The 54050-nt window shown below is 68.6% G+C and carries 59 protein-coding genes and 3 pseudogenes (1 of these 62 running past the window's edge); 26 read left to right on the top strand and 36 right to left on the bottom strand.

Annotated features, from left to right (window positions below):
• Together AB0L60_RS38180 and AB0L60_RS38175 are read right to left on the bottom strand one after the other, a co-directional pair.
• A pseudogene (locus AB0L60_RS38180) lies at nucleotides 1-89 on the bottom strand (VC0807 family protein); its annotated part reaches 466 nt to the left of the window's first position; the annotation flags it as partial.
• Nucleotides 90-200: 111 nt separating this feature from the next.
• Nucleotides 201-437 (bottom strand): hypothetical protein, encoded by a 237-nt coding sequence (locus AB0L60_RS38175; RefSeq protein ID WP_364624589.1) that lies wholly within the window; start codon nucleotides 435-437, stop codon nucleotides 201-203.
• Nucleotides 438-591: 154 nt separating this feature from the next.
• Here AB0L60_RS38175 and AB0L60_RS38170 point away from each other — a divergent pair, with 154 nt between their 5' ends.
• The 4 genes from AB0L60_RS38170 to AB0L60_RS38155 are packed head-to-tail and all read left to right on the top strand — an operon-like array spanning nucleotide 592 to nucleotide 4046.
• A complete protein-coding gene (locus tag AB0L60_RS38170; protein WP_364624586.1) occupies nucleotides 592-1500 on the top strand; it encodes an ATP-binding cassette domain-containing protein in 909 nt (302 codons plus the stop codon).
• A 21-nt stretch (nucleotides 1501-1521) separates the two neighbouring features.
• Entirely contained in the window at nucleotides 1522-2223 is a 702-nt protein-coding gene (locus AB0L60_RS38165; RefSeq protein ID WP_364624584.1) for an ABC transporter permease, read from the top strand.
• A 29-nt stretch (nucleotides 2224-2252) separates the two neighbouring features.
• Complete coding sequence (locus tag AB0L60_RS38160) at nucleotides 2253-3377, top strand: histidine kinase (protein ID WP_364624582.1); 1125 nt, start codon at nucleotides 2253-2255, stop codon at nucleotides 3375-3377.
• 21 nt (nucleotides 3378-3398) lie between these two features.
• On the top strand, nucleotides 3399-4046 hold the full coding sequence (locus tag AB0L60_RS38155; RefSeq protein ID WP_364624580.1) for a response regulator transcription factor: 648 nt from the start codon (nucleotides 3399-3401) through the stop codon (nucleotides 4044-4046).
• Between the two features lie 7 nt (nucleotides 4047-4053).
• Here AB0L60_RS38155 and AB0L60_RS38150 read toward each other — a convergent pair whose 3' ends face one another.
• Nucleotides 4054-4401, bottom strand: coding sequence for a DUF2218 domain-containing protein (locus tag AB0L60_RS38150; protein WP_364624578.1), 348 nt, complete (start codon nucleotides 4399-4401; stop codon nucleotides 4054-4056).
• A 5-nt stretch (nucleotides 4402-4406) separates the two neighbouring features.
• Complete coding sequence (locus AB0L60_RS38145) at nucleotides 4407-5027, bottom strand: class I SAM-dependent methyltransferase (RefSeq protein WP_364624576.1); 621 nt, start codon at nucleotides 5025-5027, stop codon at nucleotides 4407-4409.
• 511 nt (nucleotides 5028-5538) lie between these two features.
• Between AB0L60_RS38145 and AB0L60_RS38140 the strand changes: the two genes are divergently transcribed.
• The gene (locus AB0L60_RS38140) at nucleotides 5539-7092 is read left to right on the top strand and encodes an amino acid permease (RefSeq protein WP_364624574.1); all 1554 of its coding nucleotides are present in this window, start codon (nucleotides 5539-5541) and stop codon (nucleotides 7090-7092) included.
• 25 nt (nucleotides 7093-7117) lie between these two features.
• Here the strand turns inward: AB0L60_RS38140 and AB0L60_RS38135 are convergent, their stop codons facing one another.
• The 4 genes from AB0L60_RS38135 to AB0L60_RS38120 are packed head-to-tail and all read right to left on the bottom strand — an operon-like array spanning nucleotide 7118 to nucleotide 11358.
• The gene (locus AB0L60_RS38135) at nucleotides 7118-7882 is read right to left on the bottom strand and encodes a 3-oxoacyl-ACP reductase (RefSeq protein ID WP_364624572.1); all 765 of its coding nucleotides are present in this window, start codon (nucleotides 7880-7882) and stop codon (nucleotides 7118-7120) included.
• A gap of 26 nt (nucleotides 7883-7908) precedes the next feature.
• Nucleotides 7909-9270 carry an aldehyde dehydrogenase family protein gene (locus AB0L60_RS38130; RefSeq protein WP_364624570.1) on the bottom strand — a complete coding sequence of 454 codons (1362 nt, stop codon included), beginning with the start codon at nucleotides 9268-9270 and terminating at the stop codon, nucleotides 7909-7911.
• Nucleotides 9267-10010 carry a gamma-glutamyl-gamma-aminobutyrate hydrolase family protein gene (locus AB0L60_RS38125; RefSeq protein WP_364624568.1) on the bottom strand — a complete coding sequence of 248 codons (744 nt, stop codon included), beginning with the start codon at nucleotides 10008-10010 and terminating at the stop codon, nucleotides 9267-9269. The genes AB0L60_RS38130 and AB0L60_RS38125 overlap by 4 nt, the downstream gene beginning before the upstream one ends.
• Complete coding sequence (locus tag AB0L60_RS38120; RefSeq protein ID WP_364624566.1) at nucleotides 9991-11358, bottom strand: glutamine synthetase family protein; 1368 nt, start codon at nucleotides 11356-11358, stop codon at nucleotides 9991-9993. Before AB0L60_RS38120 ends, AB0L60_RS38125 begins: the two co-directional genes overlap by 20 nt.
• Nucleotides 11359-11905: 547 nt before the next feature.
• On the opposite strand from AB0L60_RS38120, the gene AB0L60_RS38115 reads away from it, so the two are divergent.
• Both AB0L60_RS38115 and AB0L60_RS38110 read left to right on the top strand, forming a co-directional pair.
• Complete coding sequence (locus tag AB0L60_RS38115; RefSeq protein WP_364624564.1) at nucleotides 11906-12448, top strand: AAA family ATPase; 543 nt, start codon at nucleotides 11906-11908, stop codon at nucleotides 12446-12448.
• A gap of 33 nt (nucleotides 12449-12481) precedes the next feature.
• The gene (locus tag AB0L60_RS38110) at nucleotides 12482-12778 is read left to right on the top strand and encodes a hypothetical protein (RefSeq protein ID WP_364624562.1); all 297 of its coding nucleotides are present in this window, start codon (nucleotides 12482-12484) and stop codon (nucleotides 12776-12778) included.
• A gap of 352 nt (nucleotides 12779-13130) precedes the next feature.
• Here AB0L60_RS38110 and AB0L60_RS38105 read toward each other — a convergent pair whose 3' ends face one another.
• Together AB0L60_RS38105 and AB0L60_RS38100 are read right to left on the bottom strand one after the other, a co-directional pair.
• Nucleotides 13131-14534: an FAD-dependent oxidoreductase gene (locus tag AB0L60_RS38105; RefSeq protein ID WP_364624560.1), complete on the bottom strand. Its 1404-nt coding sequence runs from the start codon at nucleotides 14532-14534 to the stop codon at nucleotides 13131-13133.
• A 16-nt stretch (nucleotides 14535-14550) separates the two neighbouring features.
• Complete coding sequence (locus AB0L60_RS38100; RefSeq protein ID WP_364624558.1) at nucleotides 14551-15438, bottom strand: diiron oxygenase; 888 nt, start codon at nucleotides 15436-15438, stop codon at nucleotides 14551-14553.
• Between the two features lie 447 nt (nucleotides 15439-15885).
• Between AB0L60_RS38100 and AB0L60_RS38095 the strand changes: the two genes are divergently transcribed.
• Nucleotides 15886-16596 carry a carbon-nitrogen hydrolase family protein gene (locus AB0L60_RS38095; protein ID WP_364624556.1) on the top strand — a complete coding sequence of 237 codons (711 nt, stop codon included), beginning with the start codon at nucleotides 15886-15888 and terminating at the stop codon, nucleotides 16594-16596.
• 289 nt (nucleotides 16597-16885) lie between these two features.
• Here the strand turns inward: AB0L60_RS38095 and AB0L60_RS38090 are convergent, their stop codons facing one another.
• Nucleotides 16886-17845 (bottom strand): MerR family transcriptional regulator, encoded by a 960-nt coding sequence (locus AB0L60_RS38090; RefSeq protein ID WP_364624554.1) that lies wholly within the window; start codon nucleotides 17843-17845, stop codon nucleotides 16886-16888.
• Between the two features lie 137 nt (nucleotides 17846-17982).
• On the opposite strand from AB0L60_RS38090, the gene acpM reads away from it, so the two are divergent.
• A complete protein-coding gene (gene acpM / locus AB0L60_RS38085; RefSeq protein ID WP_364624552.1) occupies nucleotides 17983-18288 on the top strand; it encodes a meromycolate extension acyl carrier protein AcpM in 306 nt (101 codons plus the stop codon).
• A 43-nt stretch (nucleotides 18289-18331) separates the two neighbouring features.
• Nucleotides 18332-18775, top strand: a complete 444-nt coding sequence (locus tag AB0L60_RS38080; protein WP_364624550.1) for an SRPBCC domain-containing protein — start codon at nucleotides 18332-18334, stop codon at nucleotides 18773-18775.
• 360 nt (nucleotides 18776-19135) lie between these two features.
• Here the strand turns inward: AB0L60_RS38080 and AB0L60_RS38075 are convergent, their stop codons facing one another.
• From AB0L60_RS38075 to AB0L60_RS38065, 3 genes are read right to left on the bottom strand one after another with little or no spacing between them, the layout of a single operon-like run.
• Nucleotides 19136-19540, bottom strand: coding sequence for a VOC family protein (locus tag AB0L60_RS38075; RefSeq protein WP_364624548.1), 405 nt, complete (start codon nucleotides 19538-19540; stop codon nucleotides 19136-19138).
• Between the two features lie 13 nt (nucleotides 19541-19553).
• Nucleotides 19554-21047 (bottom strand): UbiD family decarboxylase, encoded by a 1494-nt coding sequence (locus AB0L60_RS38070; protein WP_364624546.1) that lies wholly within the window; start codon nucleotides 21045-21047, stop codon nucleotides 19554-19556.
• 17 nt (nucleotides 21048-21064) lie between these two features.
• A complete protein-coding gene (locus AB0L60_RS38065; RefSeq protein ID WP_364624544.1) occupies nucleotides 21065-21640 on the bottom strand; it encodes a UbiX family flavin prenyltransferase in 576 nt (191 codons plus the stop codon).
• Between the two features lie 298 nt (nucleotides 21641-21938).
• Between AB0L60_RS38065 and AB0L60_RS38060 the strand changes: the two genes are divergently transcribed.
• Nucleotides 21939-22424 (top strand): carboxymuconolactone decarboxylase family protein, encoded by a 486-nt coding sequence (locus AB0L60_RS38060; RefSeq protein WP_364624542.1) that lies wholly within the window; start codon nucleotides 21939-21941, stop codon nucleotides 22422-22424.
• 3 nt (nucleotides 22425-22427) lie between these two features.
• Here AB0L60_RS38060 and AB0L60_RS38055 read toward each other — a convergent pair whose 3' ends face one another.
• From AB0L60_RS38055 to AB0L60_RS38035, 5 genes are all read right to left on the bottom strand, one after another.
• Nucleotides 22428-22976 (bottom strand): hypothetical protein, encoded by a 549-nt coding sequence (locus tag AB0L60_RS38055; protein ID WP_364624540.1) that lies wholly within the window; start codon nucleotides 22974-22976, stop codon nucleotides 22428-22430.
• Nucleotides 22973-24094, bottom strand: coding sequence for a hypothetical protein (locus tag AB0L60_RS38050; RefSeq protein ID WP_364624538.1), 1122 nt, complete (start codon nucleotides 24092-24094; stop codon nucleotides 22973-22975). The genes AB0L60_RS38055 and AB0L60_RS38050 overlap by 4 nt, the downstream gene beginning before the upstream one ends.
• A gap of 28 nt (nucleotides 24095-24122) precedes the next feature.
• The gene (locus AB0L60_RS38045) at nucleotides 24123-24530 is read right to left on the bottom strand and encodes a FixH family protein (RefSeq protein WP_364624536.1); all 408 of its coding nucleotides are present in this window, start codon (nucleotides 24528-24530) and stop codon (nucleotides 24123-24125) included.
• On the bottom strand, nucleotides 24527-25963 hold the full coding sequence (locus AB0L60_RS38040) for a hypothetical protein (RefSeq protein ID WP_364624534.1): 1437 nt from the start codon (nucleotides 25961-25963) through the stop codon (nucleotides 24527-24529). Before AB0L60_RS38040 ends, AB0L60_RS38045 begins: the two co-directional genes overlap by 4 nt.
• Nucleotides 25964-26094: 131 nt before the next feature.
• Nucleotides 26095-26493, bottom strand: coding sequence for a hypothetical protein (locus AB0L60_RS38035; protein ID WP_364624532.1), 399 nt, complete (start codon nucleotides 26491-26493; stop codon nucleotides 26095-26097).
• A gap of 778 nt (nucleotides 26494-27271) precedes the next feature.
• Here AB0L60_RS38035 and AB0L60_RS38030 point away from each other — a divergent pair.
• Together AB0L60_RS38030 and AB0L60_RS38025 are read left to right on the top strand one after the other, a co-directional pair.
• Nucleotides 27272-27838 carry a PadR family transcriptional regulator gene (locus AB0L60_RS38030; RefSeq protein WP_364624530.1) on the top strand — a complete coding sequence of 189 codons (567 nt, stop codon included), beginning with the start codon at nucleotides 27272-27274 and terminating at the stop codon, nucleotides 27836-27838.
• Nucleotides 27839-27938: 100 nt separating this feature from the next.
• Nucleotides 27939-28565, top strand: a complete 627-nt coding sequence (locus AB0L60_RS38025; RefSeq protein ID WP_364624528.1) for a TetR/AcrR family transcriptional regulator — start codon at nucleotides 27939-27941, stop codon at nucleotides 28563-28565.
• Between the two features lie 3 nt (nucleotides 28566-28568).
• Here the strand turns inward: AB0L60_RS38025 and AB0L60_RS38020 are convergent, their stop codons facing one another.
• Nucleotides 28569-29501, bottom strand: a complete 933-nt coding sequence (locus AB0L60_RS38020; protein WP_364624526.1) for an alpha/beta hydrolase — start codon at nucleotides 29499-29501, stop codon at nucleotides 28569-28571.
• A gap of 139 nt (nucleotides 29502-29640) precedes the next feature.
• Between AB0L60_RS38020 and AB0L60_RS38015 the strand changes: the two genes are divergently transcribed.
• Both AB0L60_RS38015 and AB0L60_RS38010 read left to right on the top strand, forming a co-directional pair.
• The gene (locus tag AB0L60_RS38015; RefSeq protein WP_364624524.1) at nucleotides 29641-30465 is read left to right on the top strand and encodes an SDR family oxidoreductase; all 825 of its coding nucleotides are present in this window, start codon (nucleotides 29641-29643) and stop codon (nucleotides 30463-30465) included.
• Nucleotides 30466-30480: 15 nt separating this feature from the next.
• The gene (locus AB0L60_RS38010) at nucleotides 30481-31515 is read left to right on the top strand and encodes a phosphotransferase family protein (RefSeq protein ID WP_364624522.1); all 1035 of its coding nucleotides are present in this window, start codon (nucleotides 30481-30483) and stop codon (nucleotides 31513-31515) included.
• Between the two features lie 31 nt (nucleotides 31516-31546).
• Here AB0L60_RS38010 and AB0L60_RS38005 read toward each other — a convergent pair whose 3' ends face one another.
• Nucleotides 31547-33211 (bottom strand): bifunctional 3'-5' exonuclease/DNA polymerase, encoded by a 1665-nt coding sequence (locus AB0L60_RS38005; RefSeq protein ID WP_364624520.1) that lies wholly within the window; start codon nucleotides 33209-33211, stop codon nucleotides 31547-31549.
• A gap of 144 nt (nucleotides 33212-33355) precedes the next feature.
• Between AB0L60_RS38005 and AB0L60_RS38000 the strand changes: the two genes are divergently transcribed.
• The 3 genes from AB0L60_RS38000 to AB0L60_RS37990 all read left to right on the top strand — a co-directional run bounded on the left by AB0L60_RS38000 (nucleotide 33356) and on the right by AB0L60_RS37990 (nucleotide 34976).
• On the top strand, nucleotides 33356-33598 hold the full coding sequence (locus AB0L60_RS38000; RefSeq protein ID WP_364624518.1) for a hypothetical protein: 243 nt from the start codon (nucleotides 33356-33358) through the stop codon (nucleotides 33596-33598).
• 117 nt (nucleotides 33599-33715) lie between these two features.
• Nucleotides 33716-34468: an SDR family oxidoreductase gene (locus AB0L60_RS37995; RefSeq protein WP_364624516.1), complete on the top strand. Its 753-nt coding sequence runs from the start codon at nucleotides 33716-33718 to the stop codon at nucleotides 34466-34468.
• Nucleotides 34469-34496: 28 nt separating this feature from the next.
• On the top strand, nucleotides 34497-34976 hold the full coding sequence (locus tag AB0L60_RS37990; protein ID WP_364624514.1) for a DUF5946 family protein: 480 nt from the start codon (nucleotides 34497-34499) through the stop codon (nucleotides 34974-34976).
• A gap of 6 nt (nucleotides 34977-34982) precedes the next feature.
• Here the strand turns inward: AB0L60_RS37990 and AB0L60_RS37985 are convergent, their stop codons facing one another.
• Nucleotides 34983-35870, bottom strand: a complete 888-nt coding sequence (locus AB0L60_RS37985) for an RNA polymerase sigma-70 factor (protein ID WP_364624512.1) — start codon at nucleotides 35868-35870, stop codon at nucleotides 34983-34985.
• A 274-nt stretch (nucleotides 35871-36144) separates the two neighbouring features.
• On the opposite strand from AB0L60_RS37985, the gene AB0L60_RS37980 reads away from it, so the two are divergent.
• Complete coding sequence (locus AB0L60_RS37980; RefSeq protein WP_364624633.1) at nucleotides 36145-36543, top strand: nuclear transport factor 2 family protein; 399 nt, start codon at nucleotides 36145-36147, stop codon at nucleotides 36541-36543.
• Nucleotides 36544-36624: 81 nt separating this feature from the next.
• On the top strand, nucleotides 36625-36801 hold the full coding sequence (locus AB0L60_RS37975) for a DUF6374 family protein (protein ID WP_364624631.1): 177 nt from the start codon (nucleotides 36625-36627) through the stop codon (nucleotides 36799-36801).
• 13 nt (nucleotides 36802-36814) lie between these two features.
• Here AB0L60_RS37975 and AB0L60_RS37970 read toward each other — a convergent pair.
• From AB0L60_RS37970 to AB0L60_RS37955, 4 genes and pseudogenes are all read right to left on the bottom strand, one after another.
• Nucleotides 36815-37636: pseudogene (locus tag AB0L60_RS37970) on the bottom strand (STM4011 family radical SAM protein); the annotation flags it as partial.
• A gap of 6 nt (nucleotides 37637-37642) precedes the next feature.
• The gene (locus AB0L60_RS37965) at nucleotides 37643-38980 is read right to left on the bottom strand and encodes an STM4012 family radical SAM protein (RefSeq protein WP_364624510.1); all 1338 of its coding nucleotides are present in this window, start codon (nucleotides 38978-38980) and stop codon (nucleotides 37643-37645) included.
• Nucleotides 38977-39810, bottom strand: coding sequence for an STM4013/SEN3800 family hydrolase (locus tag AB0L60_RS37960; protein ID WP_364624508.1), 834 nt, complete (start codon nucleotides 39808-39810; stop codon nucleotides 38977-38979). Before AB0L60_RS37960 ends, AB0L60_RS37965 begins: the two co-directional genes overlap by 4 nt.
• A gap of 10 nt (nucleotides 39811-39820) precedes the next feature.
• Nucleotides 39821-40579 carry an STM4014 family protein gene (locus AB0L60_RS37955; protein WP_364624506.1) on the bottom strand — a complete coding sequence of 253 codons (759 nt, stop codon included), beginning with the start codon at nucleotides 40577-40579 and terminating at the stop codon, nucleotides 39821-39823.
• Between AB0L60_RS37955 and AB0L60_RS37950 the strand changes: the two genes are divergently transcribed.
• The gene (locus AB0L60_RS37950) at nucleotides 40482-40970 is read left to right on the top strand and encodes a hypothetical protein (RefSeq protein ID WP_364624635.1); all 489 of its coding nucleotides are present in this window, start codon (nucleotides 40482-40484) and stop codon (nucleotides 40968-40970) included. The two genes, AB0L60_RS37955 and AB0L60_RS37950, sit on opposite strands and share 98 nt — an antisense overlap.
• Here AB0L60_RS37950 and AB0L60_RS37945 read toward each other — a convergent pair.
• Nucleotides 40949-41899, bottom strand: a complete 951-nt coding sequence (locus AB0L60_RS37945; RefSeq protein WP_364624504.1) for an STM4015 family protein — start codon at nucleotides 41897-41899, stop codon at nucleotides 40949-40951. The two genes, AB0L60_RS37950 and AB0L60_RS37945, sit on opposite strands and share 22 nt — an antisense overlap.
• A 127-nt stretch (nucleotides 41900-42026) precedes the next feature.
• Between AB0L60_RS37945 and AB0L60_RS37940 the strand changes: the two genes are divergently transcribed.
• Nucleotides 42027-42197, top strand: a complete 171-nt coding sequence (locus AB0L60_RS37940) for a DUF6745 domain-containing protein (RefSeq protein WP_364624502.1) — start codon at nucleotides 42027-42029, stop codon at nucleotides 42195-42197.
• On the opposite strand, the gene AB0L60_RS37935 is transcribed toward AB0L60_RS37940, so the two are convergent.
• The 8 genes from AB0L60_RS37935 to AB0L60_RS37900 form a co-directional block, all read right to left on the bottom strand.
• Entirely contained in the window at nucleotides 42194-43780 is a 1587-nt protein-coding gene (locus tag AB0L60_RS37935) for a regulator (protein WP_364624500.1), read from the bottom strand. The two genes, AB0L60_RS37940 and AB0L60_RS37935, sit on opposite strands and share 4 nt — an antisense overlap.
• 12 nt (nucleotides 43781-43792) lie before the next feature.
• Nucleotides 43793-44491: a cysteine hydrolase gene (locus tag AB0L60_RS37930; protein ID WP_364624498.1), complete on the bottom strand. Its 699-nt coding sequence runs from the start codon at nucleotides 44489-44491 to the stop codon at nucleotides 43793-43795.
• On the bottom strand, nucleotides 44488-45876 hold the full coding sequence (locus AB0L60_RS37925; RefSeq protein WP_364624496.1) for an allophanate hydrolase: 1389 nt from the start codon (nucleotides 45874-45876) through the stop codon (nucleotides 44488-44490). The genes AB0L60_RS37930 and AB0L60_RS37925 overlap by 4 nt, the downstream gene beginning before the upstream one ends.
• A 56-nt stretch (nucleotides 45877-45932) precedes the next feature.
• Complete coding sequence (locus tag AB0L60_RS37920) at nucleotides 45933-46601, bottom strand: GntR family transcriptional regulator (RefSeq protein WP_364624494.1); 669 nt, start codon at nucleotides 46599-46601, stop codon at nucleotides 45933-45935.
• 97 nt (nucleotides 46602-46698) lie between these two features.
• On the bottom strand, nucleotides 46699-47769 hold the full coding sequence (locus tag AB0L60_RS37915; protein WP_364624492.1) for an LLM class flavin-dependent oxidoreductase: 1071 nt from the start codon (nucleotides 47767-47769) through the stop codon (nucleotides 46699-46701).
• Nucleotides 47769-48284, bottom strand: a complete 516-nt coding sequence (locus AB0L60_RS37910) for an SRPBCC family protein (protein ID WP_364624490.1) — start codon at nucleotides 48282-48284, stop codon at nucleotides 47769-47771. Before AB0L60_RS37910 ends, AB0L60_RS37915 begins: the two co-directional genes overlap by 1 nt.
• Before the next feature lie 101 nt (nucleotides 48285-48385).
• Complete coding sequence (locus tag AB0L60_RS37905) at nucleotides 48386-48895, bottom strand: helix-turn-helix domain-containing protein (protein WP_364624488.1); 510 nt, start codon at nucleotides 48893-48895, stop codon at nucleotides 48386-48388.
• 60 nt (nucleotides 48896-48955) lie between these two features.
• Nucleotides 48956-49687: a hypothetical protein gene (locus AB0L60_RS37900; RefSeq protein ID WP_364624486.1), complete on the bottom strand. Its 732-nt coding sequence runs from the start codon at nucleotides 49685-49687 to the stop codon at nucleotides 48956-48958.
• Nucleotides 49688-50408: 721 nt separating this feature from the next.
• On the opposite strand from AB0L60_RS37900, the gene AB0L60_RS37895 reads away from it, so the two are divergent.
• A complete protein-coding gene (locus AB0L60_RS37895) occupies nucleotides 50409-51539 on the top strand; it encodes an agmatine deiminase family protein (RefSeq protein ID WP_364624484.1) in 1131 nt (376 codons plus the stop codon).
• 104 nt (nucleotides 51540-51643) lie between these two features.
• Complete coding sequence (locus AB0L60_RS37890; RefSeq protein WP_364624482.1) at nucleotides 51644-52219, top strand: TetR/AcrR family transcriptional regulator; 576 nt, start codon at nucleotides 51644-51646, stop codon at nucleotides 52217-52219.
• Nucleotides 52220-52266: 47 nt separating this feature from the next.
• On the opposite strand, the gene AB0L60_RS37885 is transcribed toward AB0L60_RS37890, so the two are convergent.
• Entirely contained in the window at nucleotides 52267-53082 is an 816-nt protein-coding gene (locus AB0L60_RS37885) for an alpha/beta hydrolase (RefSeq protein WP_364624480.1), read from the bottom strand.
• A gap of 235 nt (nucleotides 53083-53317) precedes the next feature.
• Between AB0L60_RS37885 and AB0L60_RS37880 the strand changes: the two genes are divergently transcribed.
• Together AB0L60_RS37880 and AB0L60_RS37875 are read left to right on the top strand one after the other, a co-directional pair.
• Nucleotides 53318-53638, top strand: coding sequence for a metalloregulator ArsR/SmtB family transcription factor (locus AB0L60_RS37880; RefSeq protein ID WP_364624478.1), 321 nt, complete (start codon nucleotides 53318-53320; stop codon nucleotides 53636-53638).
• Between the two features lie 95 nt (nucleotides 53639-53733).
• Nucleotides 53734-54050: pseudogene (locus AB0L60_RS37875) on the top strand (phosphoenolpyruvate carboxykinase); the annotation flags it as partial.

Here is a 54050-nt window from a genome sequence, read left to right as displayed (position 1 = left end):
TCGTAGGCGAGGAAGGGGAGGGTGACCAGGGCGGGCGCCACCAGTGCCGGCCAGGGGTTGACGCCCGCGCCGCGCAGTGCGTAATAGGCGCCGAGGGGAGGACGAGTTCCAGGATCACCTGGCGCGCAGTGTGTTTGCGCAGGGCCGCGCGCTTCTGGTCGGGGCCGGGGTCTGTAGGGTGGTCGCGGGCAGCGCCATGATCAGGCGTCCTTCCGGGTGGCGCGGTCGAAGATGTCGGCGAGTTCCTGGGCGCAGGCCGAGGTGTCGAAGGCCGGGTCGGCGGCGGCGCGCGCGATGGCGGCGTCCACCGAGCCGCGGATGGCCATCAGCATGACGACCGGATCGAACTCGCGGAATGCCCCGTCGCGCTGGCCTTCTCGCAGTCGCTCGCCCTGTGCCGCGGACACGCCGTCGAGCTGCTCGACGAGGCCGAACATCGTCCGTTCCGCCGGCACTCATCGACCCCGGCGTAAGCCGAAAGTGGTACCTCGCCGTGTGCTGTCGGCTGATTGCCGCGCCGCGCCGCTCCGGAATCGTCGGAGCAGACACGGTGACGCGACGGGCGTCGCCCTTCCGATGCGAGGTGAACGGATGATTCAGGCGCGTGGGCTCGGCAAGCGCTACGGGGACGTGCCGGCGGTGGACAACCTGTCCTTCGATGTCCGGCCCGGCGTGGTGACCGGCTTCCTCGGTCCGAACGGGGCCGGGAAGTCGACCACCATGCGGCTCATGCTGGGCCTCGATCACGGCAGCGGCCGCACCCTTTTCGACGGGCAGCCCTACGTCGAGCTGACCGATCCGCTGCGGTCGGTCGGCGTCATGCTCGATGCCCGCGCCGTGCATCCCAAGCGCACGGCCATCGGGCATCTGCGCATGATCGCCGCCGGGGCGGGCATCGGAGAGGGCCGGGTCGAGGAGGTGCTGGGCCTGGTCGGCCTGTGCGATGTGGCCGGGAAGCGGGCGGGCGGGTTCAGTCTCGGGATGCACCAGCGCCTGGGTCTGGCGGCCGCGCTGCTGGGTGATCCGGCCACCCTGATCCTGGACGAGCCCGCCAACGGGCTGGACCCCGAGGGTGTGCGCTGGCTGCGCGATCTGCTGAAAGAGCTTGCGCACCAGGGGCGGACCATCTTCGTCTCCTCGCATCTGCTGAACGAGATGGCGCACCTGGCGGATTCGCTCGTCGTCATCGGCGCCGGGCGGCTGCTGGCCGCGGAATCGGTGCGCGAGTTCGTCGCCCGCAACTCCGCGCCCCGCATCACGGCGCGCACCGATCGGCCCGCGGAACTGGCGAAGACGTTGAACCGCCATGGATTCCGCGCCCGGGTGGAGGCGGACGGCACCGTGGCCGTCGAAGGTCACGACCGGCAAGGCGTCGCCGCCCTGGCCCTGCGCACCGGGCTGCTGATCACCGAGCTGACCCAGGCGCGCACCAGCCTGGAGGACGCCTACTTCCAGGCCACCGCCGATTCCGCCCAGTACCGCGGCCACGTTGTCGCCTGACCTCGAACAGGACTTCCGCTCATGTCCAATGCCATCCGCTACGAACTGACCCGGCTCGCCACCCTGCGCTCCACCTGGGCGCTGCTCGCGCTCGGCCTGGCCCTGCAGGGCTTCATCGCCTATCTGTCTGCTGCCCGCGACCACGCCACGCCGAGCGAGCAATTCGCCGCGTCGGTCTCGGGGCTGCCGTTGCTGCTGGCCGCGCTGTTCGCCACCGCGGTGGCGGTCAATGCCTTCGGGCACGAATACCGTTACGGCACCATCACCACCACCGTGCTCACCGTGCGCCGGCCGGGCCGGGTCCTGGCGGCGAAGGCGCTCACGGTGGGCGTGCTCGCCGCTCTCTACGGCCTGGCGCTGGTGGGCGTGACCGTGCTCGTGCAGCTGCTGACCTCGACGCTACCCGCCGAAACCTCGCATCTGGCACGGGCTTTCACCGCAGTCCCCGTGTACGTGACGCTCGCCGCCCTGGCCGGTATGGGCATGGCCGCCGTCACCCGTAATGCGACCGTCGCCATGGTGGTGGCCATCGGCTTCCCGACCGTGGTGGAGACCGGCGCGGTGCTGGCCGGCGTCAGCCCGAAGATGATGCCCTTCCTGTCCGCCGGGCAGCTGGTGCAGCCCGGCACCGGGAATCCCGCGCTGCTGGTACTGCCGCTGACGCTGGTGGCGGCCGTGTTGCTGGCGCTCGGACGCGTGCTGCTCGCGCGCCGTGACGTGTGAGAATGGCGAGCACGACTAGGGTTGCCGGAATGAGCACGACGCGACGGATCGGCACGGTGATCCTCGATGTCGTGCTCGCCGCGCTGTTCGGCGCGGCCGGTTTCGAGGAGGTGCACACCTCCGCGATCGGCCTGCTGCCCGCCGCCGCGGGCCCGCCGGTGGCCGTCGTGGCCGGTGTCGCCCTGCTCGCGCGGCGCTTCCGGCCGCTGCCGGTACTCGGGGTGGCGCTGCTCGGGCAGCTGCTGGTCGGCGCGTTCGCGCCCATGCTGCTGGCGATCTACACGGTCGCCCGGCGCTACGGCAACCGCCGCCCGACCTGGCTGGCGGCGCTCGCGTCGGTGATCGTGGCGGTGGTGCCCTGGGGCGCGGGCGGCTGGTGGGAGCTTTTCTTCCACCGTGGCGTCATCGTCACGGTCGGGCTCGCGCTGCCGCTGCTGCTGGGGCTGTGGACCAATCAGCGCGCCGAAACCCTTGCGGCCCTGCGGGAACGCGCTGAGCAGGCCGAACGCGAACGCGACCTGCGCGCCGCGGCGGCGGTGGAGGCCGAGCGCCTGCGCATCGCGGGGGAGCTGCACGATATTGTGGCGCACCGGATTTCGCAGATCACCGTGCTGGCCGGGGCGCTCGAGGTGTCCGCCGACGGCAAGCCCGCCGAGATCGCCGGCACCATCCGCGCCACCGGATCGCGCGCCCTGACCGAGATGCGGGAGCTGCTCGGCGTACTGCGCGCCCGCGACGGCGGGGAGGCGGCGCCGCTGCGGCCCGTGCCCGACCTGGGCGCCATTGCCGAACTCGTCGCCGAGGCGGTCGCCGCCGGGCAACAGGTGGACCTGTCGCTGCCGCCGGACCTGCCGCCGGTGCCGGGACCGGTCGGCCGGGCCGCGCATCGACTGGTGCGGGAGGCGCTGACCAATGCCGCCAAGCATGCGGCCGGGGCCGAGGTGCGGGTGGCGCTCACCGTCGCCGACGATCGTCTCGACGTCGATGTCCGCAACGGCCCCGGTGAGCGGACCGCCCTGGCTGCCCAGGGTTCCGGCTTCGGTCTGCTCGGCATGCGCGAACGGGTCGAACTCGCCGGTGGGACCGTGCATTCCGGTCCGCTGGCCGGCGGCTACCGGGTGCACGCGACGTTCCCGCTGACGACCGACGAATGACGATGTGGTGAAGGAGGTTTCGTGATCCGGGTGGTGCTGCTCGACGACGAGGAACTGGTGCGCTCCGGGATCGCCATGATTCTGGAGGCCGGCGGCGATATCGAGGTGGTCGCCCAGGACGGCGACGGCCGCGCCATCGTGGACCTGGTGCACCGGCACCGCCCGGATGTGGTGGTCACCGATATCCGCATGCCGCACGTGGACGGGCTCGAGGTGACCCGCCGGGTCCGCGGCCTTCCCACGCCGCCGGCGGTGATCGTCCTCACCACCTTCGGACTGGACGAATACGTCTACGCCGCACTGGAATCCGGGGCGGCGGGCTTCCTGCTCAAGGACACTCCGCCCCGCGAACTCGCCCGTGCCGTCGAGGTGGTCGCCGCCGGTGACGCCATCCTCGCGCCCGCCATCACCAAACGCATGCTCACCGCCTTCACCCAAGGTCCTGGCGCGCAGCAACCGGACGCGCTCGCCCAGCTCTCCCAGCTCACCGATCGGGAACGCGAGGTCGCGCGGGCCGTCGCCACGGGTGCGGGCAATGCCGAGATCGCCCGGACCCTCCACATGAGCGAGTCCACGGTCAAGGTGCACATCAGCCGTGTCATCGCCAAGCTGGGTCTCGAAAACCGCACGCAGATAGCGATTCTCGTGCTGCGCGCCGGATTGGCCTGAAGGCCGGTCAGTCCGGATCCCGCCAGTCGATGGTGAGGGAACCGCCGCCGAAGCGGGTGAGGTCGCGGATGAGGATGTCGCGGATGCGGTGCAGGGCCGTGGCGTCGGTCGCGTCGATGCGCATCACGAGGGCCTCGGGTTCGGCGGTGAGGGTGCAGTGGCCCCAGGGGTCGAAATGGGCTGTGGTGCGGGCGTCGGTGCCTTCGACGCGTAGGTGGATCTCGCCGGCGGCCCCGGGACTGCCGGCGTGGACGCGGTGACCGCGCGGGGAGGACATCGCCTCGGCGTGGGTGCGGAACTGACGCAGGTAGCGGGCCGATCGGTCGGTGGGGATGCGGGATTCGAGTGCGGGCATGGGAATCACTGCCGGGTGAGGGCGGCGAGCCAGGCTGCCACCGGGGTCGGGCTGGGAAGGATATCCAGGGTGGCCGGTTCGAGGGAATCGAGTCGCCAGCCATCGGTGAAGGCGGACTCGATATCGGGGCGGCTCAGGCGATGCGGACCCCAGGTGCCGGGCTGGCGATCGCTGAAACCGAGCAGGAAGTAGCGTCCACCCGGCGCAATGATCGTGGCCAGGCCGTCGACCAGGGCGACGCGGTCCGCGCCGTCGAACAGGTGGAACAGGCCGCAGTCCAGCACGGTGTCGAAGGTCTCGCCGAGGGTGGCCAGATCCAGGGCGCTGTGGCGCACGAACCGCGCCTGCAGGCCGCGTTCCGCCGCCTTGTGCCGGGCCAGTTCGAGCGCCCGCGCGGACTGGTCGATCCCGGTGGCATCAAGACCCAGGCCGGCGGCGAGCAACGCGTGTTCGCCGGTGCCGCAACCGAGGTCGAGGACCCGGCCGCGCAGGGCGCCGGCCTCGGCGAGGGCGGTGACGGCGGGCTGGGGGCGGTCGATGTCCCATGGCGGTTTCGTCGCGTACAGGGTGTCGGGCGCGTTGGGGTCGTGGTATTCGGGGTGGGGGTCCTCGGTGGGTGGGAACACGGAATTCTCCTGTCGGGAGGGCCGGCCGTGACCTGATTCCCCGAATTTATCGGTCTTGGCTGCCGGTTGGCAGGCGATGTGGGCATAGACGGTGAGGACGCGCCGAGCTGGCCGTCGGCAGGCGGCGCGTATCGACATGGCCTCGGATCGGAGCCGACAGGGTGGTCGTCGTCCTATGCGGCGGTGAGTTTCGGACGGACCCCCGGTCGTGATCCGGACCTGACAGGCTGCCGGGGGATCTCAGGTCCGGCCGCGGGTAATCGACGACCGCACGAGCGGTTCCAGCTGGGTGGCAATGGTACCGTCCCCCGATTATAACGACTGTTATAGAAGGAACTGGCCGCCCTCGCCCAGGGCAGCGGTCGGATGCGTGAGCTGCAGTTCGTCCGGACCGGGCGGCTGGCCATCGCCGACTAATTTGCCCGTTGGCCTGCGGTTCGGCACGGGATTACCGCACACTGGGCTCCTGGCAAACGCCGTGTGAGGGCGGCGTTTTCACTCGGGAGCTAGCATGACCGCAACTCAGCCTCGATCCGATGATGAACGGCGGCTCGCCGAACTCGGTTACAAACAGGAATTGGCGCGATCCTGGTCCGGATTCTCCAATTTCGCGATCAGTTTCACCATTGTCTCGATTCTCACCGGCGGCCTGGCGAGTTATGGGATCGGCCTGTCCAATGGCGGGCCGATCACCATGGCGTGGGGCTGGCCGCTGGTTTCGATCATGGTGTTGTTCGTCGGGCTGGCCATGGCCGAATTGGCCTCGGCCTATCCGACATCGGGCGGACTGTACTGGTGGGCGTCGGAGCTGGGCGGGCCGGTGTGGGGCTGGTTCACCGGCTGGTTCAACCTGATCGGGCAGATCGCGGTGACCGCGGCCATCGATTACGGCGCGGCCATCTTCACCACCGTGGTACTGAATGTCATCGGATGGGATATCGGGACCGACCGCAATGCCATCTTCGCGGTGTTCTCCGGGATTCTGGTGCTGCACGCGGTGCTGAACATCATCGGCCCGCATCTGTCGGCGGTCATCAACAATGTGTCGGCCTGGTGGCATGTGGGCGGCGTGGCCATCTTCGTGGTGGTGCTGGGTTTCGGTGCGCGCCACCACCAGAGCATCGGCTTCGTGTTCACCAAGACCGTGGACAACAGCGCGATCGGGTTCGGCGGGGTGGCGTTCAGCTTCCTGCTCGGGCTACTGCACGCCCAGTACACGTTCACCGGGTACGACGCGTCGGCGCACATGTCGGAGGAGACGCACGACGCCTCGCGCATGGCGGCCAAGGGGATCATCAACACCATCGTGGTGTCGGCCATCGCGGGGTATCTGCTCATCATGGCGGTCACGTTCGCGATCCCGAATCTCGACGATGCGCTGGATCCGGCCAAGAACAGCGGCTATCCGGTCATCTACATCCTGCAGAGTTCGCTGAATTCGTTCTGGTCCGGGCTGCTGCTGATCATTGCCGCCGTCGCCCAATTGTTCTGCGGCTACGCCTCGGTCACCGCGGCCTCCCGCATGCTGTTCGCCTTCGCGCGCGACGGCGCGGTGCCGGGATCCAAGCTGTGGGCGAAGCTGTCGGCCCGCCGGGTGCCGGTGAACGCGGTCTTCTTCGTCTCGGTGTTCGCGTTCATCCTGCTGATTCCGTCGATGCTGGTGCCCGCCGCCAATGCCCCGACCGCGTACGCCGCCGCCACCTCGGTGGCCACCATCGGCCTGTACATCGCCTACGGGATTCCGGTGCTGCTGCGGCTGTTGCGCGGCAACCGATTCCAGGCCGGGCCATGGCAGCTGGGCCGCTGGTATCGGCCGATCGGGATCATCGCGCTGATCTGGATCGTGATCATCAGCGTGCTGTTCATCCTGCCGACCGACGATCACGGGTATCCGTGGGTGGACGGATTCACCTGGAACGCGGTGAATTACGCGCCCCTCACCCTGGTCGGGGTGGTGGGCGCGATCGCCGTCTGGTGGTTCGTCTCGGCCCGGCGCTGGTTCACCGGGCCCAGACGAACCGTGGAGGAGCCGCCGGAGGTCGACCAGGCCCCCGTCGGCGCCTGAACCGCAGCGCCCGAAAACCGTTGCGCTACAGGGGCGTCACGTACGCGCCCGCAATACCGCCGTCGACCATGAACTGCGAGGCGGTGATGAAGGAGGAATCGTCGCTGGCGAGGAAGGCCACGGCGGCGGCGATCTCCTCGGGCTCGGCGAACCGCCCGACGGGAATGTGCACCAGGCGGCGCGCGGCGCGTTCGGGATCCTTGGCGAACAGCTCCTGCAACAGGGGAGTGTTGACCGGACCGGGGCACAGCGCGTTCACGCGAATGCCCTGGCGCGCGAACTGGACTCCCAGCTCCCGGCTCATGGCCAGCACGCCGCCCTTGGAGGCGGTGTAGGAGATCTGGGAGGTGGCCGCGCCCATGACGGCCACGAAGGACGCGGTATTGATGACCGAGCCCCGGCCGCGTTCGAGCATGTGCTCGATGGCGTACTTGCTGCACAGATACACCGAGGTCAGATTGACCTCCTGCACCCGTTTCCAGGCGTCGATGCCGGTGGTGAGGATCGAATCGTCCTCCGGCGGTGAGATGCCCGCGTTGTTGAATGCGATGTCGAGGCCGCCGTAGGTGTCGACGGCGGCCTGGAACAGGTCCCGCACCTGCTCCTCGTCGGTGACGTCGACCTTCACGTAGAGCCCGCCGGCCTCGGCCGCGGCGGCCTCGCCGCTGGTGGCGTCGATATCGGCGACCACGACCTTCGCGCCCTCCTGGGCGAAGCGCCGGACGGTGGCCAGCCCGATGCCGCTGCCGCCGCCGGTGACGACCGCGACTCGATCCTGTAAGCGCTGCAACGTATCTCCTTCGATGAGGGGGCGGGTTACTCGGTGGCGAGGAAGACGTTCTTGGTCTCGGTGAAGGCGCGCGCGGCGTCGGGGCCGAGTTCGCGGCCCAGGCCGGACTGCTTGAATCCGCCGAACGGCGTCCAATAGCGCACGGAGGAATGGGAATTCACCGACAGGTTCCCGGCCTCGACGCCGCGGGCCACCCGCAGCGCCCGCCCGACATCGCCGGTCCAGATGGAGCCGGACAGGCCGTAGTCGGTGTCGTTGGCGATGCGCAGGGCGTCGGCCTCGTCCTCGAAGGGCACCACCGCCACCACCGGGCCGAACACCTCCTCGGTGAGCACCCGGTCCTCGGGGCTCGACGGGAGGACGACGGTGGGGGCGAACCAGTATCCGGGGCCGTCGGGGCGGGCGCCGGTGAACGCCACCTTGGTCGACGGTTCCAGGAATCCGGCGACGCGGTCGCGGTGGGCGGCGGAGATGAGGGGGCCCATCTCGGTCGACTCGTCGGACGGATCGCCCACCCGTACGCCCTGGACCGCCGGTTCGAGCAGTCCGAGGAAGCGGTCGAAGACGCTGCGCTGCACCAGGATCCGGGAGCGGGCGCAGCAGTCCTGACCGGCATTGTCGAAGACGCCGTAGGGCGCGGTGGCGGCGGCGCGCTCGAGGTCCGCGTCGGCGAACACGATATTGGCGCTCTTGCCGCCCAATTCGAGGGTCACCCGCTTCACCTGCTCGGCGCAACCGGCCATGATCTGCTTGCCCACCTCGGTGGAACCGGTGAACACCACCTTGCGCACGGCCGGATGGGTGACGAAGCGGGCCCCGACCACCGCGCCCCGACCCGGGATCACCTGGAAGACGTCCTCGGGCAGGCCCGCCTCCACGGCGAGCTCGCCGAGCCGGATGGCGGTGAGCGGGGTGAGCTCGGCCGGTTTGAGTACCACGGTGTTCCCGGCGGCCAGCGCGGGACCGAAGCCCCAGGCCGCGATGGGCATGGGGAAGTTCCAGGGCACGATGATGCCGACCACGCCCAGCGGCTCGCAGAAGGTGATGTTCACGCCGCCCGGGACCGGAATCTGATTGCCCAGCAGGCGTTCCGGCATGCCCGCGCTGTAGTGCAGGACGTCGCGGACATTGCCGGCCTCCCAGCGGGCATTGCCGATGGTGTGGCCGGCATTGCTGACCTCGAGCCGGGCCAGCTGCTCGATCTCGGCGTCCACCGCCTCGGCGAAGCGGCGCAGCAGCCGCGCCCGGTCGCCGGGGGCGACGGCGCGCCAGCTCGCCGTCGCCCGGTGCGCGCGTTCGATGGCAGCGTCGGTGGCGGCCGTGTCGGCCGCGGCGATGGTGGCCAGCACCTGCTCGGTGGCGGGATTGACGATGTCGGTGGTTGTCACGGGGTGCGCTCCTTTCCGTACTGTGCCGCATGGTCGACCAGGGCCCGCATGAGGCGGAGGTCGGTCGGGTTCTCCTCGGGATGCCATTGCACGCCCAGCAGGAACGGGCCGTCGCGGGTCTCCGCGGCCTCGATGATGCCGTCCGCTGAGTGCCCGGTGGCGGTGAGGCCAGGGGCGAGCGTGCCGATGGCCTGATGGTGGTGACAGTGCGCCGTCGCCTCGGAGCCCACGATGTCGGCGAGGCGGCTGCCGGGAACAGTGGTCACGGCGTTGACCGTGAAGACGCCGGGGGAGCGGGAGTGGTCGGTGTGCCCGACGGCGTCCGGGACGTGCTGCAGCAGGGTGCCGCCCAGGGCGACGTTCACCAATTGCAGTCCGCGGCAGACGGCCAGGACCGGCAGGCCCGCCGCGCGGGCGAGCGCGAAGAGCCCGAACTCGGTCTCGTCGCGGTCGGGGCGCAGGCCGCCGGTGGCGGGATGCGGTGGCGCGCCGTAGCGGGCTGGATCGAGGTCCGCGCCGCCGGTGAGCACCAGGCCGTCGAGGCGGTCGACGAGCTCGGGGCGCGGAGTTCCGGTGGGCGGCAACAGGACCGGGATGCCGCCCGCGCGTTCGGTGAGGTCGACATAGGTGCGGGCCAGCACCGCGGCGTCGACGTCCCAGTGGCCGAAGCGGGTGCGTTCGGAATAGGTGGGCAAGCCGATGACGGGCCGGCGGCCGGGGTCAGAGTCGTTCGAAGCCACGGATCCGCTCCCAGTCGGTCACCGCCGCGTCGAAGGCGTCCAGCTCGACCTGCGCGGCATTGCGGTAGTGCCGCACCACCTCCGGACCGAACGCCTTCTGGGCGATCTTGCTGTCGCCGAACAGCTGCGCGGCCTCGCGCAGGGTCTGCGGGATGCGCGGGCGGTGCGAACGGTAGGCGTTGCCGTGGAACTCCGGCTCCAGCGGGAGGTGCTGCTCGATACCGTGCAGACCGGCCGCGATGGCCGCGGCGACCGCCAGATACGGGTTCACATCGCCGCCTGGGATGCGGTTCTCCAGGCGCAGCGACGGGCCGTGGCCGACGACGCGCAGGGCGCAGGTGCGATTGTCGCGGCCCCAGGCCAGGGCGGTGGGCGCGAAGCTGCCGGCCTGGAATCGTTTGTAGGAGTTGATGTTCGGGGCCAGCAGGTAGGTGAGTTCGCGCAGGCAGTCCAGCTGGCCCGCGATGAAGTGGCGCATCAGGGTCGAGGGGTCGTCGCCCTCGGCGAAGACCGGCTCGCCCGCGCTGTTGCGCAGGCTCAGGTGGATGTGGCAGGAATTGCCTTCCCGCTCATTGTATTTCGCCATGAAGGTGATGCTGCGGCCCTCCTGGGCGGCGATCTCCTTGGCTCCGGTCTTGTAGATGGTGTGGTTGTCGCAGGTGACCAGGGCTTCGTCGTAGCGGAAGGCGATCTCGTGCTGGCCGGGATTGCATTCGCCCTTGGCGGACTCGACATACATTCCGGCGCCCGACATGTCGGTGCGGATGCGGCGCAGCAGCGGTTCGATGCGGGCGGTGCCGAGCATCGAGTAGTCGACGTTGTACTGGTTGGCGGGGGTGAGGTCGCGGTAGCCGCTGCGGAAGGCGGACTCATAGGTGTCGTCGAAGACGAGGAATTCGAGTTCCGTGCCGACATAGGCGGACAGGCCGCGCTCGGCCAGGCGATCCAGCTGGGCGCGCAGCATCTGCCGGGGTGAGGCGGCCACGGGCTGCCCGGGCCGGCCGTGCGGGTCCACCTGCTCGACGTCGCAGAGCACCAGCGCGGTGCCCGGCCACCACGGCACCAGCCGCAGCGTGCCCAGGTCCGGGCGCAGCACGAAATCGCCGTAGCCGGTGTCCCAGGAGGACATCTCGTAGCCCTCGACCGTGGTCATCTCCACGTCGACGGCCAGCAGATAGTTGCACGCCTCCGTTGCCCGATCCAGTACCTCCTCCACGAAATACCGTGCCGAACAACGCTTTCCCTGCAATCGCCCCTGCATGTCGGTCATGGCCACCAGCACCGTGTCCAGCGTTCCCGCCTCGACCCGCGCCACCAGCTCCGCCACGCTCAGCATCCCGGCCCGCATTCTTGACCCCTCTCGACGTCAACCCCGCTCACGCTAGGCGAACCCGGGCTCCGTGTGTGCCCGAATACGGCAAGTGATCACCCGCGTATCCGTACCGTTTCGGAGCTGGCGGCCGGTGCCGCGCGGGCGAACGGCTCGATGCGTAGCGAAGCGCCGGCCGGCGCTGGAGGCCGGCTTCGGTGAGAATCCGCCACGCGATCGGCGCGGCGAGACCCAGGACGGTCAGGACGATCAGCAGTGCGAGGACCGTGCTCGCCGAGCACCCGCCGCCGGCTCCGCCACCGCCCCCGCCGCGTGCCAGCCGTCCCGGTTCCCGGGCTGCCCCGAGCGCCCGTCGCGAGGCCTCGGATCCCTGCCAGTGTGGAGAGTTCATCGCCGTGCCGCCTTTCCTCCCGAATATGCCGACACCGCAACAGTATTGACCGACGCGGCACGCCGAATCCGCCGAAGTACTCAGCGCCGTTACTCACGGCCGGAGAGCCGGGCGACTCGCCGGGAGCGGAAATATCGCTGCGGGCGTGGCGGCCCGTCGGTTACCGTCGGGATCATGCCCGGTCCTGGTGAATCCTCCGCCGTCTATCTGATCACCGGTATTCAGGCCGCCGGTAAATCGACCGTGGCGCAGGCCCTCGCCGAGCGGCTGCCGCGCTCGGCCCATGTGCGCGGTGACATCTTCCGGCGTTTTCTGGTGGGCGGGCGCGCCGACATGACCCCCGAGCCGAGTCCCGAAGCGCTCGAACAGCTCCGCCTGCGGCACCGCCTCGCCGCCGAGGTGGCTGACTCCTACGCGGCGGCGGGGTTCACGGCGGTGGTGCAGGATGTCGTGCTCGGCGATCTGCTGCCCTACCTGATCGGCCGGATCCGCACCGATCCGCTCTACGTCGTGGTGCTCGCCCCGAGCCCGGACGCGGTGGCGCGGCGCGAGGCCGCCCGCCCGAAGAACGCGTACGGGGCCTTCACCGTGAACGACCTGGACAGCGTCCTGCGCGCCGAAACCCCGCCCCTCGGCCTGTGGCTCGACAGCTCCGACCTCACCGTCGGTGAGACGGTCGATGCGATCCTCGCCTGTGCCCGGCCCTTGGACCGCTGACGAATGCTGCTGGGAAGCCCAACTCTGGAAGGCATGCCCGATTATCTCCGGATGGATGTGTCCAAGATGGGCCAGCTTTGGGACGAGACACAGGTGCGGAGGCTCGCCGAGCGCTACGGCTACGACCTGGCCGAGGTGGTCGTCTACGATCCGAAATCGGGCCGGCCGCCGCTGGCCCGGCTGAAGGCCCAGGCGACCCGCCTCGACGCGGAAGCGGTCATCGTTCCCGGACCTGAGCATTTCACCGACGGCAGATACCCAGCTCACTGGTCCAGCGACTGGACGTCATCACGATCCATCCCGAGGAAACTCATGCCCGCCGTGCGGTGATGCCACTTCTGTGGTCGGTCAAGCCGAGGGACCGCGATCGCTGAGGCCCGGCTCCACGCCACCTGAGCCCGACCCTCGAGGTCCGTGGCCGCCGAGACCGGCTATGTCACTCGCTGAAGTCTTCGACCACGTCGCGGATGAACGGCCGTCCAACCGTTCTGAACGTGCACTACGGCTGAGGAACTGGCGCCAAAATGCTGTTCGACAACGGCTTGTGCGGGATTGCACCGGTCGTCCGCAACTGGGCGGCCGTGCTGGCAGGTTTGGTCAGCGCGAAATGCGGCTCGGGCACAATGGATCACCTCAGCGCGTGGATGATCGTGTCGGCGTGGAGGTTTGGGTGCGAACCAGCTCACGTGGCCGTGCCCCTGTGGTGGGCCGGGCGGGTCAGATGAAGGTCGATCGCGAGTTGCTCGACTGTTTCGGCGGCGCAGACACGGTTCTCGCCGATTCCGCCGTGTGCACCGCGTTTGGCCCATCCGACGACGTACACGCCGCGCAAAGGATCCCTGGTTGCCGGAGAAATGACTCTGCCGTTTCGGTTGAGGATCTGACCGTTGTGTGTGTCGGGGAGTCCGTCGATATGTGCGGTGCGGAACCCGGTGGCACGAACCACCGTGCTGGCCAGGAACGTGTGCCCGCCGGTCGTATACACGGTCAATTCGCCGGTGTTCGTCGACTCGATGTTCGTCACGTGCTGTTCGAAGCGGAACACGACTGGCAGCCGGGTGTCGTCTCGGTCGTTCGGATCGGCGAGGTGGTCCATCGCCGATCTCAGCGGTTGGCCGGTTGCGGAGCCGGGCTCATGGTCCAGGGTTCTGGTCGTGTGTATCGACAGATTGGGCAGGGCCAGGATGTCCTGCATGGCGGGGGTGGCGAATGCGGACCGGTCTGCGCAGGCACGGGACAGAACGGTCACCTGTGTCAGTGCGGCGATGCTCGGAGATGTGCTGTGTTGGCGGGCGAGGTGTCTGATCACCTCGAGGGCGACGTTCCCGCCGCCGACGATGACGCAATGCGGCCCGAGGGGCGGCGGCTCGGTGGGGGATGGGTTGTTCACGCCGGCAAGGACATCGAGTGCGTCGTACACGCCGACGGGCAATGTCGAGTCGGATCGGGTGAGCGGGCGGGGAATCGAGGCGCCGTGCGCGAAGACCACCGCGTCGAACTGGCGGCGCAAGGCTTCGAGGGAGAGATCGCGGCCGATCTCGGTGTTGTAGACGACGTTGACCCGGTCGTCGCCGAATGGAACATCGAACAGGTTCAGCATTTCGTTCAGGCCGGTGTCGGGTGCGATGGCCGTACGTAGCAGGCCACCGAGGTGGGTGTGGCGCTCGTAGACGGTGACGTCGACGAAGCTGGACCGTCGCAACAGCTCACGAACGGTGTACATGGCGGCGGGGCCGGCGCCGACGACTGCGATGCGGGGCCGTCGACCACCGACGTTCGAAGGCCGGGGGAGAGGGGTTGTCGGTCGCCGGCCGGGTGTGGTGCGGGGCCCGGTGTTTGCGAAGTAGTCGCTGTTGCGGCGGAGATGGTGTTGTTCGGTCGCGGTGAGGGCGTGGTCGGGTTTGATCGCTGAGGTGGGGCAGGCGTCGACGCAGGCGGTGCAGTCGATGCAGGAGTTCGGGTCGATGTGCAGTGTCGGCGTGGTGGCGAAATCGGTGTCGCCAGGGCGGGGGCGGATGCAGTCGCGCGGACAGGCATTCAGGCAGGAGACGTCCTTGCAACAGTGTCCCAGGATGACGTGGGCCATAATCGCTTTCGAGAGGTCAGAGCAGGTTCGAGGCGCGGTAGATACGTCGAGCGACCCGGTTGAGCAGGCCTTCGCGGTGGAGAAACTCGATGAACGAGGCGGTGGCCGAGCGGAACATCATGCGGTGGTGCTCGTTGGCGTCGATCGCGGATTTCACCTCCGGCCAGCGCAGTCCGAGTTCTTCGTAGACGCGCCGGTTGATCAGGCTCTTGGCGACGACGTGGGTTCCGACGGCGATGGCGATCGTGCTCAGGAACCGTCGTGGCCGCGAGATGGTGGTGAGTTGGTCGCGAATGCGGCGGCGGGCGAAGGCCATGTGCCGTGATTCCTCGACGACGTGGACGTAGGAGGTGCGGCGTATCGCGTCGGCGACCGTGCCGTCTGTCATCCAGTCGCGTTGCATGGCGTCGAAGATTTCCTCCCCGGCCAGCACGATCCCGTAGGCGACCTCGTGCCAGGCGAACATCGCGAACAGCCGGCCCAGCAGTTTCTGCAGCCGGTCGTGGGGATAGAAGTGTGCTCCGATGCTGTCGACGCCCTTGATGAACATCAGCGAATGCAGGTTCTCGTCGGCGCATTCGTTGAGCAGAAACGTGATGTCGGGGCGAGCCGGGTCGGCACCGTGATTGGCGCGCAGCAGCGCGACCTGTAGTCCGACTTCGAGCCAGATCGCGATACCGAGGAACTGCGCTACTTCGCAGCGGGTCAACAGGATTCGTTGTTGTTCCGACATCGACGCCCAGATCGGGGTGTCGAACAGCGGCGACCACTGCGCGCTCATTCCATAGCGCTGATCGGCGTCGGATCCCGGCTCGTACAGCTCCGGACATCGTGGGTCGAACGATAGTCGCTGGGCCGAATGGATCAGTGTGTGGAAGAACTGATCCTGCTCGGTAGCTACCACTGCTGAACTCCTCTGCTCGGTCATGTTTCACGCTGGTTGGCGCGCGGCCGGGCTTCCTTTTTCCTCCGCCGTGTTCTCGACGGCCTGGCGAACAGGGATGGCTGTCGACGGACCTATGCCCGGAAAGGCGAGGCTCTGCGACTGCGCATCCCGCCGCGCAGACCGTCGCGCCTGGAATTCGCTGAAAGTGCCAACACTGCAAATCATTTTGGAGAGGTCAGGCTCCCCCGGCTGTGCACGCTGGGCCGTGTGCGGACGTGACGCACCGCGCAGGCCGAGGATGGTTCAGGGAGTATAGGCGTTGGTGAGGGTGGCGACGTCGTCCAGGGCGTCGAGAGTGTCGCGGATGGTTCATTTGGCGGGGGCTCAGGCCCCGGCCTTCTCCACCGTTGGTGTCCATGGCCGCGGTTTCGACCATGAAACATCGTGCGGCGTAGTCTGCGGCGCATGAGAGTTGCGGCGGCACAGTTCACTTCCGCACCTACCGATGTCCGGGCCAATATCGGACAAATGGTCAGGCTCGCTGAACAGGCAGGCGCAGACTCGGCCGAGCTGATCGTGTTTCCGGAGCTGGCGGTGACCGGATACGAATTGGCAGTCACTGCAGCCGATGAGAGCTTGTGGCTCCGCGCCGATGACCCTCGCCTGGATCCGCTGCGCACCACCGCGATAGCGACCGTTGTGAACTGCGCTGCCCCCGACCTCGACGGTCACCGTCCCGTGATCGCCACTTACGTCTACAGCGCCGCCGGCGATCTGCTCACCACCTATCACAAACAGCATTTGTTCGAGGAAGAGCAGCAGTTCTTCACCTCCGCGGACAAGGACGGCCGCTTCGAACTTCAGGGTTTACGTTTCTCCCTTGCCACCTGCTTCGACAACCACTTCCCCGACTTGGTCGACCGAATCGCCGACGATGGCTGTGACGTCCATCTGGCCAGCGCCCTGTACGGCACCGGTCGCGGCATTGCCGAACGTGCGTCGATATATCCCGGCATCGCCGACCGCGCGAACGTTTACGTTGCCCTTGCCAACCACGTGGGGCCCGCGGGCCCGGTCAACGGGTGCGGCCGCGCCGCCCTGTGGGACACCTCCGGAACCCTGCTGGCAGAGGCCGACGAGAGGACACCGATGTTCGTCGTCGCCGATATCGGCTAGCAAAGGCCACACGGCAGTGAACCGGAGTGCGAACCATCCCCGCTGCGATCGGCATTCCCGCGCACTGCCAGCGGTCGGTCAGCCGCCCGAGATGGCACCCGCCCGTTGACCTTCCATAGGCCACACCCGGCATCCCAGGGGCACCCAAGACCGCCCCGAGGACCCCGGCAATCAACATCGGGAGCTTCCGAGGGCCCGCGGCGGCCGGTTCCAACGGCGCGTCAGCGATATGAGAGTGGGCAGCCAGGTATGACGGATGGTGTCGGTGATGTGGATCAGCGTGGTGAATTCATGGGAGTGAACGCTGGTTGGGTGGCTGTGCATCGGCGACGTCGGTGGAGTGAGCCAGGGCGCTGTACAGCCAGTTGTGGGCTCGTCCGACAGTGACGCGAGGCCCGAAGAACCGTTCTGTCAGAGCCCAGTAACGGTGAATCCGGTGGTCGGAATCGGTTGCGTCGATCAGCAACTGCTCGCGGAAACGCGGGGAATCACGTTCCCCTCGTGCCTCGGCATGGGCGTTGACGAATCGGTCGAGTTCAGTGCCGGCGCGCGGTCGAACACCTTCCGCTACGAGTGGCACCACGTCCACCATCACGTTGTCCATGATGATGTACAGCGCTCGAGGGTCGCGGATCAGCTCCGGTCGACTCCGCCAGTACTGGTGTCGCACAGCACTGGTCATGTCGGGGTCGGCCACGAGAGCGGCCAATTCGGCATACGCGACAACCTCGTCGACGGACGGATCGGCTGGCGGCTCCGGGACATTCCAGCTCACCCACATATCGCTGTGGCACCGTGGTATCGGTGCGAGAATGCGCCGCCAGAACCGTACGAGGCAATCGTGCACCGCACCACTATCCTGCGCGGCGGCCAGCAACGCGAGTCGCTCGGCCCGCTGCACCGGGGCAACCGTCTCCATGGCCCGCAGTGACGCCCGCCGCCACGCCAGCGACCTGAATTCGATATCGAGCCGGGCACGTTCGACAGCGATGGCCTCTGCCATCGACAGCTCTTCCTGCAGCACGCCGGTGATCGAGTCCAGCCCGAGACCGAGCGCGCGCAACCGCCGCACCAGCAACAGTCGTTCGGTGGCGCTGTCGGCATCGAACATCCGATGCCCGCCTGCGCTGCGCTGGGATTCCAGAATGCCTTCGTCGCAGTAGAACCGGATCGTTCGCACCGGAAGTCCGGCGCTGCGCGCCAACTCCCCGATGCTCACCAGCACACCGGATCGTGTGTCATCCGTCACAACCTGTTGAACCTCCACCCCACTGGAGCTTTTAGCGTACTGGGCACTCCCCTTCGACCCCGACAGCGGAAGCCGAAGCGGTCGTGGAGGGCGAGTGGAGTACTACGCATATGTCGTCACACCGAGGAGAGTGTTTCGTGGCTACCACGCAAGAAGAAATCGTCGCCGGCATCGCGGAGATCGTCGAGGAGGTGACGGGTATCGAGGCCGCCGAGGTCGCGATCGAGAAGTCTTTCGTCGAAGATTTGGACATCGACTCGTTGTCACTGGTGGAGATCGCTGTACAGCTGGAGGACAAGTACAGCGTGAAGGTCCCCGACGAGGATCTTGCGAGCCTGAGAACCGTCGGCGACGCGGTTGCCTACGTCCAGAAGATGGAGGCCGAGAAGCCGCGGCTCGCCGCGGAAATGGAAGCGAAATACAAGGAAGGCCAGGCGAATTGAGCAGCCTGGGGACCGTTTCGCCCCTTGTCGCGGTGGTGAGCCGGTGATTGCTGATCCACAGTTGAATCCCGCCGCAGTCGAGCTCGGCAGCTTCTTCCGACAGCGACCGCACGCTGTATGGCGCGCGTTGACGGAGCCGGATCTGCTGGAGCGGTGGCTGCTTCGACCGACCGGATTCGCCGCCTCGGTCGGAACCATTTTCCGATTCACGATCCCGGACTCATCGCCCAACGAGATCAGCTGCGAGGTGCTGGCGGCTCGGCCCTGCGAGCAGTTGACCTACAGCTGGATATATCGGCAGGCCGAGTACCCCACTCGGTGGATTGTCGACTGGACGCTGCGGCCGCAGGGTCGTGGCACCCGACTTCTGCTGACGCAGACAGGTTTCGACATCGAAGACCGCCGGCAGAAGATGGTACGCAACGCCATGGAACGCAGCTGGAAGCGACTCGTCCTGCCGCGGCTCGGTGAAGTGATCCACCACTGAAAGTGCCAATGGGAGTCGGGGCTGCACACCGACGCGACGGCCAACTGCTGTCCCGGTTCTATTCATATTTCGAAAGGTCCGGAACCATGTATTTCATCTCGTTGGCGTTGGGGATGTTCGGTCCACTCCTCGTGCCCACAGGAAGCTCGAACTGTTGGATGGACAGCACCGCTTTCGCATGCTGGCCTCACGCGATTGATTCTCGCGACTGGGTGGGCCGAATTGCCGCCCGCCCAGTCGCCGACAGCCGTACGATCCTCTGCCCGTCGATGTTCCGAGGTCCCGCGCCGGCCGGTTCGGTCAGCGCGGGTAGGGGGCAGTCAGAGTGTGTCGACCTGAGGCGGCGCGGTGGGACGGGCGCTAGGCGGTCGAGCGGCGTGAGAGATCCACCACCGCGAGTTTCTCGTCCGACCACTGCACATACTCGAACAGTGTCCCGTCCGGGTTGTGCACCATCATGTTTCGCCCGGTCGGGATGTCAGCCGGAGGGGAGACGATGATGGCGCCCTGGGCGCGCAGGTTCGCTTGGAATTCCTCCAGCGAGTCCACCGATATGACGATGTCCTGCTTCGGCGCGGCCGCGAGTGCGTCGGCGGGGCCGCCGATCAGTACCAGCGGACCGATGGTTGCGATATCGAGATTGCCCTCCTCGAACCGGAAGTGCAGGTCGCACCGGAGCCCAAAGGCCTGCTCGTAATAGTCGACCGTCGCCGAGAAACGATCGCTCTCGACGCGAACGGGGGTGAATGTCTTGACGATTCGCATCGTGGTGCCTTCCCTACTTCGCCTCGGAAAACCCGTACGCCGTCCACTGCTCGAGGACGCGCTGCTGGATCTCGACGGGCCAGCCGTTTTCGAAGCTGCCCTTCACCGGTCGCTTTCCAGCGGGATAGAGGTCGGCGAGCAGGCAGTTGTAGATGACTTTCCCGGCGCTGAAGCTGTGCTGTTTCTCCGCGGACAGGTAGATGCCCAGCGGATCGGTGAGTTTGCGTTCGAAATGGAATTCACCCCGGTTCACATCGGGATGCGAGCGTGTCGCGAACGCCCACACCACCTGATCGAGATCGGTAATGTCGATATCGTCCTCGACCAGCAGGATCTTGGGCGCGTGCACCGCCGCGGGGCCACCGAGCACGACCTCCGCGACCTTGTCGACCAGTTCGTGGGAGGGCAGTCCCGAGGTCTCGTGCCAGTCCGCACGGACCGCCAGGGTCAGCCAGTGCACGGCGGCCTCGAAGTTGTACCACGCCGAGGAGATCGGCAGCCCGGCCTCGCGCAGCAGGTGCAGGATTTCGGCCGCGGCGGCGGTGCCGGTGATGGTGTCGTCCTCCTCGACCGGAGGCCCTGCCGCTACCACCGGGAGAATCGCGTTGTCCTGGTAGGTGACCGCGGTGACCTGGAAGCGCGCCTTCAGCGAGCTCACCGTTGCGTTGTACCCGGGGTACTCGTTGAACGGGCCCTCCTCGACGTCATCGTCGAGGAGGATGTGGCCCTCGACCACGATTTCCGCAGTGGCCGGAACCATCAGGTCTACCGTTTCCGCCGGTACCACCTCGATGCCCTCGCCGAAAAGCCCACCCAGATAATGGCTTTCGTCCACGCCCTGGGGCAGCGGCATACCGCTCGCGACCACCAGGCCCGGTTCGACCCCGAGTGCCACCGCGATCGGCATCGGAGTGCCTGCCTCGGTCCACATCGCCCGGATGATGCCGATCTGCTGCGACTTCGGCAACAGACAGGCCAGAGTCGACTTGTCGTGCACCATCATTCGATTGACGGACCAGTTCGTCCAGGAGCCGTCGGGCGTCTTGACGATATTGGTGCCGAAGGTCTGGAGATAGCGGCCGCCGTCATTGCCGTGGATCAATGGGGTCGGAAAGGCGAACAGGTCGATATCGTCGCCGAGCATGATGTTCTGTTTGCACGGCGCGGAGCCCGACGCCACCACCGTCGGCGGAATGCCCGGCTTGGTGCGGGCGTCCGCGAGGATGTCGACGATCTGCTGGCCGGTAGCGTCGGCAGGCAGCCCCACGGACAGTGCGAGCCGGGCGAGTTGGTGCTGCGGGGCGCTGAGTGCCGCGGGAGCGCCGAAGAGCCGGAAGCCGGTATCGGCATAGCCGGTCAGATTCGTGAAAAGTGGTGCCGGAGCTCGCAAGTCGTAGCAGCGGCGGATGATCGCGCCGACTTCGAGATTCCAGTCGACCTCCTTGTCGATGGTGTGCACCTCGCCGATCTTCTCCAGTTCGGCGATGAATTCACGCAGACTTGTCAAGTGGGTCAAGGTATTTCCTATTCTCCCCAGCGGGGCAGATCGGGCACGTCGATGCCGAGCAGGTCCAGCGCACGACCCGCGGTGTGGTCGACGATGTCCTGCACGCTCTGTGGTCGCAGATAGAAGGCGGGAACCGGCGGCATCACGATCGCCCCGGATTCGGTCGCGGCGGCCATCGCTCGCAGATGCCCGAGCGTCAGTGGCGTCTCGCGGACCATCAGCACCAGGCGCCGCCGCTCCTTCACCGTCACATCGGCGGCTCGAGTGAGCAGATTGTCGCCATTGGCGTAAGCGATCGCGGACAGGGTGCGGATCGAGCACGGCGCCACGATCATCCCCGCGGTCCGGAAAGAACCGGATGCGATTGCCGCACCGATATCGGCGGGCCGGTACGACACATCAGCCATTTCCGCGAGATCCCGTGCGCTCAGTTCCGTTTCGTAAGCGCGCGTCTGCTGACCAGCGGGCGTTACGACCAGATGCGTCTCCACACCGGCCTTCCGGGCAAACTCCAGCACCCGCATTCCGTAGCCGATGCCCGTGGCGCCGCTTATTCCCACGACCAGCCGCCGTGGCGATTCGTCGCCATTCATGACACTTCCCTATCTCACAGTTGTCGCACGCGGACGTCGTCCTCGGGCCTACCTGCACGAGGGTTCAGCCGGCGCTGGCAGTCCGCTGGCAGGCGAGTGCCTGTGGAGGCATCGGGTGTTATTGCGGCCGAGGCATATTCGGAAGCGCGTGCGTGCTCGTCGGCGCAGAGTGCCGTGATTGGCCCGGTCGTCTGCCGCAGCTGGGACATGTGGCCTGTGTCATAGCGGGGCGGTGTCACAAATCCGGGGTGGCCGGCACCTCATGGTCGTCCCACTGACGATGAAGGAGATGGACGCTATGAGTGCTCGGCTCGATATGTTCGCGAATGAGGTCGGTGCGAAGTTCGCCAAGCGGTTTGCGAATGCCAGTCTGGTGATCACGCAGTCGGAGGTGCCGAAAACGATTCAGGAGCTGGTGAGCTTGCGGGCCAGTCAGATCAATGGGTGTGGTTTTTGTACCGATGCGCACGCCAAGGAGCTGGCGGCCGCGGGAGAGCCGCCGGTTCGGATCAATCTGGTGGCGACCTGGCGGGAGGCGTCGGTGTTCAGCGAGGCGGAACAGGCGGCGCTGGCCTTCGCCGAGGAGGGCACCAGGCTGGCGGATGCCCACCTCGGGGTCTCCGACGAGACCTGGGCGCAGGTTCGGAAACACTACGACGACAACCAGACCGCGGCGCTGGTGGCGTTGGTGGCCATGATCAACGCCGCCAACCGGCTCGGTGTCATCCTGCATCAGCAGGGTGGGTCCTATGAGCCGGGCATGTTCGCCGGGGCCATCGACTGACCGTCAGGCGGGCTGCGGGGCCGTGACCGGTCGGCGGCTGCGGCGCCAGGCGTAGGCGAGGAAGGCGATCAGGCCGATCAGCGGGATCGTGCTGACGGCCCAGCTCACACCCAGCGGGGGACCGGGCTGCTGGAGAACCGGGAGGTTCGCCAGATCGCCTTCACCGCGGCCCTGGGGGCCGTCGATCACGAAGTGGAAGGTCCACGCGCCCTGCTCATCCAGGGAGCGCACGTCCAGGCCCCAGACGTCGCGCTTGCGCGGGTGCCGCGACAGCGGTTCGGCGCGGCGCACCTTGCCGTTGGGCTGGTACTCGGTGAGCGTGCCGGTCTTGTCCTCGATGCCCCCGTCGGGGATGAAGGTGAAGTCCAGCGATTGCATTGCGCGCAAAGGCCATTCGCTGAACCCCACGGTCAGCGAGTAGGGCCCGGCCTGCACGTGCTCGGTGTGCACGATATTGACGGGCTGATACGCCGACGCCGTCGCGGCGGTGCCCGCGGTCAGTCCGAGAATCGCGAGAATCGTTGCGGCGGTGGCGAGTAGACGGTTGATCATGCACTGACCTTCTCGGACGGGGCGGACAGCCGCAGCATGTCGCCGAAGCGCCAGCCCAGGTAGCCGCCGAGTGCGCCCAGCAGCGCGGCCGCGACCGTGGTGGCGATGATGACGGAGGCGTGCGAGAGGCGGGCATCGTAGATGATCACCTGCTGCACGGGATTGAACCCGCCGATGATCGCCCCGCCGAGCCCACCGGCCAGCGCGGGCAGCAGACGCGCCGGGCTGTCGGTGCGCCGCAGCAGCAGATCGATCACGATGCCCACCGGGATCAGGCAGAACGGAATGAGCGCCGGGGTCGCCGGAATGCCCCGGATGTGTTCGCGCATGGGCAATCCCACGAAATCGGCGTACGCGCGCGCCGCCCACGGCGCGAACCACCAGAACACGCCCTGGATCGCCGAGGAGAACACGGCGGTGACGGTCGCGCCCCACCGCTGGAATCCCGCACCCACGACCATCAGCAGAATCACCATGAACGCGGTGACCGCGACCGTCCACCGCACGGTCCCGGTGCTCAGCCGCTGCACCGCCAGCGCGGTGACGGTGCTCGAGGTCGCCAGGTGCGCCAGCGCGAACAGCGCGCCCAGGCGCCCCCACCGATGGGCCCGCGCCGCCCCGAACACGATCACCGTGCCCACCGAGATCACCGTGCTGGACAGGAACAGCCCGATGTGCGGCGGCGAGTCGATGATCGCGTCGAACCCGTAGAGGCTGTGCCACCACAGATCCCACAGTCCGTACAGCAGGAACGACGCCGCACCCAGCGCCGCCACCATGTATCCGAGCGGCGCGGTGAACGTCCGCCCGAACACGCTGATGCCGGGTCCGCCCAGCTCACCGTCCACCCGTCGCCCAGCCCGGCCCGCGGCCGAGGTGACGAGAATGACCGTGAGACCGGTGAATCCGGCGATCGCCGCACTGGCGTAGATGAACAGGTGCGGCAGCGTGAAGAAGGTGTCGGGCCCGACATCGGAGTGCCACTGGATGTCCCAGGTCGATCCGACGGCGAAGGTCATGCTGGCCGCGAACAGGATGGCCGCGGGGAGCCAGGGGCGGATGGTGATCGGTGCGGTCGCCTCGGCGGTGAGCCCGCGACCGTTGGCGGTGAGGTCCATGGTCTGCTCCTGATCCCTTTCCTTCGATTCAGTTGGCCTGGACGGAGAAGGTGGCGCTGCCGGATCCCGGTGCGCCGGACAGTTTCACGGCGATCTCCCACTGCCCCGGCATGGGCAGCGTCACGGTCGCCCGGTAGTGCCCGGGCGTGACGATCGCGGCGGTGCTCGGCGGGAGCGCGTGGCCCATCTGCGGCATGGCGGGCTCCACCGAGACGCGATCCGGGGTGGCGGCGGTGCCGTGCTGGTCGGTGATGTCGAGGTCGACGGTGTTGTCGCCGGTGTGCGGCGATCCACCGGAGACGTTGAGCTGCACCTGGTAGGGCCCGGCGGCACTGCGCGGCACCGGTTTCGCGCTGCCGGACGGCCACAACCACCAGGTCAGCAGCGCGGCCACCAGCACGAGGATCGCCGCGATCAGTCCTGTCCGCCTGGTCATTGCGGAACCCCCGCTCGGACGTCGACCGTGGTCGGAATGGTCATGACGGAATAGCCGCGCTCGGCCTGCGCCCACACCAGATATCGGCCGGGCAGCGGAAAAGTGAAGGTGAAGGCCACATTCGGGCCGTAGGCGGCGACGGTCTCGTCCGGTGGCTGGGCGCCGACGGCCGGCATCGGGGCCATGGCGTGAGCGTGCGCCCAGATCGGCGCCGTCGCCGCGGACGTCCCGGCGGACACGCCATCCGGCAGCGGGCCGACCGCGATGAGATGGCCGATCATCCCCAGCCAGGGCTGTAGATCCGCGGCACCGCCGTAGGCCGCGCTGAGGGTGACGGGTTCGCCCGCGATCGCCTCGGTGGTCGTCAGAGTTGTCCCGCTCGGTGCGGGATCGGCCGCGCCGGAACCGGATCGACCGCCGACGTGCATCGCGGACCGTAGCAACTGCACACCCCCGCCGCGCCGGGCGATCTCCGCCGCGACCGCGTAGTCGCCGGACTCCCCGAGCCCCAGGCCGACCCGGTACTCCCCGGGCGCGGTGCGGATCGGATGCCGATGCCAGAACGTTCCGGACGGCCCGACCACCATGAGGTGCAGCAGCGCGTCATCGGTGACCAGCAGATCGTCCACGGGCCGCCCCGTCGCCGAATCGGTCAGCGACAGCTGGACTTCCGTCGATTGCCCCGCTGCCGCAGGCTGCGCACGCACGGTCAGATTCACCGGCGGCCGTGAATAATTCGTGGTGAGCGGCAGATCGCGTTCGGGGAACGGATTGCCGATATTGCCGGACGTGGGATCGAGCAGGCTGCCCGCCGGCCGTGGCTGCGGCGCACGCGAGGACAGCACCGCCCCCGTGCTCCCGACCGTCAGCGCGGCGATGAGCGCGCCCACCGGAATCAGTGTCGGCCAGCCTCTTTTCGAGAAGAGAGCGGCACCCAGCGCGACCAGTAGCAGCACACCCGCCGCGAAGAAGCCACCGTAGGCGGCCCGCTCCCACGGCGTCACCACGCGCGCGGCGACGAGGAACGGAATCCGGGCGGTCCGTTCGCCGTCCGAGACCGACAGCTCCCATGGCCCGGCATGATCCACCCGCAGCGTCGTCGCATACAGCCCCGGCCGATCCGCGAGTTCGACCGTGCCCGAGGAGGTCTCGCCACCCTGATCGACCGGCGCGGCGCTGACCGTCAGCGCCCCGGCAGCCGATCCCGCATGGCTCACCACCTCGACGCGCAGCGGTCCCGGCTCGGCCCGCCGGATCACCACCGTGAGCTCGCGCGCCCCCAGCGATTGCGCCACCGTCAGATCACCCCCGCTCGCCGCGCCATCGGCCCGGGCGTCGGGCGCGGTCGCGAAATCCCACCCCAGCAGGAACGCGCAGAGCACGCCCACCACCAGGCATGCGCCGCGCAGGCGAACGATCAACGGCGGCTGCACTGTTCCGAAGCTACCGAAAAACCACCGTCCGGAAATCCCACCCGCGGGGGATGTGTTCTCAGGGTGCGGTCAGGGTAGGGTGCTCGGGTCCGCTGGGACGGGTTGCCCCATGGTGGGAGTCGTTCTTCCGGCTAGGCCAAGGCGTTCCGGAGCCAGCTGGGCCCGGCCGTCGTCGCTCCGAGCGCCTCGACCCGGGCCCGCAAACCACGATCGGCCGTCACCACGAGCACCGAACCCGCCCGGGCCCCGGCCTTTCCGGCCCCGGCCGCGACCACCTCGACGATGGCGTCGTCCCCGGAACCGTCCGCGAGTACCACCCGCAGTTCGGCCCCCGCGCTGCCGGCAGCGGCCTTGGCGGCCCCTTCGAGCACCACGACCACGTCCGTCACCCCGGGCAGCCGCTCCCGCAGCGGACCCAGCTCCGCGAGCAACCGCCGCGCCGCCCCGGCCCGATCCCGCCACCACCCATCCGGCCGCGAACCCACCACGTTGGCCGCGTCCACCACAACCACCAGCCCGGCATCCTCCACCGCTTCAGTCTCCACCGCCGGCGCCGAACCGCCGCGGCCAGGTGCACAGCGGCCCGTGGCCGGTGGCCCGCCAGGAATGGCGGCATCATCGCGCCGTCGAGGCCGTGCAGCCGGAATGTCTTGGCGGACATGGTTTCTTCGAGCACGGCGTCCACCCGCAACAACAGCCGCTTGGGGTGATAGGCGTCCACGGTGGCGCGGGCTTCCGCGCTGTGGTCGCGGGTTTCGGGCAGGCGGGACTCGATCTCGTCGAGAATGCTTGCCGTGCCTTCGAATCGGGACCCCGTCCTCGAGCAGCACCCCGAGCACTCGCCCGCCCGCGGTGAGAATCGTCTCGACCCCGGTGTTGAACCGCACCTGCCCGCCCGCAGGAATGAGTCGAGGATCGCCGCCGACATGGCCTGCGACCCGCCGCGCACATGCCACGGCTTGAACTCGACGTAGGCGAACAGCGTCAGCGCCAGATCACACGCCCACCCCGGAGACCTGGTGCAGCGCCACCTCGAACTCGAATCGCCCGCGCCGGAACGAGGTTCCGCAGCCGCCGGGCACATTGTGTGGCTCCACCAGTAGTGTCCGCCCGCGCGCTGCAGCGTGGCCGCGGCGGTCAGTCCGGCATTGCCCGCGCCGAAGACGATGGCGTCGTAGTCGTGCATTCCACCTTCAATAGTCAATTAATTGCATAGGTAATTTGCAACGTGGTCGTAAAAAATTGCGGTGTGTCTATGGAGAACTAGACAATAAATTGAATAATCGCCGATGCTGGTAGCCTGAGCGTATGGCGCTACGCAACGCGGTTCTGGCCACTCTGCTGGAGGGGGAGGCATCGGGCTACGACCTGGCCAAGGGCTTCGACGCCTCGGTCGCCAACTTCTGGCTGGCCACCCCGCAGCAGCTCTACAAGGAGCTCGAGCGCATGGCCGCCGAGGGTCTCATCGAGACCCGCGTCGTCGAGCAGGAGCGCCGCCCCAACAAGCGCCTGCACTCCATCACCCCGGCCGGGCGGGCGGCGCTGCACGCGTTCATCGCCGAGCCCTCCAAACCGACCGCCATCCGCGACGAGATGATGGTGAAGGTCCAGGCCATGGAGGCCGAGGACGCCCCCGCGGTGCGGGCGGCCGTCGCCGAGAAACTGGAGTGGTCGAAGGCGAAACTGGCCCGCTACGAACGACTGCGCGGCCGCCTGCTGGACGGGCGCAGCGAGCAGGCCTACCTCGCCGAGGTCGACCGCATCGGCCCGTACCTGAGCCTGCTGCGCGGAATCGCCTTCGAGCAGGAGAACATTCGATGGGCCGAGTTCGCGCTGCCGGCCATCGACCGGCGCATCGCCGCACACTCGCGGTAACCGGTCACCCGCGGTCGGGGGCCGTGCCGGTTGATACGGTGTCCGCCTGGAAAGTTGTCCGCGAAACGACAGGTAGTGATCAGCGTTGGCGTCCGAATCGATGACAGGCGAGGGTGAATCCCGCCGTACCGCCCCGCCCACCCGGCGCGGGCAGCGCACGCGCGGTGCCCTCATCGCCGCCGCGCGTGAGGTCTTCGAACGCGACGGCTACCTCGACGCCAAGATCGCCGACATCTCCAAGACCGCCGGCATGGCGTCGGGCTCCTTCTACACCTACTTCGACAGCAAGGACGAGATCTTCGCGGCCCTGGTCGAGCAGGTCTCGGAGGAGATGCTGCACCCGCACGTGCGCGAGCGCAGCGGGATCACCGACACCCGGGCGCTCATCGAGGCCGCCAATCGCGACTACCTGCTGTCCTACAAGCGCAATGCCCGCCTGATGGCGCTGTTCGAACAGGTCGCCCACATCGACGAGAACTTCCGCCGCCTGCGCGTCGAGCGCGGCAAGGCGTTCGCGCAGCGCAATGCCCGGATGATCCGCGGGCTGCAGGAGTCCGGGCAGGCCAGCGCCGATCTGGATCCGATGATCACCGCGCACGCGCTCTCGGCCATGGTGAGCCGCATGGCGTACATGGTTTACGTTCAGAAGCAACGGATTCCGTTCGAGAAGCTGGTGACGACGCTGACCCAGCTGTGGGTGAACGCGCTGCAGTTGCAGGCCGAATAGCGCTCAGTCGAGCCCGCGCGCGAAGTCGATCAGCGCGGCATTGACCTCGGCGGGCCGTTCCTGCTGAATCCAGTGCCCCGCACCCTCGAGGACAACCGTGCCGCGCAGATCGCTGAGCAGCGCCGACATCTTCTGCATGGGTGTGAACCGGATGACCGGATCGGTGGATCCGGCGATGAACAGCGACGGCTGGGCGATCTTCACGCCCTCCAGATGCGCGGTCCGCTCCCAGGTGCGGTCCAGATTGCGGTAGTAGTTGAGCCCGCCGGTGAACCCGGTGGCGGTGAAAGTCTCGACGTAGTACTCGAATTCGGGTTCGCTGAGCCATTCCGGCAGCGGCGGCTCGGGGGTGGTGGTGTCCAGGAACGTGGCGGCGCTCATGATGTCGTCCTGCAGCAGCGTGCGCCGCGGGTCCGCGGCCAGCACCGCGTCGGCGACCCCGGGTTCCTGGAACCACACCATGTAGAAGTCCGCACCCAGCCGCGCGCGCATGATCGACAGCGGCGGCCCGGACGACCGCGGGGTCGCGGGGACGCTCAGCCCCGCCACCGCCCGCACCCGCTCCGGATACTCCCGGGCCATATGCCACACCACCGACGCGCCCCAGTCGTGGCCGACGAAGATGGCGTCCTCCAGCTCGTAGGCGTCGAGCAGCCCGGCCAGATCCCCGCACACCGTGAGCATGTCGTACTCCTCGACCCGCTCGGGCCGCGAGCTGCCGCCGTAGCCGCGCATATCCGGGGTGAGCGTCCGGAACCCGGACTCGGCCAGTGCGAAAACCTGATGCCGCCACGAGAATCCGAGCTCGGGAAACCCGTGGCAGAACACCACCGGCGCCCCCGCGCCGTGCTCGACCACCCGCAGCTCGATGCCATTGGCCGCCACCTGCGCGCTGCCCAGCCGCTTCCACTCGTCCACCAGATGTGCTGTCCGCATCGGTTGTTCACCTCTCGCCGCCGGGCCGGTTGACGCCGGACGGGTCATGAACTTGAATCCGACGTAGGTTTCATATTCCATCAGCCGGCGCCTCCGATCCACCCGGGTCGGGTGCCGACACGGGCCGTAGGGAGCACACGTGCAGGTCGCGGGTAGGAACGCCATTGTCACCGGAGGCGGTGGCGGCATCGGCGGGGCCATCGCCGCTCGGCTGGTGCGGGCCGGGGCGCGGGTCGTCGTCGCCGACCTGAACGGCGAGGCCGCCGCGGCGGTCGCGGCGGCGCTGAACGCGGAGTTCCCGGGCACGGCCGTGGCGGTCGGGGCCGATGTGTCCGACACCGCCCGCATCGAGGAGCTCATCGCCCGCGCCGAGGCCGAATTCGGGCCGGTCGACCTGTATTTCGCCAATGCCGGCGTGATCGGGCCGGTCGGTCTCGGGGACGAGAAGGACTGGGACGCCACCCTCGACGTCAACCTCAATGCCCACATCCGCGCGGCGCGGCTGCTGGTCCCCGGCTGGGTGGAACGCGGCGAGGGCTACTTCGTCAGCACGGCGTCGGCGGCGGGCCTGCTGACCCAGATCGGTTCGGCCGCATACGCGGTCACCAAGCACGCGGCCGTGGGGTTCGCCGAATGGCTGTCGGTCACCTACGGCGACCAGGGCGTCCGGGTCAGCTGCCTGTGCCCGATGGGCGTGGAGACCCCGCTGCTGCGGGCGGGGGAGAACTCCGGGGACGCCATCGGCATGGCCGCGACGCGGGCGGTCACCTCGGCCGGTGCGGTGCTGACCCCCGATGCGGTGGCCGAGCTGGTCATGGCCGCGCTGGACGACGAACGGTTCCTCATCCTGCCCCACCCGGAGGTGCTCGACATGTACCGTCGCAAGGGCGCGGACTACGACCGCTGGCTGGCGGGCATGCGGCACTATCAGGCGCGGCTGCTGGACAGCGGCGACGGCCACTGAGCATCGGGGAGACACATGAGCGACGATCAGCGGCCCGGCGAACTACCCGGCCTGGATCTCGAGCGACTCGCGGTGTGGCTGGCCGACACTCGGCCGGGCCTGGTGACCGGTCCACTGCGCGGCCGGTTGATCGCGGGCGGGAAGTCCAATCTCACCTATGAGATCAGCGACGGCGAGTCGGCGTGGATCCTGCGGCGGCCGCCGCTGGGGCACGTGCTCGCCACCGCGCACGACATGGCCCGCGAGCACCGGGTGATCGCCGCGCTCGCGGACACCGCCGTGCCGGTGCCCGCCACCTACGCGCTGTGCCAGGACGACGACATCATCGGTGCGCCTTTCTATGTCATGGAACGGATCGCCGGCACGCCCTACCGGACCGCGGCCGAACTGGCGCCGCTCGGCGCCGACCGGACCCGGGTCATCACCACCGGCCTCATCGACACGCTGGCCGCCCTGCACACCGTCGACCCGGGCGCGGTCGGGCTGGCGGACTTCGGGCGGCCGGACGGATTCCTGGAGCGGCAGGTACGGCGCTGGAAGAAGCAGCTCGACGCCTCCTACAGCCGGGACCTGCCCGCCGCCGTCGAACTGCACGATCTGCTCGCGAAGAACCTGCCCGAGCAATCGGCTACAGGCATCGTGCACGGCGACTACCGGCTCGACAATGTGCTCGTCGACGCCGAGGACCGGGTCGCGGCCGTCATCGACTGGGAGATGGCCACACTCGGCGATCCGCTCACCGATATCGGCCTGCTGCTGGTCTATCAGCGCATGAGCGGCAGCGTCATGCCCGGGGTCAGCGATGTCGCGCTCGCGCCCGGCTATCCGGTCGAATCCGAAGTGCTGGAACGCTATTCGAATGGCACGGGCCGCGATGTGTCCGAGATCGGGTTCTATATCGCGCTGGCGTCGTTCAAGCTGGCGGTGATCAGCGAGGGCATCCACTTCCGTCACATTCACGGCCAGACCGTGGGACCCGGCTTCGAGCACATGGGTGAGGCGGTCGAGCCGCTGCTGGCCGCGGGGCTGTCCGCGCTGCGCACGCCGTAGGGGCGAAACCCGCAGCGCTGCCGGGGATTTCCTACTTCGCGTCCGCGTAGCACTCCACGATCGCGGTGGTGAAGGGGAAGCGGACCGGTGTCGGGCCGAAAGCCAGCTCTCCGGCGGTGTCGGCGGCGGCGGTGATCGCCTCGGCGACCGCGGCCGCCTCTTCCTCCGGGCAGTGCACGATGACCTCGTCGTGCTGGAAGAAGACCAGCTCGGCGCGCAGTCCCGCAGTGTGCATCGCATGGCGCAGGCCCGCCAGCACCAGCAGGGTCCAGTCGGCGGCACTGCCCTGCACGACGAAATTCCTGGTGAAGCGACCACGAGCCCGGGCCCTCGGGGTGGAGCTGTACCTGGTGGTGGCCCCATCCTCGGTGTCCGCCTCGTCGAATGACGTCGCGGGCGCGCAGGTGCGGCCGAACCACGTGCGCACCAGGCGGCTCTCCTCCCCGGCGGCCGCCGCGTCGTCGACATAGGCCACCGCGTCCGGATAGCGGCGGCGCAGCTCGGCCATGTGGGTGAGTGCGTCGCCCGAGGTTTGGCCGTAGATCGCGCCCAGCATGGCGACCTTGGCCTGGGCGCGGTCGCCGCCGAACGCGCGGGCCGCGAGGTCGGCGTAGAGATCCTCACCCCGGCCCGCCACCTCCATCAACCCGGGATCGCGGGAGATGGCGGCGAGCACGCGCGGCTCCATCTGATCGGCGTCGGCGACCACCAGCCGCCAGCCCGGGTCGGCGCGGATCGCGCGGCGCACCACCTTCGGAATCTGGAGTGCGCCACCGCCATTGGTGGTCCAGCGGCCGGTCACCGTGCCGCCCGGCAGATACTCGGGACGGAAGCGGCCGTCGTGCACCCACTGGTCGATCCAGGACCAGCCGTGCGCGGTGTACAGGCGGTAGAGCGACTTGTAGGCCAGCAGCGGCGCGACCGCCGGGTGGTCGATCTCCCGGAGCTCCCATTTTCTGGTGGAGGACAACGAGATTCCCGCCCGCCCGAACGCTCGGATGATGTCCTGTGGCAGGTCCGGGCGGACCCGCACCCCGCCGAAGGCCCGCGACACCTCCTCGGCCAGCTCCGCCATGCGCCGTGGTTCCGCGGTACCGGAAATGCGTTCTCCGAGCATGGAATCGAGCAGTTCCCGGTGCAGGTCGGCGCGCCAGGGGATCCCGGCCCGCGACATCTCGGCGGCCACCAGCAGGCCCGCCGACTCCGCGGTGAGCAGCAGGTGCATGCGGTGCGGGTATTCCGCCGCGGCCGTGCGGGCGACCTGTCCCGCGTACACCTCCAGCAGTGCGGTGAACTCGTCGGTCCCGGATGGCAATGGCACCGGGCCGGATTCGAACAGGGTCGGCTGGGTGTCGGCGGCCCGCGCGGGCGCGTCCTCCGGCACGGGGAGCCGATGCAGCCGGGCCCAGGCCGCCGCCAGCGAACGGGCCTGCCCGGATTGGCCCTCCTCGTGCCCGATCAACAGCGACTCCGCCGCCTCCACGTCGTAGCAGCGATCCACCCGCACGCCCGCCTCGAGCAGCCGCCGATAGGTTCCGGCGGTCGAGCGCCACACCCACCGCTCGGCCTCCGGACGCGAGCGCACGGCCTCGGCCAGCGAGGACTCCTCGACCACCGGACCCGCGGGCCGACCGGCCCGATCCAGCGGGCACACCCGTACCCCGCCGTCACCCGTCTCCGCCACCGCCCATCGCATACCGATGAGTCTGGCAGTGGGCACAGACAAGTGAGTCCGGCAGTGACCCCTTCGTGCGTGCCTTCTCCGGTGCGATCCGCGCGATCGACTCCCATCCCGCGACCTGGCGGCTGTTCCTGTTTCCCGCCCGAGGGCGCGCCACCGGTGCTGTACCAGCGGCTGGCCCGGTCGCAGGAGGCCGTGCGGGGATTCCTGGAACAGGAACTGGTGGAAGCCTTTCCCGATCGTCCCGATCCGGAGTCCTCCGCCCGGATCGTGCACGCGGCGGGCCGGGAGCTGCTGCAGCTGCGGCTGGCCGATCCGGAACATGCCACGATCGAACGGCTCGTGGCGCTGGTGCGGCATCTGCGAGCGAATGTCCTCGCCGCGGGCAAACCCGCCGACTGACAGCGGTCGGCGTGGCGAAGTCCAAGCACCGAATGTTCCGGTCTCCGGAACGTATACGGGTTGCGTGACGCGATGGTGTCGCCGAGTGGCCGCGCCGGTCGAATACGCTCGGCGTTCGTGACCACATCGAAGATCGTTCTTGTCACCGGTGCCGGGACCGGGTTGGGCCGCACCATGACCCATGCGCTGACCGCGGCCGGACATCAGGTCGTGGCGGTCGGGCGCACGCCGGCCACCCTGGACGAGGTCGTCGCCTCGGCACCCGGGCCGGGCAGCGTGACGGCCGTGCCCGCCGATGTCACCGATCCGGCGGCGGTGGACGCGGTGTTCGCACACATCGTGCAGCGGTGGGGGCGGCTGGATGTGCTGATCAACAATGCCGGGAGCTTCGGGCCCACGCTGCCGATCGACGAGGTGCCGGTGGCGGACTGGAAACAGATCGTCGATATCAATCTGACCGGATCGTTCCTGTGCGCGCAGGCCGCATTCCGGCTCATGCGGACACAGACGCCGCAGGGCGGGCGGATTATCAACAACGGATCGATCTCCGCGCATACGCCGCGGCCGAACACCGTCGCCTACGCGGCCAGCAAGCACGGCATCACCGGGCTCACCAAGGCGCTGGCGCTGGAGGGACGCGCGCACAATATCGCCGCGGGACAGATCGATATCGGCAATGCCGCAACCGAACTCACGGCCGGGATCGCGGCGGGGTCGCTGCAGGCGGACGGGAGTGTCCGTCCGGAGCCGACGATCGACGCCGCGCACGTGGCCCGGCTGGTGGTCCAGACCGTCGAGCTGCCGCTCGAGGTGAACGTGCCGTTCCTGACCGTGATGGCGACGGGCATGCCGTACATCGGGCGCGGCTGATCGCCAGCGGCGCGTGGTATCACAAGGCGTGCAACAGTATTCGGAGAACTGCCCGTGCGGCGCGAGCACGCCGTGCGCACCCACCTGGTACGCGGCGCTCGCGCAGGAGCAGAGCGATCGGGCGATGTACGCCTGGCACACCCCGCTGGTGCTGGCGTATCTGCTGCAGCATCCGAACGAATCGGTCGCGCGCGAGCAGTATCTCGACGGTCAATTCCGGATTCTCCAGCTGTACCTGGATCGGGGACTGGCCGCGCTGAACCGGTTCGGGCAGACGCAACGCAGGCGAAATGCCGTGCAGGGCACGGATTTCGCCTATGACACGCAGGCCCTCGCGGCCTACCGGCCACTGCCCGGGTGGATCCCGGACCGCTACGCGCGATCGGTGCACGACCTGCGCGACGCGGACGACGGATTCGTCGGCGACGGGCACGAGTCCTACGGCGCCCGGATGGCCGAACTGGTCCGCGCCACCGTGGACGCGTACCTGAACGGCCCTGCCGGGTAGCCGGATTCACCGGCTCAGGCTGGTCTCCTGCATCATGCGCGAGAGCTTCTCCGGGTTGCGCACCGAGTAGAACCCGGTGATGAGACCGTTGTCGATGCGGATCGCGAGGACGGTGTCCACCTCGTCGTCGACCCGGAAGACGAGCGCCGGATGACCGTTGACCATGGCCGGCTCGATCTTCATGCCCGCGGCGACGGTCTTCCAGCCCACACTGAACAGCCGCGCCACGTGATCCGCGCCCGTAATCGGCCGCGGCAGCGCCTGTTTGATCCCGCCGCCGTCACCAAGCGCAACCACGTCGGGGGCCAGCAGATCGAGCAAACCCTGGAGGTCGCCCGTATTGAGCGCGCGCTGGAAGGCGTCGAGCACATCGCGGGTCTCGGCCGCGGACACCGCCTCGCGCGGGCGCCGCGACGCGACATGGGAGCGGGCGCGATGGGCGATCTGGCGTACCGCGGCGGAGGTCTTGTCGACGGCCTCGGCGATCTCGTCGTAGGGCAGGTCGAACACCTCGCGCAGCACGAACACCGCCCGCTCGGTCGGCGTGAGCGTCTCGAGCACCAGCAGCATGGCCATCGAAACACTCTCGGCCAGCTCGACATCCTCGGCCACATCGGGCGCGGTCAGCAGCGGCTCCGGCAGCCACTGACCGACATAGGACTCCTTGCGGCGGCCCAGCGTGCGCAGCCGCACCAGCGCCTGCCGCGTCGTGATCCGCACCAGATAGGCGCGCTGATCCAGCACGGTGTCCAGGTCGACGCCGGTCCAGCGCAGCCAGGTCTCCTGCAGCACGTCCTCGGCGTCGGCCGCCGAGCCGAGCATCTCGTAGGCAACGGTGAACAGCAGATTCCGATGCGCGACGAACGCCTCGGTCGCGGCCGTGGTCCCGGTCATGGGTGGCTCCTATCCTCACTCTCGACCCGTGTCGGTCCACAAGACACCGGGCGCGGGCGATCTGTGACACCGCGACCCTAATTGATCTTGGATTGCCCAGTGAGCGGCCCCGGAATGTGTCGCTCAGGTTCGGCGGAGGCTTCGATGGCCTGCTTCATCTCGGCGATGCCGTACTGCGTGCGAATCCGTACCTCGGGGGCGGCGGAATCAGGGAGCAGATCGGTGGTCCAGATCAGGCGCGCGTGGTCGGCGTCGGCGCGGACTTCGAAGCGGGCTGGGACAGGACATCAAAGATCGTGACCTGTTCGCCTCGGCCTTCACCGCCGACGCCGAACTCGACTTCCGCCCGGGCGCCTCGCGCTGGGGCGGCGCACCGCCGGTGATAGCCGGCCGCGACACCATCGTCACCACCATCCTGGCCTTGTTCACAGGACGGGTGGACACCACCCACCAGGTCACCAACCCCCGCATCACCATCGACGGCGACACCGCCCGGATGACCGCCCCGGTCGAAGCCCAGCACCTGCTGGTCGCCGACCCCAGCGTCCACGCCCTGTTGAAGAACCCCTACGACCTCGAACTCCAGCGCGAGGGCGACCGCTGGCTCATCCGCCGTATGCGCATCGACAACACCTGGTACACCGGGGATCCCACAGCCATCTTCGGAGGGTGACAGGTGCTGCTCCAGGAACGTTGCGTGCGATCGAACCGGTGCACTCGAACAAACGTTCTACTCGAGGTATCGTTCCGGGCCATGCCGGAACTCTCACGATGCGACTGGGCGACGATGAACCTCAAAGAGGTGCAGCGGCAATTGCTGAAGGCGGCGTCGTTCGGGAAGGTGTTGTCGCCGGAACAGTTGGAGAATGCTGCGGGGAAGATCGGGGAGGGATTGCGGATCTTTCTGGAGGAGATGGATCGGCCCAGGTAGCGGGGATGCGCTCGAGGACGCCGCCGGCGAAGACGTCGTAGAGGGGCAGCGTTTCGAGGTGGACGTAGCCGATGTGGCAGTCGCAGGCCGACAGCGGGCACGGGCGGGGGAGCAGCGCGGCGCGGTAGCTGCCGTCATAGAGATTGCCCAGTTCGGTGCGGACGAAATGGCAGCGGCGGACCGTGCCGTCCCCGTCGACCGAGATGACGGATTCGCCGGTGCGGCAGGGGAGTCCGGCGGTGGGGTGGGGATGCCGACTGTAGGGGAACAGGGGGTCGAGGGCGATCCAGGCGGCGGCGTCCGCGTCTGAGAGTTCGTGGCCCTCGGGGGCATTGACCCACAGGTACACGTGCGGGGGCAGGTCGGCGCGCAGGCGCCGGGCCTCGGGGAGATGCTCCGGGAAGCCGACGATGCCGACGCTGAAGCGGATTCCGCGCCGGTCCAGGTCGGCGCATTTCGCGGCGAAGCGGTCGTAGGGGGTCTGGCCGGGGTGGTAGGTGCACCACAGGGCGAGGGTGTCGGGATCGGCGTCGGCGAGCCAGTCGGTGCGGCAGCTGAGATTGGTCTGGATGGCGACCCGCGCGACATTCGGCAGCCGGGACAGTTCGACGAGCGCGCGCCGGTACCAGGAGCGGACCAGGCCCTCACCCCAGGGCGTGAACAGGATCGACAACCGGTCCCCGCGCTGTCCCGCGACCCAGGCGGTGAAGCGTTCGAGCGCGGCCCGGTCGGCGCGCAGTTGCTCGTGACTGTCGCGGCGCTTGGCGAACGGGCAGTAGGGGCAGTCGTAATCGCAGGAGGACAGCGGGCCGCGATAGAGAATCGTGAGATCCACGGCGGCTCACCGGGGTTCGTAGGCAGCCATGGCGGCGTGCACGGCGGGCGAGAACAGTCGCGGGCCCAGGGCATCGGAGTAGGCCAGTCCCGCTGGCGTCAGGCGTAGTAGCTCCGGGCCGGAATCGGGGTCCAGCCAACCCAATTCGGCGAACTCGGCGAACTCGGCCGGGTAGTGGTCCGCGGGCTCGCCACCGAATCGCTCCCGGTAGGCGGCGATTGCCATCCCCTCGGCCTGCAACAGCGATTGCAGCAGGTGGCGGCGGCGGACCTCGTCGGTGTCGATCCGGCGGCCGACCTCGGCGCACGTGAAATCGGTTGTCCGCGTGTAGGTGTCGATGATGCCGCGGACCTCGCGGGTCTCCACCGCGTAGTCGAAGGAATAGTGCAGCCCCGACGTGTAGGACCGGGCACCGCAGCCCAGGCCGATCATCCCGTCGGTCTGGCAGGCGTAATCGTCCGGCCCGGCAGCCGGTGCGTCGATCCGCCGGAACATGCGCATCGACCGCTGCTCGTAGCCGTTCGCCAGCAGCTGGTCGCGGCCTATCGCGTAGAGCCGCAGCCGCTGCTCGTCCCAGTCCGCGTCGGCGTCCGCACCGAGCCGCCCGAGACCGGTCAGCGGCCGGACATACAGCGGGTACAGGTACAGCTCCTCCGGCCGCCAGGCCAGCGCGGCGTCCAGCGAGGTCTGCCAGGTCGCCTCGGTCTGCCCCTCGATGCCGTAGATCAGATCGATGTTCAGCACCGGAATCCGCGCCGCCCGAATCGCTTCGAGAGCCGCCTCGACCTCACCGCGCCGCTGCGGCCGCACCGCGGCCCGCGCCTCGGCGTCGACGAAACTCTGCACACCGAGGCTCATCCGGGTCGCGCCGCGCCGCGCCAGCACGGCCAGCCGGTCCGGGGTCGCGGTCCCGGGCGAGGTCTCCACCGACAGCGGAATCGCCGGCAGCTCCGCGCCCATCACCGATTCCATGATGTCGCACAGTCGTTCCAGCTCACCGGCGGTCAGGAACGTCGGCGTCCCGCCGCCGAAGGCCGCGGCCGCGAATCGCACGGGTCCGTCGCCCAGCGCGGCCCGCACCGCCCCGGCCTGCCGCTCCAACGCGTCGAGATACCGCGTGGTCAGGTCCTCCGGCGCTCCCACCCGGGTGAACAGATTGCAGAAGCCACACCGGTATTCGCAGAACGGAATGTGCGCGTACAGCGACAGCGCGTCCTTCGGTTCCGCCGCCCACAGCTCGCCCAGCAGCGGTCGATCCGCACCGAGCGGCCGGTACGCCGTCTTGTGCGGATAGCCGTAGACGTAGCTCTGATACGGCCGCGGCCGGGTGGCAATCGTGGTCATTCGGATCTCTCCAGGAAGAACTGAGCGTAGGGCACCGTCCACACCGCCTCGTGGCCGAGCCGATGCCCGGTGAAACCGCCGTCCCCGTATGTGGTTCCGTGATCGGAGCACACGATGGCGAAGCAGCGGCGGCGACCGGCGGCCGCGGCGAACAGGCGGTCGATGTGCCGGTCCACGTATTCCAGTGCGGCGGCGTGGGTCTCACGAGAATCGCCCGCCGCCCGCGTCGCGCCCGGGAGATGGAACCAGTTGGGCTGGTGCAGCGCCGACACATTCACGAACAGGAACAGCCGCCGCTCGGCGGGCAGTGCCGCGATCACCTCCTCGGCGCGGGCGATCTGCGCTTCGAAGGAGGTCGGCGAGGCCACCGAGAAGTCGCTGTCCCAGTGGCTCTCCTCGAACAGCCCGGGCAGCACCGAACCCATCGGCCCGCGCTTGTTGAAGAACCCGACACCGCCGATGCACACCGTGTGATATCCGCGCCCGGCCAGCGCCGACACGAAATCCGGTGTGTCATAGACGAAGGTGCGCCCGGCCGTGGTCTCGCTGCCCTCGAATCGCGCGGCGAACAGCCGAGGATGCGGACCCGGTGTCGCGGGCGTGGGCAGGAATCCGGCGAAGATGGCCTGATGCGAGGCGTAGGTGAAACTGCCCGGCGCATGCCGCTTCTCCCAGCGGCCGCCCGGTAGATGCCGGGCCAGGTTCGGCAGCCGTCCGGCGGCGGCCAGTTCGGCCGCCACATCGAACCGCAGCGTGTCGAGGGTGACCAGCAGCAGGTCGTCGCGGCCGATCACCTCGTTCATATCCGGGTCCGGCGCAGGGGTTTCCACGCTCGGGTAATCAGGCGATGACATACTGCTCGCTTCCGATCCGGCGCAGGATCGCGGCCACCTGCGCGTCATAGGTGTCCGCCTGCTCCGCCCCGCTCCCGTCGAGACCACGCAGCCGGGGCAGCAGGTCGCCGAAGGCATTGACCTCACCCACCGCGAAGCGCCGCCAGCCGGTGGCGGGTAGCAGATCGACGCCCACCCGGGAGAATCCGGGGAAGCAGGCGGCGGCGTGCTCGCAGATGGCCAGGGCATCGGCCCAGCTGCCGCCCGCGGCGGTGATGGCCGCACGAGCCTCGGCCAGATCGCCTCGCGCGCCACCCAAATGGAGATTGGTCATGGGGGAGCCGCTGGTGCGCACCACCGCGTGGGTGGCGCGCCCGCCCACGACCACCACGCGCAGATCCGCGCTGCGGCCGTGCTGGGACGCCTTTGGCAGCCAGCGTTCGATGTGCAGACCGTCCGGCGCCAAGGCGTCGACGATGGCCGCGATCTCGGATTCGGTGGTGTATCGGCGGACCCGCAGCGAATTGAACAGCCGCCCATCCAGATCGCGCTGTACCGAGGTGGTCGCCTGGACCCGGCCGCGACCGGCGGTCTCGACGGCCAGCACCCCCGAGGCCGACGAGCCGTGCGCGAGCTTGACGAACACTCGCGGCAGCCGGTGCGCGGTCATGAGTTTCCGGACATCGTCCCAGCCGCGCACCGGCGTCCCGGTCCCCGAGGTCGGTGAGAACGGCACGGGCACACCGGGCTTCCCGCAGTACGGCATGGCAGCGACGCTTGTCGAAGAGCATGGCCAGCGCGTCCGGGTCGTCGAGCAGCCGTGCGCCGCATGCGTGCACCCGCGCCCCGGCCGTCCGCGCGGCCGCGACGAATCGTTCGTACCAGACGGCCGTGCCCTCGACCCGCGTCGCATCCTCGACATCCCGCAGCCGCCGCTCGACCTCGGGATCCTCACCCGGCGAGTCCAGCCGCACCAGCTCGCCCGCACCGAATTCCGCTCGCCCGCACAGCACATCCAGCCACGGCACCACCCGCGCCTCGGCCATCCCGGCGCGCCGCAGCGCGTCCTGGAACATGGTCACGCGCCGGTTGCCCGGGTTGCCCACCACGGCAAGGCGCGTCGCCCTCGCACCGGTCATTCCGCCACGGCTGTGTAGCGGCGATCGGCTGGATTCTCTTCGTCGTTCTCGACCTCGGCCTCCGACAGATCCACCGTGACACCCGGCAGCGCTGCGGTGAGCCGCGCCCGCAGGGAGGCACTGATGAAGTGGTGGTGCAGATCGAGGGTGTGCAGATGGGTGAGCGGCTGTCCGTGCAGCAGCGCCGTCGCACCCTCGTCGCCGAGCGTGCCCAGGGACAGGTCGAGGGTCTGCAGGCGCGCCACCACGGGCGCCCCGGCCACCGCGGCGGCGACCTCGTCCTGAATCTCGCTGTTGCGCAGGCCCAGTGAGGTCAGCTTCGGCAACCGGTCCCCGGACAGCAGCGGAGCGAGATCGGCGACGGTGGCGTCACCGCCGTAATTGGATACGCCCAGCCACAATTCGAGATGCTCGAGCGCGGGCAGCGAACTCGCGCCGATACCGCGCACCACGTCCGCGCCCAGGCCGCCGGTCTCCACGACCAGCGTGCGCAGTGCCGCGTGCTGGGTCGGCGGGAACGCCAGGTGCTCACCGCCGCGGATCCGAAATTCCTCCAGCGCCGGGAAATTGGCCAGCAGCGGCGTGACATCCGACTGCTGGATCCAGGAGATCTCCGCCTCCTCGTAGGTGATCTCGCCGAGGAAGACCGCGCGCAGCGCCGGGAACCGTTCCCGCACCCGGATGAGCTCGTCGATCACCAGATCGGAGTTGTGGTCGTAGACCTCACCCCACTGCCCGATCACCAGCGCGCGCACCCGGGTGGTGTCCACCGCCGCGAGGAAACGCGCGAAGGCCGCCGGCCACTCCTCCGGGGAGTCGCCGTACGGATCGACGGCGATTCGCCAGGCGACCGCGTCCGCCGCGGGCAGCGCGACTTCCGCCGCGTCTCCGGGGAACTCGACAATGGGAAGGCCGTGGAATTCCTGCAGATGGGTGGAAATGGTCATATGACGGGCTCCGTACGCCAGGGCTGTGATCTGTCCGTGCCCGCCAGTTCTACCAAGACCACCCGACAGGCCGCCGGCGCGGGGCGCGGCTGAGCGCCCTCGGCGCACCGACCATTCGGCGACAGCGATGGCGCAGGGCGTCCGGCCGTGGCCGCGAATTGTCGTACCCGGCCTGGCGGGCGTCGCCCGCGCTGCGGGCTGGTGGTGGCCCCCACCCACTACTCGCACCGCCAAGGAGGGCGTCGCCTGGACCTTCGCCCTCGACGCCGACACCTACGCCCCCGTCCGGCAGACCTAGTCCGAGATCGCTTCGGCCGCAGCCGTATCCGGGGTCGTGCGGGTGGTGCGCAGCATGGAGCAGGCCAGGCACACCAGGCCGAAGAACAGATAGCCGAGGGCGACCTTCGGGGCGGCGGCCCAGCCGACCTCGGGTGCGTGGATCAGCCCGACGAAGCTGAGCACCGCACCGGCCGCGCAGGCGAGAGCCGCTGCCCGGAACCGTTTGTCGAGGACGAAGGTGACCATGGCGCCGAGTACCAATCCGGCCAGCACCGCGCCCTCACCGAGCGTCTTCAGCCCGTCGTAGACCACCCCGGCCTGCCCCAGCGCACCCATGCCGACCTTGTCCGCGGTGGTGCCCGCCGCGCTGAGCGCATTGTCGATCTGGCCGACGCCCCACTCCGCCAGGTTCGGCAGCAGCGCGGCCACCACCGCCACCGCATGCGGGCGCGGCACCGCCTGGAACGCCTGCGCCCCGATCAGCAGACCGATGTACAGCAGGATCGGCACGATCGCCGGAATGGGCAGCAACGTGGCGAGGACTCCGAAAAGCCCCAGCAGACACATCAATCCGATGATCGCGCCGCTGGCCAGCGAGTACCCGGTGCGCCCGCCGGCGTCCTTCCAGCCGGGGTGGCCGATGTAGACGGCGGGTGGGAAGGGAGACCCGAATCCGGATCCGATGATCGCGCCGAACCCGTCGGCCAGCAGCACGCTGCGCAGATTGTAGTTGTCGCCCGCCGCGGCGGCGCTCTCCACATTGCTCATGGCCTCGGTGAAGTTGTAGACGCCCAGCGGAATCGCGGTGGCCAGCAGCGGCGCCAGATGCGCGAGCCCGTCGAAGAGCAGGTGCAGCCGCAGATCCGGCAGTCCCAGCGCGATATCGTGGGCGGCCTTCGACACATCCGGCACCGACATGTAGCCGCCGATCCAGCCGATGGCGGTGCCCGTCAGCAGCGCCACCAGCCCGACCGGAACATTGCCCGGCAGCCGCACATCGGTGAAGAAGCCGATGAGAATGATGGCCAGCACCGGCAATCCGATCCAGGCGGCCTCCCACATCTGCGCGGCCGGCCGCATGGCGATGAAGGTGATGGAGATGCCGGCCAGGGTGCCCAGCATGGCCGCGCGCGGCGTGATGCGGCGGATGAAGGGCCCGACGAACGCGCCGATCATCACGATCACGCCGATCATGAACGCCCAGGCCAGCCCTGCCGACCACGCCTGCATCGGGTCGCCGGTCTTCAAATAGATCGGCAGCATGACCACGAACACGACGATGAACATGTGCGGAACGCTGGGCCCGTAGGGCAGCGCCGTGACCGTCGCGCGGCCCTCCCGGCGGGCCAGCCGCCGCGCCAGCATCATGTAGTAGAGGTTGCCCAGCACCAGCGCGACGCCCAGGGCCGGTAGCACGGTCCCCAGCACATCGGCGCTCGGGATCTTCACCACCGCGACCGACAGGGTGGTGAGGGTCAGGACATTGACGAGGATATTGAAGGACAGGCCGAAGAAGGCATTGGTGTCGCCGCGGGTCCACCACGGCAGCGACAGCGGTGCGGCCGAACCGGTTTCACCGGGCAGTTCGGTATCGACGGACATGGGAGTTCCTGTTCACTGGGCCGGGGCGGGGGAGACGGCGGAGGTGAGCGCGCCGAGGACGGCCGCGGAATCGGCGACCCAGCCGAAGATCCCGCCCTGCGCGGCGATCATGGCCAGGCCGGTGCGCTGGAACTCCGGGAAATACGAACCGACGCAATCGGAGACGACCAGGCATTCGTAGCCGCGGTCATTGGCCTCGCGCACCGTGGTGTGCACGCAGACCTCGGTGGTGACGCCGGTGACCAGCAGTGAGCGAATCCCCGTGCGGGCCAGCACGTCCGCCAGTTCGGTGGCGTAGAACGCGCCCTTGCCGGGCTTGTCGATCACCACCTCGTCGTCGCGGGGCGCGAGTTCGTCGATGATGTCGTGGCCGTATTCGCCGCGGATCAGGATGCGCCCGAACCGGCCCGGGTCCCCGATGCGCTGGGCGGGGTTGCCCCGCGCCAGCTTCGCCGGTGGGCAGTCCGACAGGTCGGGCAGATGGCCTTCGCGGGTGTGGATGACGGGGAGCCCGGCGGCACGGGCGGCGGCCAGCAGCGCCGCCAGCGGCTCGATGACGGTGCGCAGCAGCGCCACGTCATTGCCGAGGCTCTCACCGAAACCTCCGGGTAGCAGGAAATCGCGCTGCATGTCGATGACGAGCAACGCCAGGGTGTTCGGGTCGAACGTGAAATCCGCAGGTTGCGCAGGAATGTGGTGAACTGCCGTCATTGTCGTTCTTTCTGTGCGAGCCGGAATTCCGAATACGCCACGGCCGGGCGCGGCTCGTCGAGGATGCGGGCGGCCGCCGCGAGTACGGTGTCGTCGGCGAGAGCCGGTCCGAAGACCATGACCGCCAGCGGGCGGCCGTCCGCGGTGCTACCCACCGGTACCGAAATCGCGGTGAGATCCAGCAGATTCCCGAAATGCGTGTAGTGGCCCAGCACGGTGTTGGTGGCGATGGGATCGGCCTGCACCTGCGCCACGGTGAAGGTGGTGCCGATGGTGGGCACCACGACCACGTCGAATTCTGCCCACATCCGCGCGACCGCGGCCCGCAACTCCTGCAGGCGCTGCTGTGCGCGGAACACGTCGACCGCGGTGAATCGGAAACCGCCGGTGAGGATCTCGCGGATCACCGGCAGGATCGAGCCGGGCCGCGCGGCCAGGAAGGTCTCGAACTCCACCAGCCGCTCGGCCACCCACGGACCCTGGTACAGCAGCTCGCCCGCGGCCAGAAAGGGTTCCAGCGTGGTGGGTACACAGTCGAATCCGCACCGTCCCAGCCGATCTCGCACGCCCAGATGGGCGGCCCGGAAGACCTCGTCGCCGAAGAACTCCAGTTCGGCCGCGTCGGGCAGGCCGACCCGCACCCGCCCGCCGGCAAAACGCGGCCCGCGCTCCCGGCTCCATGGATCGTCCGAATCCACGCCCGCGATCACCTCGAAGACCCGGTCCAGATCCTCCACCGTGGTCGCCATCAGGGACAGGCAGTCCAGTGATCGGCAGGCCGGCACCAGGCCCACCGTGCTGATCAGCCCGCGCGAGGGCTTCCAGCCGAGGATCCCGTTGAGCGCGGCCGGCACTCGGCCCGATCCGGCCGTATCGGTGGCCACGCAGAACGGCACCTCGCCCAGCGCCACCGCGCGTGCCGACCCGGAACTGGAGCCGCCGCAGATCAATTCGCCGCCGTAGACGCTGCGCGGAATGGGGTAGGGCGTGCGGGTGCCGTTGAGTCCGGTCGCGAACTGGTCCAGGTTGGTCTTGCCGACGAACAGCGCGCCCGCGTCCAGCAGGCGCTGGACCGCGGGCGCGGTCTCGGTGGCCGTGTAGGTGAAATCGGGACAGGCGAGGGTGGTGGGCCACCCCGCCACGTCGATGGAGTCCTTCACGCCGAACGGCACCCCGTACAGCGGCAGGGTGCGCGCCCCGGGGCGGCGTTCGATCTCGGCGGCGGCGGCCAGCAGCTGCTCACGTGGCACCGGGGTGATCCAGGTGCCGTCCGCGCCGCGAGCGGCGAGGGCGTCGGCGACCCGCGCGGCGGTGTGCGTCGGCGAGCCGCTGCCGCTTTCGTGTGAAGCCAGAATCTCCACGACCGTGGGACCGGTGGTGCTCATCTGTCGATTGTCGACAGAATGTGTGAAATCGGCGGTCCCGCAATGTATCCGCTGTGTTAGCGGATATCCAGGTCCAGATAGGCCAGCTCGCCGTGCCGCACCAGCGCGTCGCAGGCGACGACGGCGTCGCCGGACTCCAGGGCGGCCAGCAGTTCGGCGTGGCGTCGAATGCCATTGCGGCGCTGCGCGATCCGCGCCTCGGTGCGCAGGTTGCGAGCCATCGGCAGCTGAAGTTTCAACAGGATCGGCTCATACGCCAGATTCAGTTGCCGGTTGCCCGCCATCGCCACGATGGCGGCATGGAAGCGCCGATGGGCATTGTCGCGCTCGAACAGGTCTCCGGCGGCGTCGGCCGCGCGCATCTCCTCGAGCGCCGCCCGCACCTCGCGCAGCGGATCACCCTCTGCCGCAAGCGGGAAAGCATTCTCGATGGCGTGCCGCTCCAGCACCCGCCGCAACTCGAACAGCTGCAGGATGTCGGTCGCCGACCACACCGCGACCCGGAACCCCCGGCGCGGCACATGCTCGATCAGCCCCTCCTGGGCCAATAGCCGCAATGCCTCCCGCACCGGCGCGCGACTGGTTCCCAGCCGCGCGCACAGCGCCTCCTCGCCGATTCGCTCCCCGGGTTCGAACACCCCGCTGAGCACCTCGGCCCGCACCTGCCGGGTCGCCACCTCCACCAGACTCGGCGGCAATCCCGCCCCATTCGTCCCCGGCACCATGAATCGAGATTATGCTGTCCGGTCCGCGATAGCCCGCTCGCTGCGGCGATCGCGGAAAGGGCTGTGCCCCGGCCGAAACCGGGCCGGGCGGCCGAGGTCAGTCGGCGGGCGACGGCGAGCTGATCGGGGTGTGGTCGAGGTCGGCGACGAGGTCCAGGGCCTGGGCGAGGTTGGACAGCTTGGTGTCGAGGGTGTCGCCCGCGGGGTAGAGGCGGACGGTGTCGACGCCGACGTCGCTCCACGTCCGGAGCCGGTGTCGCACCATGTCCGGGGTGCCGATCAGGGTGGTGGCGAGGATCATGTCGTCGGTGACCAGCGCGGTTGCTCCCGCGCGGTCGCCGGCCTGCCAGCGTTGCCGGATCTCGCCGGTGACGTCGGACCAGCCCTGGCGGGCGTAGGCGGCGTTGTAGAAGTTGGTCTTCTCGCTGCCCATGCCGCCGATGCTGAAGGCCAGCTCCAGTTTTCGGCCGGCGATGTGGCGGGTGACGGCTTCCTCGTCGTCGAAGAACGCGACCTCCGCGCCCTGGCAGACATCGATGTCGGCGCGGGTGCGGCCGGCGGCGGCGAGGCCGGCGTCGAGGTGGTCGAAGTAGGCGTGGGAGCCCTCGGGGACGAAACTGGTGCCCAGCCAGCCGTCGGCCACCCGGCCGGTGAGCTCGAGCATCCTGGGCGACATGCTGGCGATGTAGATCGGGATGCCGGTGTTGGCGGGGATCGACAGCCGCATCGGTTTGCTGTTGCCGTCCAAGGGGATTCGGATCGTGTTACCCTGGTAGGAGACCTTCTCACCGGCTGTGGCCTGCTTGATGACGTCGATGGTCTCGCGCATGCGGGTAAGGGCACGGGCGAACGGGACGCCGTGCAGCCCTTCCATGACCTGCGGGCCGGAGGAGCCCAGGCCGAGCAGGAAGCGGCCCTGAGAGAGTTCGGCCAGGGTGAGCGCGGCCTGGGCGATGGCCACCGGTGACCGGGTGCCGACCTGGATGATGCCGGAGCCCAGCAGGATTCGATCGGTGCGGGCGGCGAGGTACCCGAGCACCGAGGGGGCGTCGGAGCCCCAGGCCTCGGCGACCCAGCAGATGTCCAGGCCCATGGTCTCGGCCTCGCGGACGAAGTCGATGACCTGCTGGGAGTCGCGGGAGAGCTCGACGGTGGTGGCGGTGCGCATCAGCGGGTCCCCTCCTCGGCACGGCGCTTGATGTCGGCGACCACGGCCTGCATGGCGGCCTCGAATTCCCGCATGCGCACGAACACGATCTTCTCCTCTTTCTCGGGCATGGCCTCGATGGCGATGCTCAGCCCGGACCGGCCGGGGCCCATGCGGACCCACTGCCGCAGAGTCGTGCCGCCGTCCGCGGACTCGACAGTGAAACGCCAGGTGGCCGAGGGGTTCTCGGGATCGCTGACCGACCAGGCGAAGACGTGCGGCGGATCCCATTGCACGACATGGGAGGTCGTCGACCATTCGCCCAGCGCCTCGTGCCGGCTGGTGCCCACGAAGGTGCTGCCCACCCCGGGCGGGGTGTCCGGCCGCATCCAGTGCGCCGATTGCAGTTCCGCGCTCATCTCCGGCATCAGCCCGATATCCGAGACGAGCGCCCACACCGCCTCGGGCGTCGCGTCGATCCAGATCTCGGCCTGCGCCGTCGGTCCATCGGCATACTTCGCGCCGGTCCACTCCATGCGTCACCTCGCTGTGAAAGCTGCTACTGGCTTGATGGTTGCATAAATAGACGATGCAGTTCAACGCATGATTTAGGGATGGCACCCGGAATCCGGGACAGCTACTTGGTCTCCTGCCGCGCGAACCGCGCCTGGATATCGGGCCGCTCGCGCAGCCGCTCGGGATAGCCGGGCCCCATGCGCAGCCGCGACTCCTCGATCGGCATCGGTTGATCGCAGTGCTCGCACACCACCTTGAGCTGGGTGTCGTGACCGCACGCGGTGTGGTTCAGGATCACCGGCGGCCCGTCCGCGTCGGCCAGCCAGCGATCGCCCCACCGCGACATCACCAACAGCACATCCCAGAAGTCGCGGCCCTTCTCGGTCAGCACGTACTCGTACCAGGTGGGTTCGGTGTGGTACGGCCGCTTCTCGAGCAGCCCCTCCTCGACCAGCCGCTTGAGCCGATCGCTGAGCGTATTGCGGGCGATTCCCAATTCCTGCTGGAACTCGTCGAATCGCCGCACCCCGTAGAAGGCTTCACGCAGCACCAGCGGCGTCCACCAGTCCCCGAGCAGATCCATGGTCCGGGCGACCGAGCAGGGCCACCGCGCGAACGACGTACGCTTCATCCCCCGAGGATACTGGTCTCACCATAGGACCATGCAGATGACAGCGATGCCCTCAGGCGATCACAGCTGGCACGCCAGAGCGGCCGTACCGGTGCCGTGCACGAATTCGCGATCGCCGTAACGCACTTGGCCGTCGTTCCAAGCGCCGCCGAGTCCGGTCACGAAATTCCGCACCAGATCCTGATCGGCGCGGTCGGCCACCAGCACCAGATCGCCCGATTCGGTGACCGATCCGCCGCCGAGCCGGTCACGCACCAGTGGATCCGCGACCAGGGCATCGTGGAAGCGGGTGCGGTCGATGCGCGGAACGTTGACGGTGAAGCCATCGGCGCGGACGTCGTCGCCGGGCAGGTACTCGAAGGTCAGCACCGATTCCTGGTTGTAGCGCACCCGCAGGTCGTCGGCGACCCAGCACAGATTCTTGAAATCGGTACAGGCCAGCTGGAATTGGCGGGACCGCTCGTAGGTGACCGCCCCGGTGTCCGAGGACCAGAACACCCCGTCCAGCAGTTCCGAGCCGACGGGCAGCGCCAGTTCGGTGAGCGCGGTCGCGTCCACCTCCAGCTCGAACTGCGACAACCGGTCGCTCAGCCGGGGATCGGCCGGGTCGGTGATGGTGGCGGTGTTGGTGGTGGCGAACAGCTCGGAGGTGGGCTGGGTGGGATTCCCCGGAACGCACGACGCCGGTCCGTACGCCCGTGCGGGCGCCGCGGGCGGACCTGTCGCGACAGCCCCGGCGCCGGCGATCACGAGGACGGCGGCCAGCGGGGCGGTAATGCGAAGGGCGGTCATAGTTTTCGAGTCTGACTGGCGTCGCGGCCGGGTGGGAGCGGGATGACCGAATTCGGGGTGGTCAGATCCAGGTCGGGGCCGGCGGTACGGTGTCGGTGCCCGCGGCGGTGAGACGGGTCGCGGCGGCCGGGATCCGGCCGCTGAGCCACCCGAGCAGGTCGGCCTGCGTGCCCGTGATGCCGATCGGCGACGGGTGCCCGTCCCCTGCAGCTCACGGCGGAAGTCGCTGTCGGTGGCTCGCAGCCGCAGGGCCGGGCCGTCGGACACCCGGCCGGAGAGCGCGTCGGTGATGTCGTCGAGAATCCAGCGCGCCGCGGATTCGGGGATGTCGGAGAACGAATATCCGGCATTCAGGTCTGCATGGTGGATCTCCAATTCCCGCAATCGCATCGGTACCAGCGTCTCCGGCGTCCGCAGTTCCCCGGTGCGCGGTGCGCGGTGCGCGATGACATGGCCCCGCGTCCACGGCGGGATCAGCGAGGCGCCGCCGATCCGGTCGTCGGTGAGCGTGTCGACCGTCGCGAGGAACCGCTGCGGGGCCCGCGCATGCCGGGTGACCTGCGCCGCGTTTCTTGACTGAAAATTCAGTCAGGAATACAGTCCTTGGTGCCCGGCTCGGGGTCGTCGTGTGCGGACGGCCGTCCTACCAGCGGGTTCAGCGGATTCAGCGCGCCGGAGAGGGAAACGCCGCGCCGTGCCCCTCACACAAGGAGACTGCGAGATGCAACGACGCCGGTTCATGCGATCCGGGATTCTGACCATGGGCGGGCTGCTGCTCGCGGGCTGCGACGGGCCGATCTCGTCGTGGTTCAGCGGCGACACCTCGTCCTCCACGCCCAGCGACGGCCGCTCCTGGGTGATGCCCGATGAGGGCGCGCCCCACAAGCGCACCTGGATGGCTTTCGGCGCGAGCGAAGCCATCTGGGGCAGGCAGCTGCTGCCGCAGGTCCGCCAGAACCTGGCCACCATAGCCGCCACCATCTCCCGCTTCGAACCGGTGTCCATGCTGGTGCGCCAGGACGAACTCGAGATGGCGCGAAACCTGCTGGGCGGCGCGAATGTCGAGCTCATCGTCGCCGACCTCGACGACCTCTGGATGCGCGACACCGGCCCGGTGTTCGTGCGGGGCAACGGCACCAAGGCCGGCGTCGACTTCAACTTCAACGGCTGGGGCGGCAAACAGCAGCACCGCCGCGACGCCAAGGTCGCCACCGTGGTCGACGGCCGCGCCGGGGTGGAGACCGTGCACACCGATCTGGTGCTCGAGGGCGGCGGCCTCGAGGTCGACGGCGAGGGCACCGCGCTCATCACCGAATCCTGTGTGCTGAACAACAATCGGAATCCGGGCTGGAAGAAGCCCGACGTCGAGGCCGAGCTCGAGCATCTGCTCGGCATCAAGAAGGTGATCTGGTTGCCGGGCATCGCCGGGCACGACATCACCGACGGCCACACCGATTTCTACGCCCGCTTCGCCCGCCCCGGCGTCGTGGTCGCGGGACTCGACAACAACGAGGAGTCCTTCGACTACGACGTGACCCGCCGTCACCTCGACATCCTGCACAATGCCACCGACGCGCAGGGCCGCCCGCTCGAGATCGAAACCCTCGAAGCGCCTTCGGAATTGCGCTACCGGGGCGCGGGCGACGACTTCGCCGCGGGGTACGTCAACTTCTATGTCTGCAACGGCGGCGTCATCGCCCCCGAATTCGGTGACCCCGAGGCCGATTCGGCGGCGCAGTCCACGCTGCGGCGCCTGTTCCCGGATCGGACCGTGGTGCAGATCGATATCGACGCCATCGCGGCCGGTGGCGGTGGCATCCACTGCACCACCCAGCAGGAACCCGTCGACTGAGGCATCCGAGCTCCCGGTGAAGCCTGTAATTCGCCGGGGCGCGGCCGGTTCGGGGACGCCGCCCGTTCCGGACCGGCCGCGCAATCGTTCTAGAGTGAGGAATCGTGTCGGACCGTCAGATCCAGATTCTGGAAGCCGCCGTTCGCGTCATCGCGCAGGACGGAGTCCGCGGACTGCGCGTCGAGAAACTGGCCGCCGCCGCGGGCGTGTCCACCGCGCTGATCTACTACCACTTCAAGGACCGCGCGGGCATCCTGCGCGCGGCTCTCGAGCACATCAATCACCGGGCGGAGTCCTACACCGACGAGGCCTTCGCCGACCTCGTGGACCCGCGCGAACAGGTCGAGCGCATGCTGCTGCTGGAACTGCAGGACACCGACGAGGTCCGCGAGAACAGCGTCGCCTGGGGCGAACTGCGTGCCAGCGCGGCCTTCGATCCCACACTGCGCGAACCGCTCCGGGCCAGCACCGAATCCTGGAACTCCGATGTGGAGACGCTCATCCTGCACGGTCAGGAAACCGGTTCCATCCCACTGGATCTCGACGCGGCGGCCGTCGCGGAACGCCTCACCGCCCTGGTCGAGGGTCTGAGCGAGCGCTGGCACAGCGGCTCGCTCACCCTCGACCGGGCCCGTACCCTGCTGGCCGGCGCGATCGCCGCCGAACTCGGTGCGCCCTAGCGCTGTCCGGCGCCTCTCTCCGGGGTGCGGCCGGAATCCGCTGGGGTTCAGGCGTGCTCGTCGGCGAGGAAGTCGATGATGGTGCGGTTGACCTCCTCGGGGCGTTCCAGATACCCGTAGTGGCCGCACTTCTCGATCTCGACGAAGCGCGCGCCCGGAATCGCCGCGGCCACCTCCCGGCCGAAAACCGGTGGCAGCATGCGATCGTCGGCGAATCCGACGACCAGGCTGGGGACGGTGATCCGGGCGTAGTCGGCAAGCCGATTGCCGGAGCGGTCCATGCGCATCTGGGCCAGCACCCCGGGTGCGGGTTCCGTCGCGCTCGCCGAGTACTCGAAGATGTCGAGCCACTGCTGGGCCTGGTCGTCGGCCTCGAGCGTGTGCGGGGAGAGGTTCAGCATCGCCTTGATGGCCGCCGCGTATTCCGGCGGCAGTTTCACGCCCTGCTCCTGCAGGGCCTGCTCGCCGCGGCTCAACGTGCTCGCCAGCGGATGCGGCCGTCCGGTGGTGGCCAGCATGACCGCCTTGCGCACCAGCTCCGGCCGCGCCAGCGCGAGCTCCTGTGTCACGCGCGCACCCAGGGATGTGCCCACCACATGTGCTGGGCCGCCGAGGTGTTCGATGAGGGCGGCGGTGTCGGCGACCAGATCCTCGATGCGCATGCCGTGCGCGCTCTCCTCCGAGGGCGCGATGCCGCGATTGTCGAAGGTGGCGACCCGGAAGCCCGACTTCACCAGTGCCGGAACCTGATACGTGCGCCACACCCGGCCCGGGCTGCCGGTGCCCATGACCAGCACGACCAATGGCCCGCTGCCGGTGACGTCGTAGTTGAGTCGGATGCCGTTCAGGGTGGCGAGGGGCACGGTTGGTCTTTCTGGTAGGCGGTCCGGCGAACGACCGAACGTACCACGCACGCGGAATCTCACCGCTGGGCAAAACGGTTCATCCCTGGCCGACACGCGCGGTCGCCGCACGCCCGTGCCACGCCGGGGCGCGTAAGCCTTGATTGGCCTGGTTGCTAATCTCTGCAATTGCCGGGCGGGTCGTGCGCAGGGATGATCCGCCGCCAGTGGAAGGAGTGGCTCGCAGGTGCCAGGAATGCAACGGCCGCTCTATCAGATGAAGGCGGACTTCTTCAAAACTCTGGGCCATCCCGTGCGCATCCGAGTGCTCGAACTGCTCAGTCAGCGGGAGCACGCGGTCTCGGAGATGCTCACTGAAATCGGGGTGGAGGCCGCGAATCTGTCCCAGCAGCTGTCCATTCTGCGGCGGGCCGGTCTGGTCACCGCCCGCCGGGAGGGACTCTCGGTCACCTACGCGCTGACCTCGCCGCAGGTCGCCGAATTGCTCGCGGTGGCCCGCGCGATCCTCACCGGCGTGGTCTCCGGCCAAGCCGAGGCGCTCGAACAGCCCGCTTAGCGGGTTTCCCGGCACCCGTCCGGCGGCCCCGCCCGCCTTTCTGCTTGCGTGTTTTCTAAACTAAAAACCTAGTGTTTCCTTCAGAGAGGCTCGCCGTGCTTGAACGTCCCCTCGCCGCCGTTGCCACCACGCCGACCGACCATCCCGGCATCCTGGCCTGGGTCGCGGAGGTCGCTGAGTTGACCGCGCCCGAGCGCATCGTCTACTGCGACGGGTCCCGCGACGAATGGGATCGGCTCACTGCCGAGCTGGTGGCCAAGGGGACCTTCGTCCCGCTGTCGGCCAAGCCCAACTCCTTCTGGTGTGTCTCTGATCCTGATGATGTGGCACGGGTGGAGGACCGGACTTTCATCTGCTCGGCGAACAAGGCCGATGCCGGGCCGACCAACAACTGGGTCGATCCGGTCGATAT

It is taken from the genome of Nocardia sp. NPDC051981, from assembly GCF_040680715.1.
GTDB lineage: Bacteria > Actinomycetota > Actinomycetes > Mycobacteriales > Mycobacteriaceae > Nocardia.
This window is presented reverse-complemented; position numbering and strand designations above follow the sequence as displayed.

What these genes read in the sequence shown, in the direction of transcription:
- AB0L60_RS38175 (WP_364624589.1), bottom strand. Translation starts at nt 437, where the DNA reads ATGTTCGGCCTCGTCGAGCAGCTCGACGGCGTGTCCGCGGCACAGGGC.
- AB0L60_RS38170 (WP_364624586.1), top strand. Translation starts at nt 592, where the DNA reads ATGATTCAGGCGCGTGGGCTCGGCAAGCGCTACGGGGACGTGCCGGCG.
- AB0L60_RS38165 (WP_364624584.1), top strand. Translation starts at nt 1,522, where the DNA reads ATGTCCAATGCCATCCGCTACGAACTGACCCGGCTCGCCACCCTGCGC.
- AB0L60_RS38160 (WP_364624582.1), top strand. Translation starts at nt 2,253, where the DNA reads ATGAGCACGACGCGACGGATCGGCACGGTGATCCTCGATGTCGTGCTC.
- AB0L60_RS38150 (WP_364624578.1), bottom strand. Translation starts at nt 4,401, where the DNA reads ATGCCCGCACTCGAATCCCGCATCCCCACCGACCGATCGGCCCGCTAC.
- AB0L60_RS38140 (WP_364624574.1), top strand. Translation starts at nt 5,539, where the DNA reads ATGACCGCAACTCAGCCTCGATCCGATGATGAACGGCGGCTCGCCGAA.
- AB0L60_RS38120 (WP_364624566.1), bottom strand. Translation starts at nt 11,358, where the DNA reads ATGCGGGCCGGGATGCTGAGCGTGGCGGAGCTGGTGGCGCGGGTCGAG.
- AB0L60_RS38115 (WP_364624564.1), top strand. Translation starts at nt 11,906, where the DNA reads ATGCCCGGTCCTGGTGAATCCTCCGCCGTCTATCTGATCACCGGTATT.
- AB0L60_RS38110 (WP_364624562.1), top strand. Translation starts at nt 12,482, where the DNA reads ATGCCCGATTATCTCCGGATGGATGTGTCCAAGATGGGCCAGCTTTGG.
- AB0L60_RS38105 (WP_364624560.1), bottom strand. Translation starts at nt 14,534, where the DNA reads ATGGCCCACGTCATCCTGGGACACTGTTGCAAGGACGTCTCCTGCCTG.
- AB0L60_RS38095 (WP_364624556.1), top strand. Translation starts at nt 15,886, where the DNA reads ATGAGAGTTGCGGCGGCACAGTTCACTTCCGCACCTACCGATGTCCGG.
- AB0L60_RS38075 (WP_364624548.1), bottom strand. Translation starts at nt 19,540, where the DNA reads ATGCGAATCGTCAAGACATTCACCCCCGTTCGCGTCGAGAGCGATCGT.
- AB0L60_RS38065 (WP_364624544.1), bottom strand. Translation starts at nt 21,640, where the DNA reads ATGAATGGCGACGAATCGCCACGGCGGCTGGTCGTGGGAATAAGCGGC.
- AB0L60_RS38060 (WP_364624542.1), top strand. Translation starts at nt 21,939, where the DNA reads ATGAGTGCTCGGCTCGATATGTTCGCGAATGAGGTCGGTGCGAAGTTC.
- AB0L60_RS38055 (WP_364624540.1), bottom strand. Translation starts at nt 22,976, where the DNA reads ATGATCAACCGTCTACTCGCCACCGCCGCAACGATTCTCGCGATTCTC.
- AB0L60_RS38050 (WP_364624538.1), bottom strand. Translation starts at nt 24,094, where the DNA reads ATGGACCTCACCGCCAACGGTCGCGGGCTCACCGCCGAGGCGACCGCA.
- AB0L60_RS38045 (WP_364624536.1), bottom strand. Translation starts at nt 24,530, where the DNA reads ATGACCAGGCGGACAGGACTGATCGCGGCGATCCTCGTGCTGGTGGCC.
- AB0L60_RS38030 (WP_364624530.1), top strand. Translation starts at nt 27,272, where the DNA reads ATGGCGCTACGCAACGCGGTTCTGGCCACTCTGCTGGAGGGGGAGGCA.
- AB0L60_RS38025 (WP_364624528.1), top strand. Translation starts at nt 27,939, where the DNA reads ATGACAGGCGAGGGTGAATCCCGCCGTACCGCCCCGCCCACCCGGCGC.
- AB0L60_RS38020 (WP_364624526.1), bottom strand. Translation starts at nt 29,501, where the DNA reads ATGCGGACAGCACATCTGGTGGACGAGTGGAAGCGGCTGGGCAGCGCG.
- AB0L60_RS38010 (WP_364624522.1), top strand. Translation starts at nt 30,481, where the DNA reads ATGAGCGACGATCAGCGGCCCGGCGAACTACCCGGCCTGGATCTCGAG.
- AB0L60_RS38005 (WP_364624520.1), bottom strand. Translation starts at nt 33,211, where the DNA reads ATGCGATGGGCGGTGGCGGAGACGGGTGACGGCGGGGTACGGGTGTGC.
- AB0L60_RS37985 (WP_364624512.1), bottom strand. Translation starts at nt 35,870, where the DNA reads ATGACCGGGACCACGGCCGCGACCGAGGCGTTCGTCGCGCATCGGAAT.
- AB0L60_RS37975 (WP_364624631.1), top strand. Translation starts at nt 36,625, where the DNA reads ATGCCGGAACTCTCACGATGCGACTGGGCGACGATGAACCTCAAAGAG.
- AB0L60_RS37965 (WP_364624510.1), bottom strand. Translation starts at nt 38,980, where the DNA reads ATGACCACGATTGCCACCCGGCCGCGGCCGTATCAGAGCTACGTCTAC.
- AB0L60_RS37950 (WP_364624635.1), top strand. Translation starts at nt 40,482, where the DNA reads ATGAGTTTCCGGACATCGTCCCAGCCGCGCACCGGCGTCCCGGTCCCC.
- AB0L60_RS37955 (WP_364624506.1), bottom strand. Translation starts at nt 40,579, where the DNA reads ATGCCGTACTGCGGGAAGCCCGGTGTGCCCGTGCCGTTCTCACCGACC.
- AB0L60_RS37945 (WP_364624504.1), bottom strand. Translation starts at nt 41,899, where the DNA reads ATGACCATTTCCACCCATCTGCAGGAATTCCACGGCCTTCCCATTGTC.
- AB0L60_RS37940 (WP_364624502.1), top strand. Translation starts at nt 42,027, where the DNA reads ATGGCGCAGGGCGTCCGGCCGTGGCCGCGAATTGTCGTACCCGGCCTG.
- AB0L60_RS37935 (WP_364624500.1), bottom strand. Translation starts at nt 43,780, where the DNA reads ATGTCCGTCGATACCGAACTGCCCGGTGAAACCGGTTCGGCCGCACCG.
- AB0L60_RS37930 (WP_364624498.1), bottom strand. Translation starts at nt 44,491, where the DNA reads ATGACGGCAGTTCACCACATTCCTGCGCAACCTGCGGATTTCACGTTC.
- AB0L60_RS37925 (WP_364624496.1), bottom strand. Translation starts at nt 45,876, where the DNA reads ATGAGCACCACCGGTCCCACGGTCGTGGAGATTCTGGCTTCACACGAA.
- AB0L60_RS37920 (WP_364624494.1), bottom strand. Translation starts at nt 46,601, where the DNA reads ATGGTGCCGGGGACGAATGGGGCGGGATTGCCGCCGAGTCTGGTGGAG.
- AB0L60_RS37915 (WP_364624492.1), bottom strand. Translation starts at nt 47,769, where the DNA reads ATGCGCACCGCCACCACCGTCGAGCTCTCCCGCGACTCCCAGCAGGTC.
- AB0L60_RS37910 (WP_364624490.1), bottom strand. Translation starts at nt 48,284, where the DNA reads ATGGAGTGGACCGGCGCGAAGTATGCCGATGGACCGACGGCGCAGGCC.
- AB0L60_RS37905 (WP_364624488.1), bottom strand. Translation starts at nt 48,895, where the DNA reads ATGAAGCGTACGTCGTTCGCGCGGTGGCCCTGCTCGGTCGCCCGGACC.
- AB0L60_RS37900 (WP_364624486.1), bottom strand. Translation starts at nt 49,687, where the DNA reads ATGACCGCCCTTCGCATTACCGCCCCGCTGGCCGCCGTCCTCGTGATC.
- AB0L60_RS37895 (WP_364624484.1), top strand. Translation starts at nt 50,409, where the DNA reads ATGCAACGACGCCGGTTCATGCGATCCGGGATTCTGACCATGGGCGGG.
- AB0L60_RS37880 (WP_364624478.1), top strand. Translation starts at nt 53,318, where the DNA reads ATGCAACGGCCGCTCTATCAGATGAAGGCGGACTTCTTCAAAACTCTG.